Origin of the sequence: Runella salmonicolor, assembly GCF_024158025.1 — a bacterium.
Lineage (GTDB): Bacteria > Bacteroidota > Bacteroidia > Cytophagales > Spirosomataceae > Runella > Runella salmonicolor.
The window spans coordinates 761,558-819,228 of the sequence record NZ_JAMZEL010000001.1; the positions used below are offsets into that span (position 1 = coordinate 761,558).

Here is a 57,671-nt window from a genome sequence, read left to right on the forward strand (position 1 = left end):
GATGTCTACCGACACACTCGCCCCTGGGGCCAATGGCCCCGCCAATGCGGTGTTCAACGTCGCTATCTGACCCACGGCCGTCCAGTCTGAATCCAACAATGTCATACCAACTGGCAAGGAATCACTCAACGCAATCGCACTCGCCGTCATTGAACCTTCGTTCTTAACCGTCAAAGTATAAGTAACGTTATCCCCTGGTGCTACGTTGGCGCTCTGACCTGAGGCTAAGCTCTTCGTCAATGACAAGTCAAACGTCGTCAATCCTGCGTCTATCGTTAAATCATTCCGATTCACCGTCGTCAACACTACCGCTGGGCTGATACCCGTCGTAGGATTCGCATCGCTGTCGCTCACATCTGAACCTACATTCTGATTCAAACTCAACTTACACGTATCTGGTAAACTCTGCGTATCAAACTGTACATAGTAGGTCCCCAATGGTAGGTTCGTAAACAAATACTTACCGTTCAAATCCGTCAGCATTGAATCGCGCTTGGTAGTTGGACCACTCTGCGTACCCGTCCAAAGAATCACTTTCACGTTCTTCACACCTGGCTCCCCACTATCTTGCTGACCATTGTCATTCAAGTCTTTCCATACAAAATCTCCGATGCTACCCAATGGCGTTACATTGATTAGCTCATCGTCGTCGTCATCTTCCCCTTTATTGAATCCATTGCCTGGCGTCGAATCCTTGTCTTTCACCGTGTTGCCATTCTTATCGCGGGCATCCTTGATCTGAGCATAGTTCCGCAGACTCGTCCCCGCAAAAGAGGCATCCACTTTCACCGTGATGTCTACCGACACACTCGCCCCTGGGGCCAATGGCCCCGCCAATGCGGTGTTCAACGTCGCTATCTGACCCACGGCCGTCCAGTCTGAATCCAACAATGTCATACCAACTGGCAAGGAATCGCTCAACGCAATCGCACTCGCCGTCATTGAACCTTCGTTCTTAACCGTCAAAGTATACGTCACCGTGTCACCAGCGGCTACATTGGCGCTCTGACCTGAGGCCAAGCTCTTCGTCAATGACAAGTCAAACGTCGTCAATCCTGCGTCTATCGTTAAATTATCTTTATTTATACCACTTTTTGTTGGGTCAATGACAATTGCAGCGGTAAGGCCAGTGATAGGATTGGCATCGCTGTCAGTGACATCTGAACCTACATTCTGATTCAAACTCAACTGACATGTATCTGGCAAACTCTGCGTATCAAATTGTACCTGATAGGTTCCACCCACCAAATTTGTGAAGGAATAATAACCATTCACATCCGTAAATGTGGTATCAATGGCCGTAATTGGAGTAGTTCCGCTACTGGTCCATAAAATAACACGTACGTTTTTCACACCAGGTTCGGCGGCATCTTGTTGACCATTATCATTCAGATCTTTCCAAACAAAATCACCAATGCTACCCAGCGGACTGTAAAGAGCTCCGTCAATGGTCAAGTTATCTTGAAGGAGTCCACCTTTAGTAGGATCAAGATTAACTATTTGACTAAAACCGTTTGACGAATTAAAGTCATTGTCTAAGGTATCATTTCCACCTTTATTAGTTGAATCGCTTAATACACAACCAGAAGGAAGAGAGGCGGTTACAATTTGTACCTGATAATCTCCTGCCGAGAGTCCTTCAAAAGTATACCAACCAGGGGCACTTCCAACAGGGTTTGCGGTGGTATACATTGAGTCAACTTGTACGAATACATTGCTGACATTTTTGTATAAACGTACCAATACGTTATTTACACCCGCTTCTCCAGCATCCTGAACACCATCATTATCAGTATCTTTCCATACAAAATTTCCGATGCTACCCAATGGACTGTACAGACCTGCGTCTATAGTTGGATTGTCTTTGAGCAAACCTCCCATTTCAGGATTTATCGTTACAACTTGGCTAAAGCCAGTCGTTGGGTGGGCATCACTATCTAAAGAATCTGAACCTACATCCTGTTTTGATGAAAGCAAACAGCCAGCAGGTAATGTGGTACTAACGAATTGTACCTTATACTCTCCTGGATACAAATTTGAAAACAGATATTTTCCCGCATTTGATCCTGCTCCCGCAGTGAGGATCGAATCTGTTTGTACAAAAACTCCTAAATCATCTTTTTGGAACAAACGTACCAGAACCTGATTTACACCAGGTTCTCCAGAATCTTGTATCCCGTTATCGTTTACATCTTTCCACACAAAATCACCAATACTTCCCAGTGGACCAGGAATTACGATAATTTCGCAACAGCCTGTGGCTGGGCATGTATTTACCTGAGCGCTAAATGCAAATCGGCCAGTACCTTTTATAGTTAAAGTATCCCCGCTTACACTTGAACTGTCGGAAGGAACTCCTGTAATTGGGGCCCCGTTTTTTGTCCATACAACATTCGTATAACCAGACACAGCAAGAGAAACTACATATTCATCTCCTGGGTACCATAAAATAGGAACCGAAAAACAGGAAGTAGCATAATCGTCTTCCCCTAAAACACCATTATTCGGGTCAGAGTCTGAATCCTCTTGACCCGCTGCCATTGATACTACTTCAGCAATATTGAAATAAACACCGCGACCAATCACAGTGCCTGTCATTTCCAATTTTACCGAATCTCCAGGGCTTATGACTGGGATCGTCCACAATCCAGCACTAAAAGATCCAACACTGGGCGTGCTCGAAATCAGATTTGCACCCGCCGTAGGAAAGATATCTTTTACAACAACCGTTTTGGCGGTATCAGGCCCTTCATTCTTTGCATATACAGTGTAAGTGATAGATTGATTGAGGGTAGGTTGTGCGTTGCTTATTGTTTTAGACAATTTAATATCTACAACCTTAGGCGCTTGCTGGCCCAACGCACTAAATACAGTCAACATTAAAACCACGAATATCCCCATCGTAGACGTTAATGAATTCATTAGCGTCTTTGGAGAAACCGTGATATTTTTATAGATGCCTATATTAGATACTGCCCGCTCCTCAAAAGGAGGGGAAGTAGATACCCATCGCTCCGATTTTTCATCGAAACGCGTCCTCAGAACACGATGCCTATCCAGAGGAAGAAAAATGGATAACTTACTCATAATCTGTGAAGTAAATGTTTTAATAGATGTGATATTCGGGGTAAGTTTATAAAGAGATAGAGAGTTGCATTCATAAAATGGAGGGGATGCTCCCGGTAAATGATAATGACTATCAATAGCCACAGAATTTACCAAATATGAAATTTGCCCCTCCTGAGCTAATTTTGATTTGAAGAGCTTATTACAAATAGCACTGTTATTCACAGGCCTACTTCCAGAATTAACCCAAGGTAGACAGTAAAATGCTTTTGTCAAAAAACTCCACAGAGTCTTTTTAAATAAACCCAGTGGCAATGTACGCTTGGGTTTAAAAGCATTCGTAATCTCCAGATTTCGGGCTGTGGTAAAAAGTGCTTTCATCTGCAATTTATCGTTTATTAATTAGATATACTTTATTGGTAAATTCATATGCCAACCATCCCAAAACTTCCGCTATAACATGTCTGCCTATATATTTACCATTAAATGAGGGCTTTACCCCATTTATAAAGTATCTAAAATTATGCCAAACTCTTATTTATCCTGATTTACTTTTATCAAAAACGCACAACGCCCTATCTACCAAACACTTAACAAAAAATATAAGTATATTGGGATAGCATCTAATCTCGGCTTTTTCTTCCATTTAACTCTATAAGACGGGTATTATTCGTTGGAGGGCAGGGTCAGCTAAAACCGTGCCAAGAAGCCCCATTTTCAGCCATTCTAGGAGCCAAAAAACCCTTCGTAATGCGTTAAAAAGACCACTATAACGAATAGGCCGCCTTCTTATTTACGAAAAAGGGCATTAGAAGTCACTTATATTTTAGAGAATATTTGCTGGATAAAAATGTGAGCTATCCCATTTTTGCAAACCAAGAACGCAACCAAAAAACACCTTATTGGTATATAAATTAACCAATCCTTTCAATCACAAAAAAAGCTGAACAAATTGTCCAGCTTTTTTTGTGATTGAAAGGATATTTTTATTCTCAGAAATCATACCCTAAAGTCAGGTAGGGAATGGCTTTATTTATTTCTCCATTATCTAATCCCCAAGCGTAATCAAACTTTACATAAAACCCAAATAACATTGTACGAGCCCCAAGACCGTAACCCAGCAAAAAAGGATTTCGGAAATTATTGACAGTGGCGCTAAAGAAGTCTAAACGTATAATCTCCGTGTTTAGGCTATTCTGACGATTAAAAGGCCATTGCCCCGTCCAAGCAGTACCAACATCTGTAAATCCAACCAACTGAAAGTTTCTCAGGAAGTTTGACGTAATTGGTCCACGATAAAAATACTTAATCAGGGGCATTCTTAATTCACCATTAAATAATAAATGATTTGTTCCCGAAACCTTATTTATGTTAAATCCTCGGAGATTGGTGGCCAATTCTACGAAAAAGATGTCCCTATTATCAATCGGAATCAATGAACTACTTAAGCCAACCGCCAAAGGATTCACGCTGCGTTCGTCCTGATTGTTACCAGTCCAGTTTTCCATTCCTCCCAAAACACTCTGCTTGGGAGATTTTCCTGCTGAGCGGGCAAAAGAAACACGGGTGGCAAAAATCAAATCACGGTGGATTTTTTGGTAATGACGAAAATCTACGACCAGTCGGTTAAAGCCCCTTGTTCCTCGTATACCCCCAAATTGGTCGTAACGAACTTTAAAACGTGTTCCTTCCATCATGTTCATGCCATTGATTCGAGAGTTATCATACACAAACTCAGCACGAGCACCTAGATAAGATGAGGTAACATCGGCCGCTGAAATATTGCTTACATCCAACAATTTGGATTCGGCATAGAAAGGTGTTAATGAAACACGGGCATTGTTGCTGAAAGGATATGACGCCGTAAAGGCTACCCGATTATAGCGGTATTTTTGGCTAGCAGGTGGCTGGACATAGAGGCTTTGTCGGTCGACCCGAACGCCGAAATCAACGCGATGGGCAAGGTTGTTGTATTCTGCCCACAAGTTATTGGTCCTGAAATTGAGAAGACCTAAGAAAAACCCTGCTTTGACAATGTGGTTTTCAAGCAAATCATTCATCGTCAGTGACTGCGCAAATCCAAATCCCCGAACTGGGTCGATTCGCCAATCAGAAGTGGCATCATTGCTGATAAACAGGCTCTTATAATCAATCGGCCCCTTTATTGTGATATTTTCTCTTTTGCGATTTCGACTGGGCAGATTAGCCGCACTAGCAACCGTTGTCCCTCTTCGTTGCCGATATTCAAACGACTTGAGTACATCTGGGTCAAATTCATAATTATCCGTGTCAACCTCTCCCGAATCTAACTGAATCTTTCGAGGATTGGCCATCTGTGCAATTAAACTGGCATCCGCCGCTGGATTATTACGATTTTCGGTCTTATAAACCGACATCCCAGACATACTTTGCACCCTCGGTGTAGCAACCAACTCATTGGCAACTGGAGAAAGTCGGCTCTGATAAAATAAATTTTCTTTGTCTTTGTACCAATTAATACTTACAAACGCTCCTGATGCTGGCAAATAATCGTAGTCCCGGATACTCTGGTTAAAACCAGTTAGAGGAGTTAGTTTTTTAATATCTAACTCGTACCGATACAAATTTACGACACCTTTATAATCTGAAAGAAAGTAGAAGGTATTTTCATCAGTGGTGCGGGCATTTGAGATAATACCCAACGAGTCCGCAACTCTTGTAACTGTTTGAGCACGAGGATTTCCGTTATGTATAAACAACGCCATTTTTTCTTTGACGGTTTTGTAGGAACCCTTATCAGCAATGCCTAGCGAATCTTTGACGCGATTGGATGAAAACACAACACGCGTAGAGGATGTGCCTACAAAATGGGGGTAGCGGTCGTCGTATAGATCGCCCGTGAGCCCGAGTAACGAAGAACGGCCTATATTGAAAAGATACAAATCGTTTTGCCCACGGCTATCGGCACTTAACACCAACGTTGAACCGTCATTTGAGATGTCAAAATCAACTACTTGATTAATTCCCCTTATTTCTCGACTCAATCGAAGTTTCGATTTTCCTTTGTCTCCAATATCAAACAACTCTAAAAATACCCGCCCGTTTTCTTCTGAAATAATGGCCAAACCATTGCCACGACTCCAAGCAATCAACGGCATTCGACTCAAATAGGTACGTTTTTCAAGGGCATACTTTCCTTTGATAATGGTCGTCACTGCTTTGGTTTCAGTATTGATTACATCAACTGTATAATGCCCTGATTTACGGTTGGTAACCGCAACATATTGATTATCAAGACTCAAACGTGCATTATTTGCAGGATGCCCCAGCGGCAAATCCAAGTCACGTACCCAATCCCCCGCAGGATCTTTGTAACCATTACTCGTGGCAGTAGTTGCCATATTGGTATAAAAATCCCGCCACTCTTTCAGAAAACGAGAAAACGATACCCCCAAGGTGCTTGATACGCTGGTTTGTTCGGTACGTATGATACGCGTTAAGTTGAGAATATTTGAGATATTATCTTTTCCGTAGCGCTCTGCAATATAATTCCAAATAGATTGGCCTACCAACGTTGCTTCTGGGCCCGTCAATAAAGAAGGTTTCTTCATCTGCCGATGCACAATCGCGTCGCGCATGTAATCATCCAATTCAGGGCTCCATCCTTCTGCGATATATGCCGCAATTCCTGACATAAACCAGTCGGGCAGCGATAACAAAAGCGAACTTTGCAAAGCATCTTTCAGGCTCCCACCGTACAGCATGTCGTAGACAAATAAGCGCGAAATTTCCTTAATAAGCTGCTTTCGGAAGCTAATTTGGTCTCCTGTAAAGGCTATTTCCAAACGCGCTTTTGCTAGATTAAGCTCGGTCTCGCTTAAGTCTGAACTATTGGCCATGCCCATATTGCTTTGCAAAAGCTCTTGGGGAGAATTGTAGAGGAAGATTTTGATTCGATTGTAAGGCGTATATCCTAAAGCTTCCGTAATTCGGTCAAATTCGGATTCGGCATATTGAGCCGCCAGCGTAGCCAGCGGTGTTCCAGCACCGTGATGATAAATCTCAAAGTTATTGGTTTTGAGGATTTTCCATTCAAAGCGCTGATACTGTACTCGATTTTTGCCGAATTGCTCTTGCGAAGGGTAATTTTGAGCTTCAGCCGACAGAGCCGGCAAAACCACCGCCCCTATCCACAGCAATCTAGTGATAAAACAACGTTTCATATTCAGGCTAACCTATTAATCGTTAAAAGTTAAGGGTTAATTGGTTAGGCAAATAGTTGCCATTCACAAAGGGCTTCTCGCATTTCGCCCTTCAGCCGCGATTGCCATTAACACTTAACACTATTTAGAACGAAAATATAACGAAAAAATTCGCTCAATATTCGCCTCTTTGTCTATTTCTTCTCCAGTCTCTAAAAAATTCACCAACTGATTCGCAAAAAAAGGCGCAAGGCTAACGCCTTTGGTTCCCAGCCCATTGAAAATCCCCAACGACGCGTATTCTGGGTGGATTCCAACAAACGGCCGTCGATCTTTAGTAGAAGGCCGAATCCCTGCATGTTGTTCGAGAATTTGATACTTTTTTTTTAGGTAAGGTTTTATTTTGTCTTCCAAATACGCTCTTCCGTCTTCTGTAGCCTCCCAGTCTAAATCATGCCAACTATAAGTAGCTCCCAACCTACATTTTCCTTTTCCATCAAGTGGCAGAATAAAAGTCCCTTGATTAATGATTTCTTGGAGTGTATAGTCCTCAACAACCGCTATGAGACTTTGGCCTTTCACAGGATTGAACGGAAGCCAATTAAAAAATGGATTCTGGCGGGCTTCATAACCTTCACAAAATAGTATTTTTTTTATTTTTAAATCATTGTACACTACACTATCTTCCTGAATTTCAATTTTTTGATAATCTACTCTGTCGTGTATATATTGTTTATTTTCAATAAAATAGTGCTCAATTTTTTGAAGCATCTGCACGCAATCTACCCATCCAGCCTGCGTAATTTGAAGTCCTCCATAAGGATTTTCGACAAAAGGCGAAAATTTGGCATCATCGGCGCGTTCAACCACGTACTTTGCCAGGTTTGGATCAGCGGTTTGGGCCAAGTAAGAATTTTGTTCTTCGATAGAGCGATACGGACGATACACATCACAGTCGTGGAGAAAATCTCCGCCGAGCTGCGCTTGCATGTCGGAGTAAAATTTGTGGGCAAACGGAAAAAGCTCATCGGCTTTCCAAGTCCGATATAATTTTTTCCCAGTCAAGGGATTAAATATCCCTCCCGAAACTTTGGAAGCCGCTGGCAGCGTGGGGTCATTCATGATGAGCACCCGGTACCCGCGCTGAGATAAGGTCCAAGCCAGAACCGACCCTGCGATGCCTTGACCTACAATCAAATAATCGGCGCTCATAGACTGGAGTGACGTTGTCTTATCGAACTGCTGATTTTTTCATCGGCCAAGTTGGTAAGCAATTCTATTTGTTCATCCAAGGTCATAAAAGAGGTATCGACCAAAGTTGCATCATCTGCCTGCCTCAAAGGGCTGTCAGCTCTGGTAGTGTCAATTAAGTCTCGTTTGTGAATATTTTTCAGAATATCTTCCAAGTCGAGCATTTCGCCTTTTTCCAACAATTCTATTTGGCGGCGTTGCGCCCTGATTTGCGGATCGGCCGTCATAAATACTTTAAGCTCCGCCTCAGGAAACACCACAGTTCCGATGTCACGGCCATCCATGACCACGCCTTTGGCTTTACCCATTCGCTGTTGTTGGGCCACCATCGCCCGCCGAACTTCCGACACCGCACTTACTTCACTGACCCAATTGGCAATGTACAGTTTCCGAATTTCGTCTTCCACGTTCAATCCGTTGAGATAGGTTTCGTTGCGTCCTGTTTCAGGATTTCTCCTGAAGTCTATTTTAATCCCTTCGAGAGCCTTCGAAATTTCTCTGGGGTTGGTGAGTGTAATATGATGCGTATGGAAATAAAGTGTAACGGCCCGATACATGGCACCAGTATCAATGTATGCATACCCCAAATGGGCCGCGACACCCTTGGCGGTGGTGCTTTTTCCGCAACTTGAATAACCATCTACCGCAATAATGATTTTGGACATACGTAGTGAAGTAGGTTAGGCGGCAAAGATAGAGATGAAGCGCCGACAATTATAAAAAAAAGGTATTTTCTCAGTTTAATTAGTGATTAAAATTATTTTAAACGTTTGTATTTTTGGGGCTTCATCTCTACATTTACCAAAGGAGAAATCGTTTTTTGCTCCTTAGCTTACCGAATAATAAATTAGCGTATTCCAACTTTTTTCTAAGTGCTTTTTGTAGTTTCTTTGAAACGTTTTTCCAACTATTAATCAAAAGTTCATTATGAAAAAATTCTTTTCAATCACATTGTTGGCCTTTGCGGCAATGATTTGTTTCCACTCAACTTCCATTGCTCAGTTCTCTAAAGGCGATAAAAGAGTTGCCATTGGGGTCGGCCTTTTCTCATTGGGAGCCAACGCAACTGTTGAGTATGGAATTATGGATGATTTAGGAGTAGGTTTATATGCCAGCTACGAAAGACCTAGCCTTGGTTACATTGGTGTCAACTATTCTTATTCCGACATTCAAATTGGACCACGTGCCACGTACCACCTTAATCGTATCTTAAATCTAGATAATGACGATTTCGATTTGTACGTATCTGGTGGTATTTTACTTCGTAGCTACGGTTATCCTGACTCCTATTGGAATGCCTATGGTCTGGGTTCAAGAACTCGTTATACCACAGCAACTTTACTCGCTAGAGTTGGAGGTACGTATAATTTCTCTGAAAAAATGGCCCTCTTTGCCGACCTTGGCTCGGGTGGTTCATGGGTTCAGGCAGGAGTTTCTTTTAAATTCTAAAAATTCTCCGTATTCTTATTTGTACGTTGCGCGCCAAAAGTCTATTTTTGGCTCGTATTTAAACAAAAACCCAAAGTAAGTTTATGAAAAAACTATTTGCACTTGTTTTCAGCTTTGCCGTACTTCTTGTAGGTAAGAGCTATGCTACCAACACTGCTGAATATTTTGTTGATGCACAAGCCATTGAGCAAACCCTTAATGCTGGTGAGCAACTTGATTTAGCAAATACCGCCGAAGCTACCTCTGCGCTTGAAAGCCTTATGGGCACAGGACAGGCTGGCGATGCTACTAAGGTAATGGCCGGCGACAAAAAGCCAGTTGTAGCTTTTATCCTTTCTTGGGTTGTGGGTTGGTTAGGTATTCACCGTGCTTACTTAGGTACTGCGGGCGGCGTTATCGTTGGTTACATCCTGACCTGCGGTGGTTTAGGAATTGTAAACTTGATTGACTGGATTGTTTTATTGATGGAAGTAATCGAAGAAAAGAAATTCGATTCGTACGTCAACAACAAGAAATTCTTCATGTGGACCAACTAATTCGTCCAATAGAAACAAAAAAGGGAAGTAGCAACTACTTCCCTTTTTTGTTTTCTAACTCAATCAATACCATTCGTATTTGTTGATTATTCTTCGCTTTTCGTTTTCGGTTGGTTTCTTCAGCCATTAATTCTGCTCGACGGGCTCCTCCAAAATAAAACGCCTGAAACATACCGGCTCCCGTAAAAAAACCAATCAGGTAATAACGATGCCAAACATGATATACCCCAAAACCTAAAGCCAGTGTTTGCAAACCAACCGAAACAAGTCCTTCTTTCGGAAAGCCCGCATACATCTGCCCAACGCCAGGCATTATAAACGAAAGCAATTGCGCTTTTTCGGGGCTTTTGGGCTTTTTTCGAAGAAAACGATACAACTCTTCTGCATCTATATTTAGTTGATTACGAGCGGCGTATTTCTTAAACAATTCCTTTGATTCAGCCCAACGGTCAAGCTCATTCAGGGCAAGAATCTCCAATACATCCAAACCTGAAAACAACGTAGAATCGCGTATATAGAACCGCGTTTGCAATATTTGTCCGTGTGCTTCACCATAATGTTGGCTCAAATAACCCGCCAATGCTACCTCATATCTGAGTTTATAGTGCAGGGTATCATTCGGCTCATTGAGATTAAAACGCTGAGCCGTTTGCCAAGCCTCCTCAAAACGTTTTAGGTATTTCTGGCACTGAATTTTTTTGTATAATAACTCATTTGCCGTCAATCTATAAGCATCAGCATTCATTGAGTCGATTCGTTGACTTTGATCAAACAATGCCTTTTCATAATACACCGAGGCCAAATCAAACTGACCTGCTATGCTAAGACTGTCGGCCGTCAATGAAACTTGCGCTACTACTCCTCTACTGATTAAAAACAGTACGCAAAGGAATCTGCATATTAAACAAAATCTGTCCATCCATTTTATCATTAAATTCCTGTTGGCGAATATTAACCGTAAGTACACTCCCCCAAATATTGCCCACGTAGAAAAACGTAAATAGTCCACTGTACAGCAAAAAACGCGGGCTTTTCCAACCGTCTTTTCGATAAGCCTCGCGCGCCTGAAAACCCAAGGCCACGTTTTGAATAAAGGTAATTACCCCTTGCCCCAACTTCCCTGCATACATTTTGCCCGTTCCCGGCACAATCGCCGACAGAAGTCCCGCTACTACTGGCGACTTGCGCTTATGTTTTTTGAGCATATCAAAGCTCTGTTTTAGCATTTCTTCTTCCTGACTGAAGGCAAAGTACTTACCGCTAAATTGAGATTGGTAGGTTGAAAACCGCAAGGTATCGCGTTTTAATAGGCTCACTCCCGCTAACTGTAGATTTCTTAACGCCATTTGTAGCGAATCGACCACTTGCAACGACGTAAAAATAGTGTCTGCTTTCTCGTATCTTTTTGAAAAAGTATGGCCAAAACCTTCTAAAAATCGTGATTTGATATAATAAGGATGTTGAACTGGCACACGTTCAAAATAATGAATGGCCGAATCTATCTGTTGTTGATTATAAAAAGCAAGGGCACGAAAATACGGCAGAGACTGGTGCTTCCCTGTCCATTGAAGTACGTCATTGTAGTACTTTTTCTCCAACAAATATTCTACAAAAAGTGAATCTGAAGATGATTTTTGCTGTGCATTTAGGGGAAGCCAAGCCAATAAACTTATCAAATTACAAAACCCAAACAATAGATTAAACCTACTCCTTTTACGCATCATTTACTGGTTTTGATGTTTTGACGATACATGGAAGGCATATCTATTACTCTCCCCGTTTGAGGCGAAATACGAATCAATTCAATGCTGGTTGCTGCCACTCGATTGCAACGCGAAATGCGGTCGGCACTTAAAGCAATGCCCTTAAAAATACCAAATTCTTGAATGGCGGCCCGGCTAAAGCGGGAGCAAGAAAGTTCATAAAGACACTCCGCCGAAATCTGCGGAGATATTACTTTTTGATACCCCGTCAGGGCTCCATTGAGCATCCAATACACGGGATTAAATCGCAAAAATGCCTTTTGTTTTGCCTTCTTAGCTTGCCCGAATTTGACCGTTGGGGCAGAACCAGATTCGGCCAATAAATCCAAATCAGACACTTGTGCCATGCCTTGTATTGACAGGGCTATTAAGAGCAAAATAACCCATTTCCCGGGTATGAGAGTTTTCATTTGATTACCTTAGCATTAGACGGAATGGTAAATTCCAACAAATTGGACTGCACCTGCTCGTTTATTTTCAATGCGCCGTAAGCGGTTTTGGTTACGATAGAGTCTTTGGCCGTTACATAGTCAATTTGCGTAATTGTCTGCGGAAAATCAACCGTTCCCAACTTCGTATAATCGTAGTAAAACACCTTCTTAATCGTTCGATCTGAAGGGTCAACGTATTTCATAAAAATGGGATTTTGACCTTTATGCACCAACTCCACCCGCTTAATATTTTTAGCTAAAGGAGTAGGCGATTTCCAAGTCGTTATCATCACTCCATTCTCAAACTTTGTACTTCCCAAGCTAAACCCCATGCTTGACAGACCCAAATCTGCTTTACGATTGTGAAGGAAAAAGAAGAATTGGGTTGTTTCGGTGCTGTAAGTCGCATTTTGTTGCTGCAATACGGTATTTTTTGTCGGGTCATACACCCTTAATTCACCGTTGGCATTATTAAATAAATACAACTCGGCTGGTTTTGGAAACAACGTCACCATTCTACCAGAAGTAGCATAACAGAGTTCTGCCCGCGTATTGGTGGTTTTCCCTTTGTGTGACGTGCGCATAATCATAGAAGCACTTACCTTACGGACATCCTGTGCATACCCAACACCAACAAATACAACCGCTAAAAACAATGACCTAAAAAAAGAAATTCCAGCAACATTCATTTTCATTCGAATCAAAAAATATCGGCAAATTACAGCCTTTCATGCACATACAAAAACCTAAACGTCAGACTTACTGATTAATGTACTTAGAATTGGATAAATCATCCCAATTTAACTAAGATGTCAAAATTGTTAGGGCATAAAACAGAAAATGGGGAGATTTACATCACCCCATTTTCTGTTTTAAAGGCCTTTTTATGCGGATAATTGCGCTTTCACAATTCGGTCTTTGCCGTACATATCCTGAATCACTTCTACCTTTTTAAAGCCTTTTTCAAGAAACAATTGCTTTACTACATCGCCAAAAAGCTCGTTTATTTCAAGATAACACGTGCCATCCGTTTTTAAATGCTTGGTGCAAAAATCAGCAATCGCCCGATAAAACAAGAGTGGGTCTTCATCTTCAACGAACAATGCCAAATGCGGCTCAAAGCGCAGCACATTTGGCTGCATACTTGTCTGTTCAGCATAGGTTATATATGGCGGATTGCTCACAACCACGTCAAACTGCCCATCAAACGAAGTATCTTTTAGAATATCGTATTTCTCAAACGTAACTTCTGATAAAAGTCGATGGGCATTTTCACGCGCCACGGTCAACGCTTCGTCAGACACATCCCAACCCCATACTTTAGCAAATGACATGAATCTATCCAACGCAATGGCAATACAACCACTGCCAGTGCCAATATCAACGATTTTAACGGGGTTTTCTTCCCAAAAACAGTCTTTTACAATCAATCGAACCAATTCTTCCGTCTCGGGGCGCGGAATCAACACCGAGGGAGAAACCTTAAATTCAAGACCACAGAAAAAAGTGGAGCCAATAATGTGCTGTATCGGTTCACTTTGGTTCAGTCGTTCAATGATTTTATCCCAATTTGGTTGTGACTCATCAGCCGAAATCGGCTTGTCTACCATCACATCGACGCTTCGCAGGCGCAAATAATGCTCCAAAAGCATAAAAGCCATTGCTTTGGTCTCTTTTGAAGAATAAGCAGTGACATTTTGGACGATATAATCAAAAAGTGATTTGGCTGAAGTAAACATTGAACAAAAATTAGATTTGGGCATTGGATTTGGGAAAGATGCCCTAAATCCGTAAAAAACTATGCATAAACAAGAAAGCTTTTTAGCCGTTTATTACACTGCGCAACCGCTGCTGAAGCGCCACACGCTCTGCCAAGGCTTTCTTGCTGCTACGATACCACAAATAGGCAATCACGCCCACTGTTAGGTACGGAAACACAAATAAATAAGCAATCCCTGCGTTGATACCGTTTCCGATTACATTTCGGCCCGTGCTCATATTGGTTTCAACGGCTCCTTTGCACATCGCACACTGTGCCATTGCACTTTCAGAGAAAACAAGCGCCAACAAAACAATCACTACCAAGCTTATTACCTTTTTCATACTAATCTTTAATTATAGTAAGGACTAATCATTAAATAGACAATCACTCCTGTAACACTTACATACAGCCAAATTGGGAACGCCCATTTCACCGCTTTTTTGTGAAGGTCAATCTGATTGCTCAACGCAAAATAAATGGCTCTCAGCACAAACCAAACAACACCAATTGACAACGTTATGTGCGTTATTAACAGAAAATAATAAATGGGTCTTATCAGCCCTTCTCCCCCAAATGGGGTAGACTCGTTAGACAAATGGTACAATACATAACTGACCAAAAACAAAGCGCCTAAGCTGAAAGAAATAGTCATCATTCGGCGGTGCGCTGCAATATTTTTTTTCTTAATAAAGTAATACCCCGCCAATAATGTGAGCGAAGTTAAGGTATTAATGAGACCATTAACGTGCGGTAAGACCTTACTCCATTCTCCAAGCTCCACTTTAGGAATTCGGGGATTGAGCAAAATAGCCACAACCAGCGGAATAGCGACCGCTACAATGTTTATTACTTTATTGAATTTTTTGTCTTTGGGTAATGCAAGTGTTGCCATTATCGGGTTAATCTTTGCCTTTATTGTAAATATCAATCAGGATTTTCAATTCTGCCAACAAACGGTCTACGTCTTCGGGGTCAGTACCGTCATAAATACCTCTGGTATATCCTTCTTTGTCTATCAGTATAAACTGTTCGTTGTAGAGAATGTTTTCTGCAGACTTGGCTTTTATTAACGGCTTAATTTTGTAAATCTCCGTAGCGGCTTTTTCAACATTTTCACCTTTTAAGGACTCTACTTTTACGTTATCTGAGGCTAATTTTTCAACCCTAGAAAACTGTTGAATTAGCTGATTGGAGGGGTTTTCACCGAAAAACGCCACAACTTTGATATTCTTTTCTACGGCTGTCGGAACTTGGTAAAAAACCGTATCCTGACCGTTCATTATGACCTTTCCAGTTGAGTCAACCAACGGTTGAAGGTAGGGCAATGTAAAGTGATTCTCGGCAAAACCGTGTAAAAATAAAACGATTAAAGCCGGCAACACCAACACTAGGGTTAGCAAGCCGGCTTTCAGGTATCTTTTCATAGTATAAAATACTCTTTTACTCAGAATTGAGTGGGTAAGATACCATTCAACTCACTTAAAAAATTAACGTAAGTCGAAAATGGAGCCTCCCTCACGCATCAGGGCAATCAACAACCAAACAACAAAAATACAAGGGATTAGGATTGCCCAAATGAGTGATTTTACTTCATGCTTTAAGTGCATAAATTCACCTACGATATAAAAAGCCTTCACAATGGTCATTCCAACGAATATTGCCGTTTTGAGTGGCCCTGCTTCAAGCGTAAAAGCGATTAAAAACTCTACTGCAGTAAGGATTAAAAGAATCCAAAAAGTACGCCAAATTGCTTTTCTTTGCTCTGCACCGGCGTTTTCATCAACTTCGTGTTCGTGTACGTGTGCCATATCTTTTTAATTTTAAGTTAAACGTTAGGAAGGTGGGCATTAAAACGAATGATACGTTTAATGCTTTGTATTTAACAATAATGAATTATACGAGGTAAAAGAATGTAAATACAAATACCCATACCAAATCCACAAAGTGCCAGTACAAACCTACTTTCTCAACCATTTCATAATGGCCTCTGCGCTCATACGTACCCGTCGCAGTGCGGTAGAAAACCAAGAAATTTAATACAACACCCGAAAATACGTGGGTTCCGTGGAAACCTGTGATGAAGAAAAAGAAGTCAGCAAACGCTGGGGGACCGTATTGATTTTCAGTGAGATTTGCCCCAAAAATAGTTTTGGAAACCCACGAACCGTCGACAAGTTCTTTAATAACAGTTCCACCTTCAGTTCCGTGGATAAAGTGTGTCCACTCCCATGCTTGGCAACCCAGAAAAGTAGCTCCTCCTAATAGCGTCCAAAGCATGTATTTTTCAACGGTTGCTCTGTCATTACGATGGCCTGCTTCTACCGCCAATACCATTGTTACCGAACTAAAAATCAAGATAAAGGTCATTATACCCACAAACACAAGTGGTGCATGTAAACCATGCAAAAAGGGTAGTGCATCAAAAACCTTTTCTGGAATCGGCCAATAGGTAGGCGAGGAAACAAAATCAACAACTTTACCTGCGTAAGCAGGGTAACTATAGCGAACCAAACCATAAGAAACCAGCAAAGCCGAGAAAGTGAATGTGTCCGAAACTAAAAAGAACCACATCATCAACTTCCCGTAGCTGGCTTTCATGGGTTCAACTCCCCCCAGCCATACATTTTTAACATTCGGTTGTGCAGTAGCAGCCATCGTTATTCTATTAAATATTGCAAGTTTTAATTAAGACTCTTTTTCTAACGAAAATACAAAAGGAAAACAAATAAATAAATCCACAGAATGTCAAGAAAATGCCAATAGGTGGTACAAATTTCAATTCTACGCAGGTTTTTGGCGTGCACTTTCAGTCTCATTGCTGAAATAAACGTAACACAAAGCACCATAAGACCAGTGATTAAGTGAATACCGTGTAACAAAGTAAACACGTAAAAGAACGAGCCTGATGGATTACCGACAAAGTATACATTTTGCGCGACCAAATCTTTCCAGCCCAGAAACTGCATCACCAAAAATGCCATTCCGAGCACAAAAGTAATAGAAATTGCTATTTTGAGTGTATTGAAATTATCTTTTTTTGCAGCTACATACGCCCAGTGCATTGCCACACTACTTACAACAAGCACTACTGTACTGTACCAAAAGATTTGCGGAATTTGAAACTCTACCCAGTTTCCTTCGGCTCGTCGAACCAAGTACGCACTGGTTTGGGAAGCAAACAACATGATAATGGTAACGATAAACCCCCAAAGTATAAACTTCTTGGGGTCCATTGCTAACGTTTCAGGAGCTTCCTCAATTCTTATTTTTTCTACCTCAGCCATGTTCTGAATTAAATTTTATCCAATAGATACGCTATTTGTACTATTGGCAAATAAATAAATGAGCCAAACATTAATTGTAACGCTGTCTTGTCGGAGCATTTACGCATTAAATGGAATGTTTGAGCCAGAAATAAGACCCCAAACAACATTGCCACCAAAGCGGAATTGATTCCTGTCATTCCCAATTCATAAGGCAACCATCCTACTGGCAATAAAAACAATGTATAAATCATTATTTGAATCGCCGTACTTAAATCTTTCCCCCCTTTAGACGGCAATAAACGAAAACCTGCTTTTTTGTAATCTTCATCCAAAACCCAAGCAATTGCCCAAAAATGAGGAAACTGCCAAATAAATTGGATGGCAAAGAGTATACCTGGTTCCAAGCCAAATTGATTGGTTGCTGCCACCCAGCCAATCATGGGCGGGAAAGCACCTGGTATTGCCCCTACAAATACAGCAATCGGGCCTACTTTCTTTAAGGGTGTATAAACAAAACCATAAAGAATCGTTGACAATACCGCCAACGCGCAGGCACGCAGATTAAACTCAACAAAGAAGACAATAGTCGATACCACAAATAAGGCAATTGCCAACCAAACAGCCTCCTGTACGCTCACACGCCCGCTCGGAAGCGGACGGTTCCGCGTACGTTTCATCAATTTATCTAAATCTATCTCAATAATCTGATTGATGATATTGGCCGCCCCCGTGATACAAAAGGCGGCAAACAAAAAAATGGTTAGCGGTAACCATTCCACTTTATCGATACCTAAGCTGTATCCAAAAGCCCCCGAAAAAGCAACCAGCCACGCCAACCGCAACTTCATAAGTTCCAGATAAGCACGTAACTTTAAAAAGAGTATGTCTAAGGTTATTGACATTTCAAACGTTTATGTTTTCGGCTTTTAAAGCCGTTTTTTGAGTAAACACACTTTCAGCATTAATTAATAGCCACACCACAAACTGCATTCCAACGGCAACCGTTGCCAAGGTTAGGTGGATTGGCTGTGCAACAGCGGGTACACTCAAATAAGCCAAAATAATCCCTGTTACAATCTCAACAATAATTGTTGCCAAAAGGGCATTAGACAACTTAGAAACAATCCCCTTGGTCTGTATATGCTTTGATAATAAGTAAACCAAACCAACGTGGAGGACCAAAATAATAATCGAATATGACCTATGAATGTAAAATGAAATCCCTAAGTTTTCTACCCACTTATTACGTCCTTCATTACCAAGATTCACAATTACGTCGTCCATTGCTTCCCTTACTTGCGTACCAATCAGCACTTGAAGCAACGACAGGCCTATCGTCCACTTCAACCATTTATCAATCAGTGGCTTATTTCCTAACTTTTCTACTTTCACCTTCCCTACATACGACCTTGCCATTACATACAACAGTACAAATACTATGACAATTGCCAAAAGCATGTGCAATGTGACGATGAACGGCGATAGTTCGGCTGATACTACTTTAGAACCTAACCAACCCTGAAAACCTGTCAGCAAGAACGCTGTCAAGCTCATGTAAAAAATAGGGCGGTCTTTTTTTAAGAAGGGAATAGATGCGAGCAGTGTTCCAAAAACTAGGACTCCCGTAAAAGCCCCAAACAAACGATTAAGGTACTCAATCCAAGTTTTCGTAGGGTTGAATTCTACTTCACCTTTAAGTTTAGCACCGTAAATTTCTTGGTAATTTGGAGGAAGTTGGGATACCTCTGTGGGAGGAACCCAACTTCCAAAACATTTTGGCCAATCGGGACACCCCATCCCAGAGCCTGTACTTCTAACAATTCCGCCGATAAGTATTAATAAATATACAACGACAACTGTTAGAAGTGCCAGCCTTCGAAATAGGCGATTGCTATTATTTTGATCAATGAGCCTGGAATTGGTCATTGTAATTTTGAGCCTCAATTTCTTTTTCCTGCGCTATGTAGGCATTCTCATGTGGAAAATTAGACTCTGGTGTTTGAGAATGAGGTACATTTTGCGGAATAAAATCAACGTCTGAACCTGGTTTGCTGTAATCATAAGGCCAACGATACACGGCAGGAATTTCACCGACCCAGTTGCCGTGGCCTACATTCACTGGTGTTGTCCATTCAAGGGTTGTTGACTTCCATGGATTCATCGGAGCCACTTTACCCTTAAACATGCTGTAAAAGAAATTCCAAAGGAATACAAACTGCGCAAAGAATGTAAAGATGGCAGCGATACTCACAAACATGTTGAGGTCGGTAAAAGACTTACCAAAGTCAAAACTGGTAAATTGGTAATAGCGACGTGGGAAGCCCGCAATACCTATGTAGTGCATTGGGAAGAATACTAAGTATACCCCTGCAAACGTCAACCAGAAGTGAAGTTGCCCCAATGTGCTGTTCATCATACGGCCAAACATCTTTGGATACCAATGATAAATACCCGCAAAAAATCCAAATGCTGAAGCAGCTCCCATTACAATGTGGAAGTGAGCCACCACAAAATAAGTATCGTGCAATTGAATATCCAACGCAGAGTTACCCAAGATAATCCCAGTTAATCCACCCGATACAAACAACGACACCAAGCCAATAGAGAATAACATTGCTGGCGTAAACACAATATTACCGCGCCATAGCGTCGTGATGTAGTTAAACGCTTTTACCGCCGAAGGAACGGCAATGATAAGCGTCAGGAACATAAAGATAGAACCTAAGAATGGGTTCATTCCAGTCACAAACATGTGGTGAGCCCACACGATGAAGGCAAGGAATGCAATGGCCATCAAAGAGGCAATCATGGCACGATAACCGAAAATTGGCTTGCGTGAATTGGTGGCTATAATTTCTGAAGTAATCCCCAAGGCAGGAAGCAATACGATATAAACTTCTGGGTGACCTAAGAACCAAAACAAGTGTTGGAACAAGATCGGGCTACCTCCAACGTTTGGTAAAGCTTCTCCGTTGATATAGATTTCTGAAAGATAGAAACTTGTACCAAAATGGCGGTCAAAAATTAAGAGCAAAGCTGCCGACAACAATACTGGGAATGAGATAATCCCCAAAATCGCGGTAATCATAAACGCCCAAATCGTCAACGGAAGACGCGTGAACGTCATACCACGGGTACGGAGGTTAATGATGGTTGTTACGTAGTTTAAGCTACCCAAAAGAGATGACATAATGAAGATTGCCATACTGAGCAGCCACAGCGTCATTCCCATTTCAGAACCCATGTGTGCTTGCGGTAACGCACTCAAAGGGGGGTATACAACCCATCCACCCGCAGCAGGCCCTGTCTCTAAAAAGATAGAAACAAACATTAATACGCTGGATGCAAAAAAGAACCAAAACGATAACATGTTTAAGAAACCAGACGCCATGTCGCGCGCACCTACCTGCAATGGAATCAAGAAGTTACTGAATGTACCGCTCAAGCCCGCTGTTAGTACAAAAAATACCATGATAGTACCGTGCATTGTCACCAAAGCAAGGTAAAAGTTGGGATCTAATGCACCAGTCTCGGTTATCCATTTCCCAAGGAAAGGTTTCATCCAGCTAATATCTGCTCCGGGGAAACCCAATTGAATACGAAAAACAACCGACATTGCCGCTCCGATAATCGCCCAAAAAATACCGGTAATCATGTACTGTTTGGCAATTACCTTATGGTCTTCTGAGAAGATATACTTGCGCCAGAAGTTTAATTCTTCATGATGCTCATGCTCATCGTGGGCGTGAACATCGTGTCCCAAATTGGCCTCTACTACTGACATTTTTATGAGAGTTTAAAGTTGTAAATTTTCAATTAACGCAAAGAAGACGTTGCCGCAGCGGCCGAACCTGTAGAAGCAGTAGTGCTGTCAGTCTCTTCCACATAAGGAGCGTAATCCATTGCTTTTGCACGCAATTTCTCAGGTATTTTAGAGATGAACTTTGGGTCGTTTTCTAAAATAGTCGATAAAACAGGCTTCTGTTGTTGTTTCCAAGCATCTACCGATGCTTTATCTTCAACAATCAGACGTAAACGCATAGCAAAGTGACCACGTCCGCACACTTCCGTACAAGCAATCTCATAGTCAAAATTAGGATTGCCTAGTTCTGCACGCATTTGCTCGGTAGACTTATCAGGAGTAAACCAGAATTTAGTCGGCATCCCTGGAACCGCATCCATTTTGACCCGCATGTGAGGGATAAACACGCTGTGCAAAACATCACGGGCGCGAATTTTCAAAGACACTGGTTTCCCTACTTCGACGTGCATCTCACTGACGTTGATAAAATCATCAAACGAAGCTTCGTCTGAATAATCTATCCCACTTGGATTATTGTTGTTGTCATCAATAAGTTTGAAATTATAATTTCCAAGTTTATTATCCTGAATACCTGGATAGCGTACAATCCAACCGAACTGTTTACCCATGATTTCAATTACTTGGGCATCCGCTGGAGCATCCGACATAATTTGAGTCCATGAACGGAATCCCAAGAATACCAATACTGCCATGATTACGGCTGGGATAGCAGTCCAAATCAGCTCAAGTTTGTGATTTTCCGGATAAAAAGTAGCCTTGTATCCTTTCTTGTATTGGTATTTCCACGCAAAGAAGAAAAGCAGGAAATTAACAATAAAGAACGCAATGGTCAATAATGACATATCCAACCAAAACTGGCTGTCAGTCTCACGACCATGTGGAGAGGACGCTTCTGGTAAAAAGTAGTTTCGGGCCGACAAGTAAGACCATACCGCACCTACTGTTCCTGCAATTAGGAAAATTATCCACAAAGCTCCGTTTATTTTGTTATTTGGGGCGGGAGCATCTTCCTCAGTGTTTGATTGAACACTGCCCATTACTTTTTGCAATTTGGCTGCGATGGCAATTGCTACCCCAAGCAGCACAAGCAATAATAAACCAACTAAATATACCATTGTATTAAGATAGGTTGTAATTTAAATTCGTTACGCAATATCGTGGTGCAAAGACTCTTCCAACATTGGGTGATTGCGAGGAATCAAATTTGCTTTTGTCAGTTGACTCGATACCGACCAGATAAAGGCACAGGCAAACAACAGAACAAAACCAAACTCAACCGCGCCAAAACCACCATTTGCTCCAACTGTACCTGGCATGATGTTGGTGTAGAAGTCAAAGTAGTGACCTACCAAAATCGACCAGCAAGCTAGTTTCAAAATGACCGATGTACGCTTCGAGTCTCTCGTCATTAAAACTAGGAAAGGGGCCACAAAGTTTAACAAAATATTGATAAAAAATGGAGCTTTATAGATACCACCATAACCGCTAAAGCGCTCACGATAATAAATGGCTTCTTCGGGTAAGTTTGCGTAGTAAATCAATAAGAATTGAGCAAACCAAACATACGTCCAAAAGATACTGAATGCAAAACAGAATTTACCCAAGTCATGCAGGTGGCTTTCGTTGACCGCTTTCAAATACCCTCTCTCCTTCAATGTAACGATAGTCAAGGTCATAGTAGCTAAACCTGCTACGTGCCAGCTTGCCAATGTATACCATCCAAACATAGTGGAAAACCAGTGAGTATCAATTGACATCACAAAGTCCCACGCTGAAGTTGAAGATGTTACAGCAAATACAACCAAGAATGCCGTACCATACTTGATTGATTTTTCATAACCGTCAAGCCCACCGATTTCGTCTTCACGAAGAGATAGATTACGTACAATGCGCCACAGTACGTACCATAGGCCAAAATAAAGCAGTAAGCGAATAATATAAAAAGGCTTATTCAAAAAACCTTGTTTACCGGCAATGATGGCATCATAATTTGCACTAGCGGGATCCATGATTCCTTCGTGCATCCAGTGATAAATTTTATCGCCAAAAAACACGGCCAAAACAATCATAATGATAGCCGGAATTGGCAAAAAAGCTGGCATTGACTCTGGAATTCTTTTGAAAACAGCCGACCAGCCCGCTTGAGCTAAGTAATTATAGGAAATGAAAAACATTCCAATAATTGAGATACCTGCAAAATAAACACTGTTAAGCCATAAATTGGCAATGATACGTTGCGTCCAATGGTAGCCGTGAGCTCCGTGGTCATGCTCTGCTCCATGTCCAGCTGCCGCGTGAGCATCATGCCCTCCTCCCTGCGACAACAGGTATGAACCTAGCAGAACAAGTGCAATACCTACACCCATTCCAATAAGGAGATTACGTTTCGACTCGGCGGTAAACTCAAATTGCTCTTCTACCGAAACAACTTCGTGATGATGTGCGCCCATTATAAAATTGTTATTCGTTATCGGTTTTATTTGTTATTATTAATTGTTAACTGCTAACGTTTATCTTAATTCAGAATAACAATTAACAACTAACGTATTGGAACTACCCCTTTTGTAATTTATGAACATAGTGAACTATTTTCCAACGCTCTTCAGGGGTAACTTGAGAGCCGTGTGGCCACATACGGCCTTTACCGTGTGTAATCACGTGGAAGATATGGCCATCATTCATATTGAGATAAGCGTCTGCTTTATAATTCGGAACGCCTTTATACATATCTGCTACTGGGCCCGCTCCGTCGCCTGCTTCACCATGGCAATGCTGGCAATAACGAACGTACAGCTCTTTACCCTGAGCGAGTGTTTTTTCATTGTTTGGGACGGGGTTTTTCAAAACAGCTTCGGCAGTAGCTAAATCGTCTTTCCCAATGTTATAAACCATTAAATCAACGCTTGCGCTGTCAAATTTTGTTTGGTAATTACGACGGGAAACGGTCCCAGCAACTGGCTCGCGCATGTTTTTACCATCCGCATTGATTGGATTTTTTTCGATTTGAGTATAAGGCTCATACCCAACCGAATTGTACATGTTAGGTGCAAATTCCCAGCCCGTATCATCATGACTACGCTGACAAGACGTCATGGTTGCTGCCGTAAAAAAAGCCCCTACTATTAGTGTATGAATTTTTTTCATTTGTGTATCAATACATTACAACTGTTTAACACTCACTTCTTCTGCTCCCGAAGCTTTGATCAGGCTTTCTATCTCGGTTTCCGAAAGTTTATTTTTGCTCAGGTCGATTGCCATTATAAACTTGTTGTCAGTACAACGTGGGTCAAACAAAAGCGGTTTTACGGTTGGTCCCAGGCCATTGGAAATGAAAAAAGTAAAAGTCATCCCGAAAGCAGTAAACAATACAGTCAACTCAAACATTGCTGGTACATAGTTGGGGTAAGAAAGTGGATCTTTTCCCCCGATGACCATCGGCCAATCGATACCCATTGTCCAAGTTGTAAGTGTTAGGGCGCAAAGGAAACCTACTACCCCGAAACAAAACGCGGCAATACCAATTCGAGAGCGTGGATGGCCGATTGCCGTATCCATTCCATGTATTGCAAACGGAGAGTAAACTTCATAGATTTTTACGCCTGCGCTTTTAATTTTATTCACTGCGGCAAGGGCAATATCCTCATCGTCGTATACCCCTACTAAAAATTTTTTATTTATTTCAGCCATTATTTTATCAGTTAGATTCAGGATACTGGTTTTGGCTATTTCTTATGAAAGCAGAATAGCCTGTATCATTACTATTCTGCGTCTTTTTTATAAGCAGGTGAAGCCAAACGTTCCGCTTTCGATACACCCGAAACTTTCAATGGCAATTTTTCAGAAGTCGACTTAATAACTCCTTTTACTTCCGCCATGTTAATAACTGGTAAGTATTTAGAGAATAAGAAGAAACAAGTGAAGAAAAAGCCAAAAGAGAAGATGTAATCACCAATGTCAAACATCGTTGGTGAAAACATTGCCCAGCTTGAGGGAACATAATCACGGTGTAGTGAGGTTACGATAATCACGAAACGCTCAAACCACATACCAATGTTTACGATAACTGATATGAAAAACGTCCATTTAACACTGCGACGAATTTTGCGGCTCCAAAAGAGCTGAGGAGAAATTACGTTACAGGTCATCATTGCCCAGTAAGCCCACCAGTAAGGCCCCGCCATACGGTTGTAGAAGGCGTAGCTTTCATATTCAACTCCTGAATACCAAGCAATAAAAAACTCAGTCAAGTATGCTACACCTACGATAGAACCCGTCAACGTGATGATTTTATTCATTGACTCGATGTGCTCAAACGTGATGTAATCTTCCAATTTATACACCACACGTGTCACAAGCATCAGGTTTTGTACCATTGCGAAACCTGAGAAGATGGCACCCGCCACAAAGTAAGGAGGGAAGATGGTTGTGTGCCAGCCTGGAATAACCGAGGTTGCAAAGTCCATGGATACAATGGTGTGAACCGAAAGTACCAAAGGTGTTGACAAACCAGCCAAAATCAAGCTGATGTATTCATAACGTGACCACGTGCGCGCCGAACCGTTCCAACCCAAAGAAAGAACTCCGTAGATATATTTTGAAACCTTGTTTTGAGCCCGGTCACGGATGGTAGCCAAGTCAGGAACCAAACCTACATACCAGAACAAACAGGAAACAGAGAAATATGTCGAGATGGCAAATACGTCCCAAACGAGTGGTGAGTTAAAGTTAACCCACAACGAACCAAAGGTATTAGGAAGTGGCAACGCCCAATAAGCCAACCAAGGACGCCCCATGTGCATAAGGATAAATGAGGCGGCACAAAGAACGGCGAAGATAGTCATCGCTTCTGCAGCACGGTTGATTGAGGTTCTCCATTTTTGACGGAATAATAACAAAATGGCGGAAATCAATGTACCCGCGTGACCAATTCCAACCCACCATACGAAGTTGGTAATGTCCCACGCCCAGCCGACCGTTTTGTTTAGGCCCCAAACGCCCAAACCTTCCCACCAGGTCCAGAATAAGCAAACTGTACCGTATGCTAAAACCGCCAATGAAATTACAAAAGCGACTTTCCACTCTTTGGTTGGCTTGCCTTCCACCTGCTTGCAGATATCCTCTGTCACATCGGCGTAGGTCTTACCGCCGGTTACGAGAGGGGTTCTTACGGGTGAAGTAACGTGCATATTTTTGAAAGTTAATTGTTAATTGTTATCTAATAATCTTTATGTAGAGGTTAATTGTTTTGGATTTCTACCCTAACAATTAACCCTCTTATCCTAGTGGCCTCCATGTTCGGCGTGTGCTTCCTTAGCCGCTGCTTTCGTAGCATCGACGTCCTTATTACGGATTTTAGTTAAGTAAGAAATCTGCGGTTTCACGTTGATTTCTTCTAACATTTGGAAAGCACGTCCTTCTTTTTCCTCAGCCAACAATTTCGAAAGTTTGCTCGCAGGATCATTCATGTCCCCAAAAACAATGGCTTCTGTTGGGCAAGACTGCGCACAGGCAGTAACAATCTCACCATCAACGGGGCGACGACGCTCTTTCTTGGCATTTAACTTACCTTCTTGAATCCGCTGTACGCACATTGAGCATTTTTCAATAACTCCACGTGAACGAACGGTTACGTCAGGGTTAATGACCATTTTGCCAAGGTCGTTGTTGTAATGGAAATCGAAGTTATCGTTATCAAAGTACTTAAACCAGTTGAAACGACGAACTTTATATGGACAGTTGTTTGCGCAATAACGAGTTCCTACGCAACGGTTATAAGCCATTTGGTTGAGTCCTTCTGTGCTGTGGGTTGTGGCCAATACTGGACAAACCGTTTCACAAGGTGCATTACCGCAATGCTGACACATCAAAGGTTGGAACACAACTTCAGGATTATCGGAAGCGATTTCCAAAGCTTTCGAGCCGCTCAAGCTCTTGTCCATTACATCCGCATCTGATGAATAATAACGGTCAATACGAATCCAGTGCATTTCGCGACGGTTAATTACCTCTTGACGTCCTACAACAGAAACGTTGTTTTCAGCCTGGCAACTAATTACGCAAGCACCGCAACCCGTACAAGAGTTGAGGTCAATAGCCATTCCCCATGAGTGGTTAGGCTTTTGATATCCGTCCCAAAGTGTGATTTCGGTTGGCGACTTTATACCTTCTGAAGTAGATACGTGTGGGAAATAACGGCCCGCTTTCGAATCTTTTTGGTATTCTGCCAAACGTGCTTCCTGCATTACCGCCCTACGGCCCATTACAGTTTCGTGCGTCTGGGTTTGAGCAATCTTGTGTGAATCGCCAGTTTTGGTCAGCGTTGCTTCACCTACGCTAAAATTAGCAAAACCTGCTTTGTTTTGGATGAAAGGATACATATTTACCCCTACTCCATTACCTGCCTTACCTGCTTTTTCACGACCGTAACCAATGGCAATGGAAATAGTCCCATTGGCCTGGCCTGGTTGAATTAATACCGGCAATTCAACAGATTTACCTTTTACTTCTATTTTGACAACATCGTCTTGTGAAAGACCGAGTTCTTTTGCCGTCTTTTGAGAAACACTAGCGTAGTTATCCCAACATGCTTTTGTTACTGGCTCAGGGAATTCTTGCAACCATGGGTTGTTGGCCAAGGCCCCTGTTCCCATCCCTACTTTTTCGTACAGAACTACTTCAAGTCCCGTTGCAGAAGCTTTGTATGAAGCAGTAACGGCAGCGATAGCAGCATCCAATCCAGCTACTGCTCCTGCACTAGCGGCGGCAGCGGCGGCACCTTTTTCTACCACACCGTCATGCAAGGCCTTGGTCCAAGTACCTTCAAAATTCTCTCCACCAAGGATATTGGCTTTCCAGTAATTACGAAGATAGGTGTAAAAATCAGGATTTGCACCTGACCATTTCAACAGACTTGACTGCGCTTGGCGTGTCTTATAAATGAGTGAAATAGCAGGTTGTTGTAAACTGTAAAAGCCTGCTTTAGGCTCGGCATCACCCCACGACTCTAAATAGTGAGGAGCTGGCGTAATGTATTTGCAAAGAGATGAAGTTTCGTCGGCACGGTCAGCAAAAGAAACGGATAGTTCTACTTTTGGAAGTGCCTCTTTCAATTCAGCTCCGCGAGGATGGTCATATACTGGGTTGCAACCATAAAGAATAACAGCGCCGATTGACCCCGCCTTTACGTTATCAATCAAGCCATTCATGGCTACATCATTTCCCTGACGGTAATAAACGGGCGTTCCTAAATCGATGCATGTGCCGTAAGCACCTAAAGCACTATTGATAGCATTTACAACTACCTGTACGTTAGGATCATTTGAGCCCGAAACAACCAAAGCAGCTCCCTGAGCGGCTTTCAAATCGGCAACGGCTTTATCAAGAACTTTATCTACATCAGCTCCTAGAGAGGTTCCACCTTTACCGCTTAATTTATTGTAAAGCGCCAATGCCACCAAGCCTTCCTGTGAGGGTTTCACGGCAGCACGATAATCAGCATTAGCACCCGTCAACGACATAGTAGTCTCGAACTGATAATGACGTGACATATCTTTTTTGCCACCTTTTCCACTATTCAATTTACGTCCTGCTACGTATTGAACTGAATATTCGTGAGGAGCGATCCAACTTCCTAAGAAGTCGCAGCTAAGCCCTACGATTACTTTTGCTTTGCTGAAATCGTACGAAGGAACGATTGCTTTACCAAACGAATCGCCATTGGCTTTTACCAAACCAGCTACTGAATTAGCATCATAAGTAATGTGCTGGGTAGTAGGGTATTTTGCGGTAAAATCAGCAATGACAGCTTTGGTAGAAGGGCTTAAAATAGTAGAAGAAACGATACGAATTTGACCGCCTTTTGCGGCTATTGAAGCCAACTGAGCCGAGATTTCTTTATCTACCGTGTCCCACTCTGCGTCAGCCTCTCCTTTTTTAGGGCCTTTTAATTTCTCGGCATCGTATAAAGCCAACAAAGAAGCGTGTGCACGAGCACTTACGCCTCCCTTACTTACGCTTGATTGCTTGTTACCTTCAATTTTGATGGGACGGCCTTCACGCGTTTTTACTAACACACTCGCATAATCTCCACCTTCAGCATACGTGGAAGCGTACCAATCAGCGATTGATGGGAACGTATCGGTTGGCTTGTTAAGGTAAGGGATTGATTTTTTGACGGGAGCGTCACAAGCCGCTAATGATACTGCAGCAAGGCCAAACCCTAATACTTTCAGAAAATCACGACGATCTGAACCGATTCCGTCAACGATGCTTTTGTACTGGGTAGAATCATTAGCCTCAAAGCTACCAAATTCGTTATGGGCATTTTTTACAAAAGTCTCGTCATTCCGAAGTTCTTCCAGACCTTTCCAATACCTCTTCGTTTGGTTTTCCATATATATTAATGAATAAGAAACGTGATTAATAGTGACACTTTGAACATTCCAGACCACCGATATCGGCTACTTTCAACGGCTCCTTACTATTGGTTTTGTGTAATTCCACCAATTTGTCGTAGTAAGCGTTGTCTTTGGTATTTACTTCCGTTTTACGGTGGCAGTCAATACACCATCCCATTGTAAGTGAAGAACGTTGCTCTACTACTTCCATGGTTTGAATTTCGCCGTGACACTGTTGGCACTGCACGCCACCTACATTTACGTGTTGTGCGTGGTTGAAGTAAGCCAAATCAGGAAGGTTGTGAATACGAACCCACTCAATTGGCTGATTTTTTTCAATTGCCGTGTAAATTTTCTGAATTTCGGGTGATTCTTTTTTAATCACACCGTGGCAGTTCATACAAATGTTGGCCGAAGGAATTGTAGCCGACTTACCACGGTTAACACCCGTATGGCAATAGTTACAATCGATTTTGTACTGACCTGCGTGTAGTTTGTGCGAGAAAGCAATTGGTTGTTTAGGCGCATATCCCTGTTGAATACCTACACCATACATTCCATCGACGGTTGCTTTGGTGACCATCAGGATAAAGAACCATACGGTAGCGCTGCGAATCGCGGAGTTTTTGCTCAAACCTACTAACCCATCACGAAGTCTATCAGAGAAAGACGTTCCTGCTGAGGCAGTAGCTTCGCCACTCACGGCTTTAGATAGGATTGATACGATTGCCATCAATACACCAAGTACCAACAACATCACAATCAATAAAGCAACCAAGATGTAAGTAAACAAATCGGAAGGAGCAGACTCGCCTGCGGGTGCGCCCGCAGCGGCAGTACCAGCAGCAGCAGCTGGAGCTGCGGCTGTATTTGCTTTTTCAACGTACGCCAAAATGTCTTTCACTTCTTTCTCACCGAAAGCTGGGAAAGCAGTCATTTGAGCTTTGTTAAATTTATTGTACAAAGCTACTGCGTATTCATCACCACTCTGGATTACTCCGTTTGGATTCTTTATCCACTTAACGAGCCAAGCCAAATCGCGGCGTTGTTGAATACCTTTTAAACCTGGGCCTACCACTACTTCATCTTGTGCGGAGTGACAAGCCTTACAGTTATTATTGAAAAGCGTTTCACCGCTTGCTGCATCGCCATCCTGTGCCGTTGCTTGTTGGCTGAGCGTAGCCATTAAAGCAATCAGTAACGCTTGGGTGACACTGCGCATTCTTTTTAAGAATAAACTAATTTCCATTTGTGTATGAATTAACAAAAACATGATACTTCTTAACCGTACAAAAGTAATGCACGAATTTATACGTGCCAAAGCATTTCTATTCTTAATTTGCAATAATTCTATTATTTAGATTCTTTCTAATTAAATTTAGAAATTACCCATAAGTATAGCCACAAGGGTTATTTTTATCCAAAATCATGCAAATTAAAAACAAAAAGTACCATTCAGCCTAGTTTAGTTGTTCATGGCTAAATGGTACTTTTTTGAGAAAAGGCACTTCACTTTTGAGGTCCCGAGCGGATTCGAACCGCTGTACGAGCTTTTGCAGAGCTCTGCCTAGCCACTCGGCCACAGGACCTTTTATTGTTTTTTAAATTGTTAGTCTGCTATGACTTTTTACAGCCGTAAATATCATAACAAACTAACAATTTAGCAAGTCAGGGATTGAAAAATTACTCAGCCGACGCTTCTTTTGCTACTTTTTTGGTAGCAGCCGCCTTTTTCTTTTTCTCACCTTCTTCCATTTGTTCTTTCAAAGCAGAAAGTGCTTCCAAATCACCTAGAGTCGCTTTTTCAGCATCTTTTGGTTTTTCGGCTTTAGGAGCTTTTGGTTTTTCTTCTACCTTAGGCTCTTCTTTTTCCTGCCAAGTTTTTGTATGTGAAAGCACAATACGTTTTTCGTCTTTCAAGAATTCAGCTACTTTGAAATCAAGAGATTCTCCGATTTCTCCGACGGTTCCGTCTTCCTTCGCCAAGTTTTTAAGGATACATACTCCTTCGATACCGTAAGGCAATTCGAGAGTTGCAACTTTGTCTCCTTTGGCAACAATTGTACACTTATGTACTGAACCTACCGCAAATACCGATTCAAAAGTATCCCAAGGATTTTCTTCAAGGTGCTTGTGGCTCAAAGATAAACGGCGGTTGTCGGCATCCAATTCAAGAACCATTACTTCAAGTTCTTCACCTACTTTGATGAAGTCACTTGGGTGTTTGATTTTCTTGGTCCAAGAAAGGTCAGATACGTGAACTAGGCCATCGATACCTTCTTCGAGTTCGAGGAAGAGACCGAAGTTAGTCAAGTTACGAACGACGCCTTTGTGAACAGTACCTACTGCATATTTCTCAATGATTTCTTGACGAGTCCATGGATCAGCGGTGAGTTGCTTCAAGCCAAGCGACATTTTGCGTTCGTTGCGGTCAAGGGTCAATACCACAGCTTCTACTTCGTCACCAATCTTCAAGAAGTCTTGCGGGTTACGCAAGTGCTGAGACCATGACATTTCTGAAACGTGAATCAAACCTTCAACGCCTGGCATGATTTCAAGGAATGCACCGTAATCTGCTACGTTTACAACTTTACCTTTCACGCGTGAACCGATTTCAATTTCTTGAGAAAGAGCTTCCCAAGGATGAGCCTGCAATTGCTTCATGCCCAATGAAATACGCTTCTTATCTTCGTCGAAGTCAAGAACTACAACGTTGATTTTTTGGTCAAGGTGCAACAAATCTGAAGGATCGTTGATACGTCCCCATGAAATGTCGGTAATGTGCAACAAACCATCTACGCCACCAAGGTCGATAAATACCCCAAACTTGGTCATGTTCTTGATTACTCCTTCGAGTACTTGACCACGCTCCAAGTTGGTAAGAATCTGCTGACGTTGTGCTTCGAGGTCTTTCTCGATTAATACTTTGTGTGAAACAACCACGTTGTTGTTGGCGTGATTGATTTTCACCACTTTCACTTCCATTTTCTTGCCGACGAAGATGTCGAAGTCACGAATTGGCTTAACGTCAATCTGTGAACCTGGCAAGAACGCTTCGATGCTGTAAATATCAACAATAAGACCACCTTTGGTACGACGTTTTACGAAACCGTCAATCACCAAGTCATGATCAAATGATTTTTGAATATTATCCCAAGCAGTGATAACTCTCGCTTTTTTGCGAGAAAGCACTAACTGTCCGTTAGGGTCTTCCTGATTTTCAATGTATACTTCAATTTCGTCGCCGATTTTCAGGTCCGTCAAATCACGGAATTCTGAACGCGGTACGATACCGTCTGATTTTGAACCAATGTTCAAAATCACTTCGCGGTCATTCATACCGACCACGATTCCTTTTACTACCTCTTTTTCGGCAACGGGAGAGATTGTACCGTTGATAAGTTGCTCCAACTGGGCTTTTTCAGAAGCGGAATATCCACTACCAAAGCCTCTGTTGTCGGCTCTGTCCCAGTCAAAATCAGTTAATTGAGCTTTACTCATAATGTAGTTTTGAAATTGCCCTCTCGTACATCAGCCAATGGGCAAAATGGCTGAAATTTGGTGAAACAAACGATTGCCTTTGCAAACGGAGTGCAAAAGTAGAAAATCCCACCGGAAAAAGCAATTTTTTTTACGAGACCTTTTCTCTTTTTGAAAGAAAAGGCATCCACGAATCATCGGTAGCGCCAGAATAATCCCGTAAAAACATGATGAATGAAGGTTTGAAGGGACGATGACGCATAGGCATTGACGCTTCTTCTGGGGTGTAATCGCCTTTGCGTGCATTGCAACGCTTGCAGGCCGTCACCAGATTGTCCCAACTGGTACGCCCACCGCGCGATTTTGGTAAAACATGGTCCAAGGTCAATTCGCCATGCAAACCGCAATAAACACACTGGTGACCATCCCGTTTGAAGATATTTTGCCGCGTCATCATTACGCCTTTGTAAGGCAAGTGGATATAACGATGAAGGCGAATGACCGTCGGCATTGGAAACTCCGTACTGACGGTGCGCAAAAAATAGTTTGAAGATTCCGCTACTAATTCAGCCTTGTTGAGATAGACAAGCAAGAAGGCTTTTGGAACGGAGCAAATGCTCAACGCGGAGTAATCTTGATTAAGGATTAAGACTTTCCTACCCATACCGTTACAAAGGGTTTTTTAGGTTTTCGAAAGTTACAACATTTATCGTAATAAACTGTCGGGTTTGAGTTTTGTTGTGTTAAAAAATCTTTATTTACCCTTTCTATTATATATAATCCACTCTTTTTCAAAATATTATCTCTTCTTTGACTTCTACCGTCCCGATTCATTTTATCCTTTTTTTAAACCGTTTAACATTTTTTTTTATGAATTTCTTGCTCACTAAACAGTGTTCATTATATTTGCATCGTTTATATTAAATGAAGTATTTTGTATTGAACTATGGGCATTCAGGAAAGAAAAGAACGGGAAAAAGAAGACATGCGGCGTCTGATTTTGGAGGCAGCCCGAAAATTATTTTTGGAACAAGGCTACGAAAAGACCAGCATTCGTAACATTGCCGATGCCATTGAGTACAGCCCAGGCACGATTTATCTCTACTACAAAGACAAAAATGAATTGCTGTTTGCATTGCACGAAGAAGCATTCTTAAAAATGATGCAGCAATTAATCACCGTGACGCATATAAGCGACCCTTTTGAACGGTTGATTGAGATGGGGCACCAATACATCAAATATGCTATCGAAAATCCCGAACTCTACGATTTGATGTTCATCATGCAAGCACCCATGGAAACACTCGCGTGCCGGGACGAAATTTGGGAAGATGGCTTAAAATCGTTTGGCCTCCTAAAATTGGTCATCGAAGATTGCGTAAAGGCGGGTTATTTTAAAGAAACCAATATTGAAATAATGGCCATGACTATCTGGGCTTATATGCACGGGCTGGTCACGATTTATCTCAAAAATCGAATGAGTATGTTTAAAGATGACCAGCAATTAGAACGTATTCAAGAGTCTTTTCAATTGTTTATCAAAATGATTAAAACGTCTTTGTAACCGATTGCTAAATGTTTAATTCAATGAAACCCATTCTTGCACTCATTGATATTTTGATTTTTGCATTCATCGCCTCCATTCACTTTTATTGGGCGTTTGGCGGGCGTCGCTGGAGTAAATTAGCCATTCCGACCTCAAGCGGTAGCCAACAAAAACCTTTGTTCACGCCAGGACCTTTGTCAACAATGGCCGTCGGAATAGGTCTTCTCTGCTTTGCGTGGATTCTTGCAGTGAAAGCGGGGTTTATAAATAGCTCGTTGCTGTCTGATAGCGCCATTACATATATTTCAATCGGCATTGCAATTATTTTTTTCCTCCGCGCCATTGGAGAATTCAACTACGTAGGCTTTTTCAAAAAAATAAAACAGACCGAATTTGGGCAAATGGATACTCGTTACTATTCTCCTTTATGCCTACTTATCAGCTTTATCATTCTCGTTATCAATTATTATTAAAATCACTCTGTAAACAGCCATGAAAACACTCCTCACTTTTGAAGACATCGGCGAATTTGTGCTCGCGGTCTTTTTGTTCAGCCGCCTAGAATATGCCTGGTGGTGGTTTCCCGCCCTTTTGTTACTCCCTGACCTAAGCATGATAGGCTACTTAGTCAACACCCGAATCGGGGCATATCTCTATAACTTCGTGCACCACAAAGCCTTGGGAATCAGCGTTGCTTTGGTTGGATTCTCTTTGACTTCTTCGACATTGATGTTGGCAGGAGTTATCTTGTTCGCCCATTCTGCGATGGACCGTATTTTTGGTTATGGTCTAAAATACACCGATTCCTTCAAGCACACTCATTTAGGATGGATTGGAAAATAACTTTTTTTTACCCTTTCACTAAACACTGTTCATTTTATAAGATATGATAAGGATATACTACACTATGTTTCTGCTCCTGATGAGCATTGGCATACAAGCCCAGCATTCGGCTATTTTGGAGGAATATGTTCAGGAAGGATTAAAAAATAACCTCGCCCTGAAACAAGAGAATCTGGAAATTCAAAAAGTGCTCGAAAATATTCAACAGGCAAAAGCTTTGTTCTATCCTCGCGTCACTTTTGCGCCTACCTATTCGTTGGCTGCTGGCGGACGCCGGTTGCAGTTTCCCGTCGGCGATTTACTCAATCCAGTATACAGCACGCTCAATAAGCTAACCCAAACAAGCGTATTTCCACAAATTGATAACGTTGACGAGTTGTTAGCTCCCAACAACTTTCACGACACCAAAATCAGCGTTCAGTACTCCATTTACAACCCTGAAATTCAGTACAATTACCTGATACAGAAAACGCTACTGACCGCGCAGGAAGCCAAGAAGAAAGTGTACGAAAATGAACTTCGGCACACCATTGAGGGTGCGTATTATCAATACTTACAGGCATCTGAAGCCATTAAAATTTTTGGAAATGCGCAAAAAACGCTCAATGAGCTGGTACGCCTGAATCAGAAATTGGTCAACAATAACGTACTGACCAAAGACGCCGTCATTGGCGCTGAATACGAAATCAGCAAACTAAACCAACAGCTCGCGGTAGCAACCAAAAACCGTGAAACGGCGAAGGCTTACTTTAACTTTCTGTTAAACAGAGAATTGAGCGCAGGGGTTTTGGTTGACTCAACGAATCTGATTCCCGCCGCGGCCTATGAATCTTTAGATAAACTGAGTGAATCTGCCCTGCAAAACCGTCAGGAATTAAATCAACTCGACCAATCCATTTTAGCGTCTAAAACGGCCATTATCCTTCAGGAAAAAGCCGCCAAACGCCCATCGGTGTTTATTGGTGGCAATACGGGTTTTCAGGGATTTGGCTATACGTTCAATCAACAGGCATACGGAGTGGCCCAACTCGGCTTGACTTGGGATTTATTTAAAGGATACGAACGCAAATCCAAAATTCAAGGCGCCAAAATTCAGACCGAATTGCTCAAAACCAAAAAGCTAGAAGTAGAAAAACAGATAGAACTGCAAGTTACTCAGGCATTTCTTGAACTTCAGGCCACCCGAGAAAATCTAAAACTGGTTCAGGACGGCGTCAACAAAGCAACGCAATATTTCAGCGTCATTGACAGTCGATACCGAAACAACAATGTGCTTTACATTGAATGGATTAAAGCCCAAAACGAAGTCGTAACGGCTCATTTGCAACAGTCGCTCGCGCGTTTTGATGTGTTAATCAAAGAATCATTGCTAAATAAAGTGACCGCCCACTAATCGCCCCCATCTTCTCAACTAAAAAAATGATTTTATAACGCATACAATCATGAAACAATACTCATTCATCATTACCCTTTTTCTGCTTGTAGCCTGCGGAAAACAGGAAGAAAAAAAAGCCGACAACGCCATGGGCGACGAAACGGTCGTTCCTGTAAAACTTGAAAAAGTAACGCAAACCGTTCGCTCCGAATCCATTAGTGCCTCTGGCTTGGTAGCTTCGTCGGAAGAAGCCAAGCTGTCGTTTAAAATCGGGGGCATCATTCAAAAAATCTTTGTAGAGGAAGGACAAAAAGTCCGCAAAGGACAAGTACTGGCGTCGTTAAACATGACCGAAATCGACGCACAGGTGAGTCAGGCTAAATTCGGGGTTGAAAAAGCCGAGCGCGATTTTAAACGCGTTGAAAATATGCTCAAAGACACCGCCGCCACGCTCGAACAAATGCAAAACGCTACCACGGGCTTTGATGTAGCGAAACAAAGCCTGCAAATTGCGCAGTTCAACCGCTCGTATGCCCAAATAACGTCCCCAATTGACGGAGCCGTTATCAAAAAAATGGCCAATGAAGGCGAATTAACTGGACCAGGAACCCCGATTTTTTACATTACCTCCAATCGTCAAAGCGACTGGGTGGTGCGCGTGGGAGTTTCAGACAAAGACTGGGCACGCTTGAAAATAGGCGACAAAGCAAATGTCTCGTTGGATGCCTACCCCACCGAAACGTTTACGGGAACCGTTACAAAATTGGCGCCTGCCGCCGACCCCATGAACAAACTTTACGAAATTGAGGTCCGCATTAACCCCAACGGCCAACGATTTGCGTCTGGGCTTTTTGCCAAAGTAGAGCTTAAACCCGTACAGAATCGCAATTATATCATGGTACCCATCGAGGCCATCGTTGAAGGCAACGGACAGGACGCTTTTGTGTACGTTTTGGATGACTCACGCAAGAAAGTGAAACGGCTACCCATCCGCATTGGGTTTGTAGATGGCGATAAAGTACTGGTGACCAATGGTTTGGAAGGCATTACGGAGGTAGTTACCTCGGGAAGTGCTTTTCTGACCGAATCTTCCAATGTAATCATCAAATAGACCACACCTACACCGATGAATCTTTCAGAATTTTCCGTCAAGAACTGGCAGTTTATGCTGGTGATGTTTGTGGGAGTGGTAGCGCTTGGGCTCAACTCCCTCTTTAATATGCCCCGCGCCGAAGACCCTACGTTTGAGGCTCCTACGTTTGTGATTACGGTGATTTATCCCGGCACCGACCCCAAAGACATGGAGGAATTGGTCGTTGACCCCGTCGAAAAACGCCTCAATGAACTCAAAGACGTTAAAAATATCCGTACCACCATCGACGACGGGCTCGCCGTATTTATGCTGGAATACGAATACGCGGTCGATAATGATGAAAAAAAACAGGAGATAGCCCGCGAAGTAAATTCTATGCGCAGCATTTTACCCACTGATATTTTTGATATTCGTTACTTCCAATTCGACCCCGGCTTGGTCAATATAGTTCAGGTAGCCTTGGTTTCGGAGGTAGCTTCGTACAAAGAAATGGCCGATTATTCCGAAAAACTACGGAAGACATTGGAGAAAATCAAAGACCTACGGAGCGTAAAAGATTACGGTTTTCCGAAAGAAAACGTACGTGTTTCGCTCAACATCGAGAAAATGGCGCAAGAAGGCATTGCCATCAACCGGGTATTGGGGGCATTGCAGGCCGAAAACCTCAACATTCCTGCGGGTAGCGTGCAAGAAGGGGCACGGCGATTCAACGTCAAGACCAGCGGTGATTATGAGTCGTTGGAACAAATGCGCAACACGATTGTGTCCACCAACGGTCAGAAAATCATTTACTTAAGAGACATCGCCGACGTTGATTTCAATTACGAAGAAGAAACCAACCTTACCCGCCTCAACGGCCGACGTGCGGTCTTGGTAGCGGCGGCCCAAAAAACGGGAAAAAACATCACAGAAACGGGAAAAGTGCTTAATGCAAGTTTGACCGAATTTGAGAAAACGATGCCCAAGCACATCAAAATGGTCAAATATTTCGACCAATCGGTGAGTGTTGACCGTCGTTTAGGCCGCTTTGCCAAAGACTTCGGCATTGCCATTCTGCTCGTGGCGCTTACGCTCCTCCCCCTCGGCTTACGGGCGGCGGTGGTCGTCATGATTTCGATTCCGCTTTCCTTGGCCATCGGTCTCACCGCCGTCGACTATCTAGGCTATAGCATCAATCAATTGAGCGTAGTAGGGTTGATTGTGGCGTTGGGGATATTGGTGGACGACTCCATTGTGGTCGTCGAAAACATTGAGCGCTGGATGCGCGATGGTTTTTCCAAACGCGAAGCCGCCGTCAAAGCCACCAAACAAATCACATTGGCCGTAATTGGCTGTACTGTTACGCTGATTTTAGCCTTTTTACCGCTGTTGTTTTTACCCGAAGCCTCGGGGGATTTTATCCGAAGTTTGCCCATGGCCGTTGCCATGACGATTTTGGCTTCGATGGTAGTTTCGCTCACGATTGTTCCCTTTTTGAGCAGCCGTTTGTTGGAAAACAGCCATAATCCCGAAGGAAATATTTTTCTGAGAGCGTTGAAAAAAGTCATTTCAGGTTCGTACAGCAAGTTGCTCAACTGGGCGCTGCGGCATCCGCTTCCTACGCTTTTATTCGCGGGATTACTGTTCGGGATGTCGTTATACATTCCCAAAATCATCGGATTCGGATTGTTTCCAAAATCGGAGAAACCCATGTTCAGAATTACGTTGGAAACGCCCGAAGGCAGTAGTCTAACCGAAACCAACCGCGTGGCGCGTACCGTAGAAAATGAATTAAAGCGTATTAGCGAAGTGAAATTTTTCTCTACGAGCGTCGGGCGTGGCAATCCACGAATGTACTACAACGTCATTGAACGCTCAGAGTCAAGCAACTACGCGGAGGTATTTGTACAGTTACAGGACGAAATTCACCCGCCAGAAAAAGAAAAAATCATTGACCAACTGCGCGACCGCCTGCGCTACGTGCCCAATGCCAACGTGGAAGTTGTGGATTTTGAGCAAGGCCCCAACACCGAAGCGCCCGTGGCAATTCGGGTCATGGGTGAGGATTTGGAAAAACTTCGCAGTGTGGCCGCCGACGTAGAAAAAGTCTTAAAAGAAACGCCGGGCACGATTTACGTTAAAAATCCCCTGACCACGCGCCGTACCGACTTACGGGTAAAAATCAATAAAGAAAAAGCGGGATTGTTGGGAATATCAGTTGCCGACATCAACCGCACCGTTCGTTTGGCGATTGCAGGGTTAAACATCGGAACCTTCAAAGATGAAAATGGCGACGATTACGGCATCAACGTTACCCTTCCCAAAGGAAAAACAACTACCCCCGATGTATTGAACAATCTGTACGTGAACACCTTAACTGGTGCAGCAATTCCATTGCGTCAGGTGGCGGATATTCAGTTTGAAACCTCAACCAATCAAATCCGACACTACGACCGCGACCGTTTTGTCACAATTTCGGCCTTTGTAAAAAGCGGTTATTTGGTAGATAATGTGTACAAAGACATCATTAGCAAGCTTGATAAATATAAATTCCCCAACGATTTTAGCTACGTAGCCGCCGGCGAACTGGAAGCTCGTCAAAAATCGTTCGGCGGCTTAGGAACCATCATTCTCATCACCGCTTTCGGGTTTCTGGGGGTTTTAATCTTAGAATTTGGGAATTTCAAGAGTTCATTGATTGTGCTTTCGGTCATTCCATTGGGTATCATTGGGGCTTTTACGATGCTGTGGATTGTGGGCTACCCACTCTCATTTGTGGCCGTAATTGGGCTTATTGCCTTGATTGGAATTGAGGTCAAGAACTCTATTTTGCTCGTTGATTTCACCAATCAACTCCGCGAAGAAGGTGTTCCGTTGATTGAGGCCATTCAAGAAGCGGGCGAGATTCGATTTGTGCCTATCGTACTTACTTCACTAACGGCCATTGGTGGATTAATCCCCTTGGCCATTGAAGGGAACCCGCTTTATTCGCCGTTGGCTTGGGTTTTGATTGGCGGACTCATCAGTTCAACCTTACTTTCGCGCATCGTTACGCCCGTATTGTACCGCCTGATTCCGCCTAGGGTGGAAGTAAAAAAGCAGGAAGTTGAGAGCTAAAATTATCTCTAACAAAAAGCCCCGCTTGGTTTCATCAGGCGGGGCTTTTTTTATTCTACATTGATTTCTATCGCTTCATCGCCACCCGATACAGCACCGCTCCCATCGCCGCAAACATAACCGCGCCCAAGAGTTGATAACCGCCTTCGCCGATAAAAGATGCCAAAACGGGTTCAAGATTAATTTTAGCCAAAGCATTGAAAATAGAATCATTGACCGAAAGTAAAGCCACAACAACGCCCGCCAAAGCACCACCTGCCACCAAGCCCGTTGAAAAGAGATTTCCTTTTCCCAAATCAGCGTCTTCTTCTTCGATGCCTTTGCGTTTGGCATTCCAATTCACAAAGGCTTTCACGCAACCACCCGCAAAAATGGGTAAGGTCGTCGAAAGAGGAAGATAAAGCCCTACGGCAAACGATAGGGCATTAACACCCATTATTTCGATGGTAATGGCCGTAAAAACGCCCACCAATACAAACTGCCAATCCAAATTAAACGACAATAATCCTTTGATAAGCGTTGCCATGAGCGTACCCTGCGGAGCGGGAAATTTGTCAGTTCCGATGGCGTGCTGAATGCCCTGCGCCACCAAATCGGGCGTGGGCGTATCGAGCAACTTGACCGTTGCCCCAATCACCAAAGACGAAACAATGACCCCGATAAAGAGCGCTATTTGCTGGTACTTGGGCGTAGCTCCGACCAAATACCCCGTTTTTAAGTCTTGTGATGTATTTCCTGCGTTGGCGGCAGCGATGCAAATCATCCCGCCAATCACCAACACCGCTGGCTCATACAATTTACCCGTTAATCCAAACCCGATGAATACCAACGACGTCGCCATAATCGTCGCAATGGTCATGCCCGAAACTGGCGATGAACTTGAACCGATAATACCCACAATCCGGCTCGCGACCGTCACGAAGAAAAAGCCAAACACCACCACCAAAACGGCAATCAGCAATTTGGTCAACCAACCATCGCCGGGGATTTGGGGCAAAATGACCATCAATACCACCAACGCCAAGCATCCGAAAATCACCACTTTAAACGACAAATCCTGCTCTGTACGGACGCGAGCACCTTCATTGCCCGCTTTCATTGAAGCCAAGCTTTGCTGAAACGAAGAAATAATCGTGGGAATACTTTTCAGCAACGCCATAAAACCGCCCGCTGCCACAGCTCCCGCGCCAATTTGGCGAATATATGCGCGATAAATAGCCGCCGCCGTATCGTTAAAGCTATGTGTGGCGGGATTCCACCCACCAGGACCACCCGACGTAGCGAGGTCTTTGAGGTAACCGAGTTTGATTAATTGCTCAGCAATGGTATCACCCGGAACAAGTGTTGCCAAAAGCGGAATCAATCCCAACCAAGCCAATAAACCCCCGCCGACCAACACCGCCGAAATCCGAAAACCAATAATATACCCAACGCCCAAATATTCGGGCGTGATTTCACCGCTGACCACCGCCGATGGAAAGATTTTACTGGCTTGCTCAGAAGCTATTCGAGGCACTTCGGCAATCACGTGCAGGATTTTCTGAAAAAATGCATACAGCATGGCAAGGCCCAAGCCCTGATAGGCCGTTTTGGCCAAATCACCGCCTTTTTCGCCCGCAATCAGCACCGAGCCGCAGGCGGTTCCTTCGGGGTATGGAAGGGTACCGTGTTCTTGCACAATCAACGAGCGCCGCAACGGAATCATCATCAATGTCCCCAAAATTCCGCCCAAAATGGCCAACGTTAAAATTGTCCAATAGTTGAAAAAATCGGCTCCGATACTTTTTCCTTCTTCGGTCGTGGATAAAAAAAGAAAACCGGGCAAGGTAAATACCACACCTGACGCGATGGATTCGCCCGCCGAACCCGTGGTTTGAATAATGTTATTTTCCAGAATGGTGGTACCCAAATACTTGCGTCCGAGCGAAATCGCCAAGACCGCTATCGGGATAGAAGCCGACACTGACAGCCCAGCTTTGAGCGACAAATAAACCGTGGCAGCCCCAAATAAAACACCGAAAAGAATGCCCACCACGACCGACTTTACGGTAAATTCGGCCATGTTTTGCTCGTTGGGCACGTAGGGTTTGAAGTCTTTGATTTCCATGAAGTGAAGGTTTAGGGAGGTATGTTTGGCACTAAATATAACCTATAAAGCCATTATTACTTCCATCTAACATAGAAAAGGCGAGCAATTAGCCCGCCTCTTCCAATGAATCACAATATTTACCGCCGAATCAGCACCTTTTGGGTTTGGATTCTTTCAGGTCCTTTCAGTTGAATCAAATACATCCCCACTGGCTGTTGAGATACATCCATGCTGAAAAAGTTGGTTCCTGATTCCGCACGTTCTTCATTGTTTTGCAACATCCTGCCCTGCATATCCCATAATTGCAGCTGAACCTTTTCGGGCTTGGGTGCAAAGTACTTGAGCGTAATCGGTCCCTCAGAAGGATTAGGATACACCAACAATTCGTTTGATTCTTCCGTCAATTCCTCATCGGCTAAACGAGCATTGTTAACGGTTGTTAGACGAATATTATCCAAATAGGCTGTCACGGTACTGGCCGAATTGTTCTGAATCGTAATCCTTTTAATGACCGACGGATTACCCAATTGGCTCATATTCAGCACAATTTCCGACCATGTATTGGCTTTTGTCGTAAACGTGTAATTTCCGATCGCCGCGCCTGTGTCGTCAGTTTGTACATAAACCAGCAGACTGCTCGCTGCCGTACCCCGTACCCAAAAACGCAAGACGGTCGACGCGTTAGTACTGATGCCATCAACGTGGCGCAAAGATACCCCTCCAGTAGAGGCAATATCCGCACGGAGCGATTTACTGCCCACCCGCACAGGGTTGGTGTTGGCAAAGTTTCTCGTGCTGTTCCATGACCAATCGCTCCAATTTGCATTGAGGGTTTCGTCATAAACCACTGGACTCAAACAGGCATTCGTTTTTACACTTAACGCGCTGCTTGCCGCCGAGACATTGCCCACTGCATCCTTTGCCTTCACGGTAAAGCTGTAAGTGGTATTACAGGTTAAACCCGTTATTACTAATGAGTTTGTTGTAACGTTACCATTCACCAATACGCCACCTCTGTACACTTCGTAAGCCACCACGCCTACATTATCGGTCGAGGCGACCCAACCGAGCGTAAAACCCGTTTGGGTTTTATTGGTAGCCGTAAGCCCAGAAGGGACGCTCGGCGCCTGGGTATCAGCGCAAGAAGAGGTGTTAACATTCAGCGCATTGCTGCTCGACGATACATTTCCAGCGGCATCTTTGGCTTTTACGGTAAACGAGTAGACAGTATTACAGGTTAAACCGGTGATGTTTAAAGAAGTGGCGGTGACGTTGCCGTTCACCAACGTGGCTCCCCGATACACTTCATAGGCCGCTACGCCCACGTTGTCGGTCGAAGCCGTCCACGAAAGCGTCAAACTATTTTGCGTAATGGCTGAGGCCGAAAGGTTAGCGGGCGTTGTGGGGGCCTGTGTATCGGTAGTCGCCCCAGTTTCTACCCTGATTTGGTCGAAATAAGGCGTGATGTTATTGGCAGAATTGTTCTGAAAATTGATACGTTTAATCGTGGCAGGATTGCCCATTTGCGCCATATTGACCGTTATTTCTTTCCATTGATTCGCATCGGTCGTAAAAGCATAAGAAGCGGGCTGCGGCGACGAATCATCCGTTTGAACGAAGAAAAGCATGTTATTTACGGCGGTACTGTACACCCAAAACTTCATAACCGTGTTGGAATTGGTCGTCAGAGCAGTGGCCTGTCGCAGCGATAAACCACCCCAACCCGCAAAATCGACCCGAATGGAATTGACACCAGTTTGTACGGGAGAGGTATTGGCATAATTTCGGGTCGAACTCCACGACCAGTCTTCCCAGCCTGCGGCAAGGGCGTCGTCGTAAATGATAGTCCCCGTAGGACAGGCCGCCGTTGTGACGTTCAGGGCGCTACTGCTTGATGACACATTTCCCGCCGCATCCTTGGCTTTTACCGTAAATGAATAGGCGGTATTGCAGGTCAAACCCGTAATATTCAAAGATGTTGTGGTAATATTGCCATTCACCAACGTTGCTCCTCGGTACACTTCATACGCGGTTACGGCCACGTTGTCGGTCGAAGCCATCCACGAAAGCGTCAAACTTGATGCCGAAACATTGGACGCGGCAACGCTTGTCGGCACACTTGGCGCTTGAGTGTCGCAGGCCGCAGTGGTTGCATTCGCAGCATTGCTCGCGGTCGACACATTTCCCGCCGCATCTTTGGCTTTTACCGTAAACGAATAGGACGTGTTGCAGGTTAAACCCGTAACGTTGAAGCTCGTGCCTATCACATTTCCGTTGAGCAAATTGCCTCCCTGATACACTTCGTAGGCGCTTACTCCTACATTGTCGGTTGAGGCAGTCCACGATAAAGTCAGACTTGTGGAGGCTACGTTGGACACCGTGAGGTTGGTCGGGGTCGTCGGCGCTTGGGTGTCAGCAGACGCCGTTGTACTCATCACCCGCCCCAACAACATGATATATGCGGCCTGACTGTAAATAGCCGGCTCCGTGATTTCCCAAGAGTTTTCGGGAGAACCATTATTCCACTCTTTATACGCTTTTTGGGGCGGTTGGTTGGTAATGTTGGCCACGCTTCCGCTGTAACTTTTGTTAGGCCCGCCTGTTACATAGCCCGGGGCAGGGCCATAGGCAGATGTTTGTACATTATCCCACACAGTTCCGTTGGTAAACCACGTGTGGTAAATCTCGTTCACGCTGTTTTCAGCACCCGCCACCGACATGTTGGAAAGCATCACCAAGTTCATCGGATTAACGCCGTTCATCCAGTGCAGGTACTGCTCCGCCACCTCGCGGTATTGGGCATGGCTCGACGGGTTGAGGTTAAACGTAACAAAATCAAGATTTAAAATCCCCGAGTTAGCGCGCACCTGATTGCTCCCCCAATGATGCTGCGCATCGGCCATGTATGCCCGATAAAGGTCTGTACCATTGTTATAATCATTGAGAGAAAACAAGTAATTCATCCCTGCTTTTTGGTTACGAATATTGGTTACCACCGCACTAGAAGCGCCCGAAAGGGTCGTATAACGCAAAAACGCCAATTGCTGAGGCATCCAGTAAGGTCCCCACCAGTTTCCGTTGTAAGGTTTTACGAATGTATATTGTGACTCAACAAACGTTTTGTACTCGGCTTTTCCAGTGGCCTCGTAAAGGTATACTGCCGTCACAAACGCGCTTCCCAATTGGTCCTCGCCCGTGCGGTCCGAATCACCCGATTTTATATCTCCGTCGTCGCAACTTGTTTCAAACGTTGTAAAGTTGTTGGTCGTTATTTTAGCGCGGTTCCAAGCGGCCTCGGCGCGCGCAATGAGGTCATTTCCGTAGGTAAGCAAAGACGGGTGCGTTTTGAAGGTTTGCCCAGTCACGGCAAACATCGCGGCCCCTGCCAAGGTGGCAGAAGTACATTCTGGCAAATAATAGCGCGGGCGGGTGTCGGTACTGGGAGGAGATACTTCATTGTAATTATCAACGCCCACTTTTAAGAAAAAACCGTTGGTACCTGTAGCATCCTGCATTCTTTTCAGAAAGTCCAGCTCGTACTTGAGTTCATCCAATACGTCTGGAATTCCATTGCCCGACTCTGGAATGGCGTAATTATCTTTAAAAGCATTGGGGTTTATTCGGTAAGCTTCTGCCAGTTGAATCACCGCACTTTCGGCAAAGGTGGTGTATTTATTTACATCGCCCGCGTCCATCCAGCCTCCGTGGAGGTCTTTGGCGGTGGCGGCATTCCCTTTGTTGAATCGGCTCGTGGCAAAACGATCCTGATTGGCCCCTTCGTAACTGGCACCGTCGGCCCATTTGGCGTCGGTGTAAGGCGTTTGTTTGGCAAAATTGAGCCGTTGATAATAAAACATCCGTACGGCATGTTTCATGGCCTCGTCGTACACATTGTCGCCAATGTCAAAACGGTAAGAGCCTACATTGTTGGCAATGTCAAAAATATAATACGAGCCCGGCGTGGTAATACTCGAAAAATCAAATGACCACCCTCGGTCACCCGACTGAGCGTGGGTGGCACCACCGCCCCATACCTGAAGCGTTCCGCTCATCATCACGGCGTCGTCACTCCAGCGGCGTACCTGATATTGATTGGCCCCCGTACCGGGCGTAAACGATTCAGCTGCATTGTACCCCGTCTGAGGGTCAGCAACCACCACTACTTTTCGGGAAGCGGGCAAGTAGCCAAATTGGTCAATTTTAATGTACGGAGTTATTTGGGTCGGCGCGGCCCACAAAGTACCGCAGGCGGTCAGCCACAGCAATGTCCAATAAAGCAAATGCCTTCGAGATAGATGATTTTTCATTTTCATTGAGTTAAATAACGTTCAAACAAAAAACTGTGATTTTCGACTGAAAGATAGGAACTTTCAAAGTTGAAAGATAACAAATGGCATCTGCTTTATTAAACGGGAAGGAGTCGTTCTGCTCCTGTAAGGTTTATCTCTCTTTCCAATCAACCCATACTTTCATGCGGCCAGCTTGGCGGTTATCCCATGCATAATACGGGATGAGCGTAAAATTATCATTGCCGTTTTGGGCTTTAATCGTGGTTACACCACCCAGTAAGGTGGGCTCAAAGGTGGTACTGAATTGCGTTTTTTTCGACAACAGAATTTGATCATAATCCAAATGACGGTTGTCTTGCTCTTCTACACAATAGACCAGCGGTCCACGCTGAATGGCGCGTTTGCCTTGGTTTGCTTTCACGCGGGGGTCGGCAGCAATGACCTTCACTGGCATCTCCATCCGTAGTTTGAGAACATCATTTTTAGCCCAAGTACGCGCCACCGTCAAGTAACCTTTATCGGCCGTTAAACCCGCTACGGCTTTTCCGTTGATTTCAACGACGTACTTATCGCACCAAGCTGGAATACGCAGTTTTAGGGCAAAATCAGCTTTGCTACTATCAGGAATGGCTTTGATTTCCACTTCTCCCGACCAAGGATAATTGGTTTTTTGGGCGAACTTCACCTTGTGTTGTCCCAAAACCACTTCCGTTTCGCTGCCTACATACAGGTTTACCCACAAAGTATTTTCGGAAGTATTGTAAATATAACCACCCACCGAAGGCATCAAACGCGACACATTGCTGGGGCAGCAAGCCGTACCATACCAAGGGCGACGGTGATGCAACCCAAACGAAGCCAACGGATTGACGTAAAAAAACAGATTTCCAGTCAGTTGTACCCCTGCCAATGCACCGTTGTACAGCGAGCGTTCTAGCACATCCACGTATTTGGATTCTCCCGAATAGAGATTCATGCGTTGATTCCAAAAAACCATTCCGACCGAGGCGCAGGTTTCGCAGTAAGCAGATTCGTTGGGCAAATCATAATCGACCGTAAAGCCTTCATTTTTGGTTGAAGAACCAATGCCCCCAGTGATGTACATATTTCGCTCTACCACGTCGGCCCACACGCGTTCGAGGGCTTGGGTGTAGCCACGGTCGCCTGTTTCGGCGGCTACGTCGGCCATGCCCGTATACAGATACATGGCGCGAACGGCGTGCCCTTTGATGTCGGTCATTTCGCGCACTGGCACGTCGTCCTGGCAATAGCGGGCGCCATCAAAATGCTTATCTGTCCAGATTTGACCGCGTCCGTGTCCTTTGCCGCGTTGCTCGATAAGCCAGTCGGCGAGTTTGAGGTAGCGGTCGTTGTTGGTCGTATGATAAAGTTTTACCAAGGCCAGCTCCAATTCCTGATGCCCCGTTACCCACGGCTTATTTTGGAGACGAAACGTAGAATCAAAATGATTGGCAAAACGAATAGACACATCCAACAATTTACGTTTTCCAGTGGCGTCAAAGTAGGCTACCGCCCCCTCAATCAAGTGACCCAAGCAATAATCCTCGTGCTTTTCCATGTCGGTCCAGCGTTTTTCAAGACCTACCAATGTATAATATGTATTCAGGTAACCATCGGGAAGTTGGGCCGCCGCAATTTTGTCAATCCACTCATCAGTTTTGGCCTCTAAGGCTTTATCGGGGGTAGTTTTGAGCGTGTATGCAATCCCTTCAATGACTTTATACACATCAGAATCATCAAAATAGATGCCTTTGTGCTTTCCGCTCCGGAGGGCAGCATTCTCAAAATTTCGGATTCGAGCCGTTGAATCTTCGGTGTAGGTCATACAAACTGGCAAGGTGGCCGAATGGACTTTTTCAATGCGGGGTTTCCAAAAGAAGTCTTTGACCGTGACTTTGGAAAAATTTACGGGCGAAATCTGGCGTTGGGCTGAGACGCCATAAACCCCAAAAATGATAATCAGTGCTGAAGAAAAGAAGGATTTCATAGGTAAATGGTTAGCTATTCCTACCAAAGCAAATATTCAGTTTTTTTTAACTGAAAAGACCTTCTACGCCAATGACATAGAAGGTCTTTTTTAGCTTGAAAACAAAGAAGTATGATTAGGCAAACGTCAACGAATCCACTTCAATCTCTTGGCTCAATGCATTTACCATTTCCAATAGTTCATCGGCATTGGCTTTTTCTACTTCAGTCAGTACTTCCACTTTACGACGGGTGTACAATGAAATCGGAAAACCGCGTTTTTGGAGGTAATATTTAGCAACGGTTGGGTACGCATAATGAATTACGGGCATGGTATCAATCAACAGCTGTTGTACGCGTTGAACTTTGTCTTGCTGCGTTGGCTCATTGAAATTATTGCACAACCACACAATCAATTCTGGAAAGAAATTTCCCTGAATACACGACAATCCCGCCGAGCCTGCTTTCAACGAAGCCACTGCGTGCTCCATGTAGGCATCATAAACGCCGAATACCTGACCTTGAGTAGCGGCTATTTTGGCTTTTACGTTTTCAATATCTAGTGATGTATCTTTGTGGTAAATCACGCGACCAGTGGCGGCCAATTCTCCCAAACTTTCGGCGCTAACGAGCCTTTTGTAAGGCACAGGACATTCATACAAACCATACGAAACACCGGGGGTTAATTGAAGCAACTCGTGCATCCGCTCCATAAAAATCGCATCTGACTCGTCGGCGGTGGCAATTAAACTTGTAATCACAATCACCGCCTGAATACCCGTACCATAAATCTTTTTGGCAAATTCGGCCTGCTCCGCAATTGGGCCACCAAATGTACCCGTTGCCACGACCGGAACGCGCCCGTTTGCCACATCCACCACGTGCTTGGTGATGGCAATACGCTCGTCTTCGCTCAGCTCATACATCTCGGACGAAAGGCAATTGGCAAATAAGCCAGCCGCGCCCGCTTCTAAATAAAATTCAGTAAGTTTGGTTAATCCCTCAAAATCAATCTCGCCGTTTTCTTTAAACGGAGTCAACATAACGGGAATAAAACCTTGTGGAAGGGAATTTTGCATGGATGAATAATCAAATATTATATATGTAAATAATAAAGTTCAGTACCATTTTGAACTACTTAGGCTTTTGCCAGCCCGACAACATTGGTCAATTGTCCGATTTTATCAATTGAGATAGCAACCGTATCGCCCACCTCAACCGTAAAATCACTTGAAGGAACTAATCCCGTGCCTGTCATCAGGAATGCACCAGCTCTAAACGTACTCGACCGATACAACCAACCAATAAGCTCGTCAGGTGTTCGTTTGAGTTGGTCGAGCGTTGTTATCCCCTGAAAAACAATCCTTTCGCTACGCCTTACTTCAATGCTGATGACCGCATTTTGTGCCATTGGTTCGGCGGGTACATACAGGCAAGGGCCCAAAGCGGCAGAGCCATCGTATATTTTGGCCTGCGACATGTAGAGCGGATTTTCGCATTCAATGCATTTAGAACTCATGTCGTTGCCAACAGTATAACCCACGATTTTGCCAGAAGTAGTGGCGTACAATGTCCATTCTGGTTCGGGAACATTCCGGATAGAATCGGGCCGAATATTAACGGTACCTCCCGACCCCACTACTTTGTAACCCAATGCTTTAAAAAAAAGCTCGGGGCGCTCGGCTTCGTATACCTTGTCGTAAAACATACCTCCACACGCACCTTTTGACTCCTCCATCCGAGCTACTTTGCTACGGTAATAAGTCACCCCAGAGGCCCATACTTCCTGACTTACGGCGGGCGGTAAAAGGTCTTTTGATTCAAAGTCCAACACTGGGGTTAAACCTGCTATTTGGGTCAGAACATACGAGTGCAGATCATCCCTGTTAATCAGCGTATCCCAATCGGGGCAGGGAAGTTGGAAATACTCCTCCTGAAATTCAGCATAAAAGCCTTGCTTGGTTCGATAAAGTTTCATCAACTGGCTAATCCATTTTCATGACATGTACGTTTTCAATTTAAGTTTAGGTGTAGCTTTAGTAATACTCTGTTTTTGGTCGAAAAGACTATTTTAAAATTACAATGTTTACTTACAAGTAGTTAGAAAACAACCTGTACAATATCCACAAAAGCGAGCTACAAATAAAATTGTCAATTTGACAATTATTCTTTTTCTTTGCACAAGTAAGAATTTATATTTCCCTCTTTTAGTAATAATCGTTCTTTAAGACTAACCTCAAAACAATCTATTTTATGTCCCTAACACTCGGAAATACCGAATATTTCAAAGGCATCTCCAAAATTCAGTTTGAAGGCCGTGAATCCGACAACCCGCTGGCATTCAAGTGGTACGACGAAAATCGTCTGGTGGGTGGAAAAACAATGAAAGAGCATTTACGTTTTGCCGTTGCCTACTGGCATACATTCTGCGGCACTGGTGCCGATCCATTCGGACCTGGGACGAAGGATTTTGCATGGGATGCAAACAATGACGCGGTTCAACGCGCCAAAGATAAAATGGATGCTGCTTTTGAATTTATTACTAAACTGGGCGTTCCTTACTATTGCTTTCACGATGTAGATTTGATCGATGAAGGCCCAAGCATCACCGAATACGAGCGTCGTATGCAGGCCATTGTTGATTATGCAAAAGCCAAACAAGCCGAAAGCGGCGTAAAATTATTGTGGGGTACGGCCAATGTATTCTCCAATCCACGCTACATGAACGGTGCTTCGACCAACCCTGATTTCAATGTAGTAGCTCACGCTGGGGTGCAGGTCAAGAATGCTTTGGATGCAACGATTGCGCTCAATGGCGAAAATTACGTATTCTGGGGTGGCCGCGAAGGCTACATGACTTTGTTGAATACCAACATGAAGCGTGAGCTAGATCACCTTGGTCAATTCTTGACCATAGCGCGTGATTATGCCCGCAAAAACGGCTTCAAAGGTACTTTCTTTATTGAGCCTAAGCCTTGCGAGCCGACCAAGCACCAGTACGATTACGATTCGGCAACCGTCATCGGGTTTCTGCGTCAGTATGGTTTGGACAAGGATTTTCAATTAAATATTGAAGTAAACCACGCCACCTTGGCGGGACATACGTTCCAGCACGAGTTGCAAGTAGCGGCCGATGCCGGCATGTTGGGCAGCATCGATGCCAACCGGGGCGACTACCAAAACGGCTGGGATACCGACCAATTCCCGATTAATTTGAGTGAATTGACCGAGGCAATGTTGGTAATTCTCGAAGCGGGTGGTATCACAGCGGGAGGTATTAACTTTGACGCAAAAACCCGTCGCAACTCAACCGACCTCGACGATATTTTCATTGCGCACATTGGCGGGATGGATGCTTTTGCACGTGCACTCGTAATTTCAAATGATATTCTGGAGAAATCCGCTTACAAAAAACTGCGTACCGAGCGTTACGCTTCGTTTGACAGCGGTGCAGGTAAGGATTTTGAAAATGGCAAATTGACATTGGAAGACTTACATAGCTTTGCGGTAGCAGCTGGTGCACCAAAACAAATCAGCGGCAAGCAAGAGCTGTTTGAAAACATTCTGAATCAGTACATTTAATTGGGATCCTTCACAAGAAAAAAGCGTTTGAGGGTTTAAAGGCCGTCAGACGCTTTTTTCTTGGCGCAGCCTATCAATCTCGCTTAACTTTACTTGGAAGATTCGCGCTTGTAGAAGACTATTTCAATGCCCCCATACCAAAGACATCACGGCAAAAACATCAATCATCCAGAGGGTGAATGATATTTCTTTCCCTTTTCCAACGGCGGTTTTGAGGATGGTCCAACTCAAAAAACCAAAAATAATTCCTTGAGTAATGGAATAGCTGAAAGGAATCAACACCAATGCCAACAAACAAGGAATGGCTTCATCCATACGGGTCCAATCAATCTTGGTGATGGGTTTCATCATAAACGCACCCACCAGAATCAACGCGGGAGCAGTGGCAATGCTCGGAATGACCGAGAGCAAAGGAGATAAGAACATAAACGGCAAAAACAAAAATGCCGCCACTACCGCCGTGAGCCCCGTGCGACCGCCTTGCTCGATTCCCACCGCCGACTCAATGTAGGCCGTTCCGGGGCTAGTGCCCAACAAGCCCGCCATTGTGGTGGCCACGGCGTCGGTTAGCAGCGATTGCCGAATATGGCGCGGGTCGCCGTTTTCGTCGTAAAGATTGGCCGCTTCGGCAACGCCAACGAAGGTTGAAAGACTGTCAAATAAATCGGTAAACGCAAAGGCAAAAATGACTGGCCAAAGCGCCAAGGTCAAAGAGCCCGTCAAATCCAATTGAAACAAAAGGCTAAAATCGGGAGCCGCCCAAAGTCCGCTCCAATTGACCAGTGTAGACTGCCCAAAGTTAACCGCCGAAGCATCGCCCCACCAACGGCCCACAGGAATCGCCGCCAACGTGGTCAACACAATGCCAATGACGATGCCTCCTTGCACTTTTTTCACCACCAATACCGCCGTAATGACCAACCCCAACAAAAACGTCAGTAGAATCGGGTCTTTTAAATTGCCGATACCGACCAAGGTGGCGGGATTGCTTACGATAAACTTGGCGTTGGTCAAACCAATCAACGTGATAAAAAGCCCAATTCCCGACGAAATCGCGTAGCGCAAGGGCTTCGGAATGGCCTGTACAATGTAGGTCCTAACGTTGAAAATTGACAGGATAAGAAAAACGATTCCCGCCCAAAATACTGCACCCAAAGCCGTTTGCCATGCCACACCCATTCCTTTCACAACGGCGAATGTAAAAAAGGCATTCAGCCCCATACCCGGTGCTACGAGCAATGGGTTACGCGCATACAGCCCCATCATCAAACTGCAAAAGAAAGAAAGCAACACCGTAGCCGTTAGCACACCGCCGAAAGGCATTCCCGATTGACTCAAAATGGCAGGGTTCACTACAATAATGTACATCGTAGCCAGAAAAGAAGAAAGCCCCGCAATGACTTCGGTACGCACTGTTGTACCGTTTTGGTCGAGGGAAAAGAAGCGTTGGAGCATAGGTATTGGCAGTTTTGGTAAAAATAAAAATGTCAACGCTGAATGCAAAGACCCTTGCGGGAATTTACGTTCAGCGTTGACAAACAAGAGATAAAATAAGCGCGTTCCTAGAATTTCAACGCCAGACGCTCCACAGGAACATCGTTTATCAAATGACTTTCGATGATTTCTTCAACGTCAGCGAGTTCTACTTTGCCGTAGAAAACACCTTCTGGATACACCACCAACGCGGGGCCGAAGGCACATACGTCTAAACAGCCCGATTTTTGGGCACGGATATCAATATGTAGATTTTTCTCTTTCAGAGATGTTTTGAATGCATCAACCAATGCTGCGCCGTGCTCGGCTCCGCAGCATTTTTTGCCACCGTCTTTTTGATTGGTGCAAATAAAAACGTGTTTTTTGTATTTCATAAATCAATTAGAATGGATTAAAAATAGACGTTGGACGTCGGATTAGGGACTAAAGATAGCGCCCACGACCCAACGTCCAACGTCTAAAGGGAACAAATTTTATCGCTTAGCTACCGAAGGTGCTTTAGAAAGCGTAATGTAATCTGCCAAAATCCGACTGGTTTCATTCATGTAAATGTCCTTTTTCTTCTTGTCGGCCGCTTTGGCGGTTGCAGGAGTTTCATCGTCATCCACTTCGTCATCCGTTTCTAGCTTTTTCAGGGCAGCACGTTTTTTCTCGGCTTCTTCACGCTCTTTCTTCCGTTTGGTTTCTTGCAACGAAACTACGGTATTTTCGCGCGCTTTGCGGAACAGCTCCAACTCGTCTACAAACGTTTTCATTTCCAATTCCGACTTAAGACGTTGCTGATACTTCTCGCGCAGTTTTGCTACTTGTTTTTCGTTCAAAGATTTGGTCACGTCAAAACGCGCCGTGGCAATTTGATCCCAAGGCAAAGCCGTGGGTTGTGAGCTTTCGCCGTATTCTTCCGCGCTGAATGCCGATGGGAATTCAATATCTGGCGACACCCCTTTGCGCTGGGTACTGCTACCATTGATGCGGTAGAATTTCGCAACGGTGATGTTGATTTGCCCCAATTTATCAGAATCTTTAATCCACTGGTTCAAATCAACCATGGTTTGAACAGTACCTTTACCGTAGGTTTGCTCACCCAACACAATACCACGTTTGTAGTCCTGAATAGCGGCCGCAAAAATTTCAGAAGCCGAGGCACTAAAACGGTTGATTAAAACCGCAATCGGGCCATCGTATGTCACATTTGGATCAGGGTCAGTTTGTACTTCCGTATCACCCGTTGATTCACGTACCTGTACCACTGGGCCTTTTGAAATAAACAAACCCGTCAATGAAATCGCTTCTGTTAATGACCCGCCACCGTTGTTGCGTAAGTCGATTACAATTCCTTCGACATTTTCAGCCTTGAGTGAATCGATGATTTTCTGCACGTCGCGGGTGGTACTAGCAAAGTCTTTATCACGCTTACCAGCCCCTTCAAAGTCCCGATAGAACGACGGAATGTTGATAATACCGATTTTGTAATCGTGCTTATTTTGATTGATGGTCACGATTTCTTTCTTGGCACGAGAAGTTTGCAAATTTACTTTCTCACGTACTAGGCGGATTTCTTTCGGAGGGTCGTTGGGCAGTGCGTCAGAAGCCAATACTTGCAAACGCACGATTGTTCCTTTCGTTCCTTTGATTTTCTTCACGGCATCGTCTACGTACCAACCCACAATATCCTCCACTTTTCCTTCGTCTCCCTGCGCTACGCCAATAATGCGGTCGTCTTTTTTGAGACGCTTGTCCTTAAAAGCAGGTCCGCCCGGAACCACTTCCACTACTTTGATGTAGTTTCCATCTTCACGCAATACCGCACCGATTCCTTCGAGGGCTTGGTACATATCCTGCTTGAAACGGTCAGAATCGGCGGGTGAGAAATAACGGGTGTGTGGGTCAAGTACTTCGCAGAACGCATTCATGTACATCTGAAATACCTGCTCGCTACGGAAACGGCCTAAGTTACGTTCACGGTTTTTGTAACGATCTCTCAGAAGCGTTACCACTGAGGTATCGGCTTTACCCGAGAGTTTCAACTCAAGTGCTTCGTTTTTAAGCAATTTGCGCCAGATTTCGTCCAACTCTTCCGTATTTTTAGCCCAAGAAGCTTTTTCACGGTCGGTGTTGAATGACTCATCTACCGAAAAATCAAATTTAGGATTGGCCAACGCTTTGGTGATGTAATTGCTCCGCTCGCGGTAGCGTTTGCGGAAGGTATTATAAATATCATACGCCGCCGTCAAATCGCCGTTGTTGAGGGCTTCATCGAGTTGGGTACGGTATTTATCAAAATACTGAATGTCCGAAGCAAGAAAATACAGTTTGCCGCGGTCAATGTCGCTGAGGTAGTTATCATACATTTTTGTCGACAACGAGTCGTTGACATTGAATTTACGGTAATGATACCCCGAAAAGATTTTAGTCACGTACGCCTCCACTTTCTCCTGCGTAAGGGTAGGTTTGAGGTCATCATCCGCAACAGCGAAGGGACGAGAAGATACTACCCGCGAACGCGAGTCGTCGGGTTGCAGACTCAGCAGCAACACCGGAGCTAAGGCGATTAAAAAGCTTTTCATTTTCATACACTGATTTAATTGATTTCGGCCCCGGGATATTGGAGATTGAAATGGTTGGAAAAACCTCCAACATCCGCCAAAATCATTTTACGATTTCCAATAACTCTACTTCAAATACTAATGCCGAATATGGCTTAATTTGTGGACCTGCGGCGCGCTCACCGTAAGCGAGATTGTAGGGTACGTATAGTTTCCATTTAGAACCTACGGGCATCAGCTGCAACGCTTCTACCCAACCCTGAATCACTCCGCCTACCGGAAACTCCGCTGGCTGACCTCTATCTACTGAACTGTCAAAAACCGTTCC

At 43.9% G+C, this 57,671-nt stretch carries 45 protein-coding genes and 1 tRNA gene (1 of these 46 cut by a window edge); 9 read left to right on the forward strand and 37 right to left on the reverse strand.

All coding sequences use genetic code 11. The features are described 5' to 3' along the window. The 4 genes from NCI00_RS03180 to cmk all read right to left on the reverse strand — a co-directional run. The coding region (locus NCI00_RS03180; protein ID WP_253524949.1) for an SdrD B-like domain-containing protein at positions 1-2,922 on the reverse strand (2,922 nt) is incomplete at its 3' end. Positions 2,923-4,058: 1,136 nt separating this feature from the next. Then, entirely contained in the window at positions 4,059-7,268 is a 3,210-nt protein-coding gene (locus NCI00_RS03185) for a hypothetical protein (RefSeq protein ID WP_253524951.1), read from the reverse strand. 120 nt (positions 7,269-7,388) lie between these two features. Continuing rightward, positions 7,389-8,459, reverse strand: a complete 1,071-nt coding sequence (locus NCI00_RS03190; RefSeq protein ID WP_253524953.1) for an NAD(P)/FAD-dependent oxidoreductase — start codon at positions 8,457-8,459, stop codon at positions 7,389-7,391. After that, positions 8,456-9,163 (reverse strand): (d)CMP kinase, encoded by a 708-nt coding sequence (cmk, locus tag NCI00_RS03195; protein ID WP_253524955.1) that lies wholly within the window; start codon positions 9,161-9,163, stop codon positions 8,456-8,458. The genes NCI00_RS03190 and cmk overlap by 4 nt, the downstream gene beginning before the upstream one ends. Positions 9,164-9,425: 262 nt before the next feature. Between cmk and NCI00_RS03200 the strand changes: the two genes are divergently transcribed. Both NCI00_RS03200 and NCI00_RS03205 read left to right on the forward strand, forming a co-directional pair. Then, entirely contained in the window at positions 9,426-9,947 is a 522-nt protein-coding gene (locus NCI00_RS03200; protein WP_166557242.1) for a hypothetical protein, read from the forward strand. Between the two features lie 83 nt (positions 9,948-10,030). Beyond that, positions 10,031-10,483, forward strand: a complete 453-nt coding sequence (locus NCI00_RS03205; protein ID WP_114066971.1) for a TM2 domain-containing protein — start codon at positions 10,031-10,033, stop codon at positions 10,481-10,483. Positions 10,484-10,517: 34 nt separating this feature from the next. On the opposite strand, the gene NCI00_RS03210 is transcribed toward NCI00_RS03205, so the two are convergent. From NCI00_RS03210 to NCI00_RS03325, 24 genes are all read right to left on the reverse strand, one after another. Then, entirely contained in the window at positions 10,518-11,402 is an 885-nt protein-coding gene (locus NCI00_RS03210; RefSeq protein ID WP_253524957.1) for a hypothetical protein, read from the reverse strand. Then, positions 11,347-12,207: a hypothetical protein gene (locus NCI00_RS03215; protein WP_253524959.1), complete on the reverse strand. Its 861-nt coding sequence runs from the start codon at positions 12,205-12,207 to the stop codon at positions 11,347-11,349. Before NCI00_RS03215 ends, NCI00_RS03210 begins: the two co-directional genes overlap by 56 nt. Further along, positions 12,204-12,656: a membrane protein insertion efficiency factor YidD gene (yidD, locus tag NCI00_RS03220; protein ID WP_253524961.1), complete on the reverse strand. Its 453-nt coding sequence runs from the start codon at positions 12,654-12,656 to the stop codon at positions 12,204-12,206. The genes NCI00_RS03215 and yidD overlap by 4 nt, the downstream gene beginning before the upstream one ends. Next, the gene (locus NCI00_RS03225) at positions 12,653-13,372 is read right to left on the reverse strand and encodes a hypothetical protein (protein WP_253524963.1); all 720 of its coding nucleotides are present in this window, start codon (positions 13,370-13,372) and stop codon (positions 12,653-12,655) included. Before NCI00_RS03225 ends, yidD begins: the two co-directional genes overlap by 4 nt. Before the next feature lie 189 nt (positions 13,373-13,561). Beyond that, the gene (prmC, locus tag NCI00_RS03230; protein ID WP_253524965.1) at positions 13,562-14,416 is read right to left on the reverse strand and encodes a peptide chain release factor N(5)-glutamine methyltransferase; all 855 of its coding nucleotides are present in this window, start codon (positions 14,414-14,416) and stop codon (positions 13,562-13,564) included. Positions 14,417-14,498: 82 nt separating this feature from the next. Continuing rightward, positions 14,499-14,780, reverse strand: coding sequence for a CAMCR motif-containing small membrane protein (locus tag NCI00_RS03235; protein WP_114463003.1), 282 nt, complete (start codon positions 14,778-14,780; stop codon positions 14,499-14,501). Positions 14,781-14,788: 8 nt separating this feature from the next. Continuing rightward, on the reverse strand, positions 14,789-15,331 hold the full coding sequence (locus tag NCI00_RS03240; RefSeq protein WP_253524967.1) for a DUF420 domain-containing protein: 543 nt from the start codon (positions 15,329-15,331) through the stop codon (positions 14,789-14,791). A 7-nt stretch (positions 15,332-15,338) separates the two neighbouring features. After that, positions 15,339-15,863 carry a hypothetical protein gene (locus NCI00_RS03245; RefSeq protein WP_253524969.1) on the reverse strand — a complete coding sequence of 175 codons (525 nt, stop codon included), beginning with the start codon at positions 15,861-15,863 and terminating at the stop codon, positions 15,339-15,341. A gap of 63 nt (positions 15,864-15,926) precedes the next feature. Next, entirely contained in the window at positions 15,927-16,247 is a 321-nt protein-coding gene (locus tag NCI00_RS03250) for a cytochrome C oxidase subunit IV family protein (RefSeq protein ID WP_253524971.1), read from the reverse strand. 85 nt (positions 16,248-16,332) lie between these two features. Then, a complete protein-coding gene (locus NCI00_RS03255; protein WP_253524973.1) occupies positions 16,333-17,094 on the reverse strand; it encodes a cytochrome c oxidase subunit 3 in 762 nt (253 codons plus the stop codon). A 44-nt stretch (positions 17,095-17,138) separates the two neighbouring features. Beyond that, a complete protein-coding gene (locus tag NCI00_RS03260) occupies positions 17,139-17,723 on the reverse strand; it encodes a cytochrome c oxidase subunit 3 (RefSeq protein ID WP_166557232.1) in 585 nt (194 codons plus the stop codon). A gap of 8 nt (positions 17,724-17,731) precedes the next feature. After that, entirely contained in the window at positions 17,732-18,607 is an 876-nt protein-coding gene (gene cyoE / locus NCI00_RS03265) for a heme o synthase (RefSeq protein WP_253524975.1), read from the reverse strand. Position 18,608: 1 nt separating this feature from the next. After that, the gene (locus NCI00_RS03270; protein ID WP_253524977.1) at positions 18,609-19,631 is read right to left on the reverse strand and encodes a COX15/CtaA family protein; all 1,023 of its coding nucleotides are present in this window, start codon (positions 19,629-19,631) and stop codon (positions 18,609-18,611) included. Next, entirely contained in the window at positions 19,609-21,489 is a 1,881-nt protein-coding gene (locus tag NCI00_RS03275; protein ID WP_253524980.1) for a cytochrome c oxidase subunit I, read from the reverse strand. The genes NCI00_RS03270 and NCI00_RS03275 overlap by 23 nt, the downstream gene beginning before the upstream one ends. A gap of 32 nt (positions 21,490-21,521) precedes the next feature. Further along, on the reverse strand, positions 21,522-22,643 hold the full coding sequence (locus tag NCI00_RS03280; RefSeq protein ID WP_253524982.1) for a cytochrome c oxidase subunit II: 1,122 nt from the start codon (positions 22,641-22,643) through the stop codon (positions 21,522-21,524). Positions 22,644-22,673: 30 nt separating this feature from the next. After that, the gene (locus tag NCI00_RS03285) at positions 22,674-23,978 is read right to left on the reverse strand and encodes a quinol:cytochrome C oxidoreductase (RefSeq protein ID WP_253524983.1); all 1,305 of its coding nucleotides are present in this window, start codon (positions 23,976-23,978) and stop codon (positions 22,674-22,676) included. A gap of 103 nt (positions 23,979-24,081) precedes the next feature. After that, positions 24,082-24,672, reverse strand: a complete 591-nt coding sequence (locus NCI00_RS03290; RefSeq protein ID WP_253524984.1) for a c-type cytochrome — start codon at positions 24,670-24,672, stop codon at positions 24,082-24,084. Positions 24,673-24,687: 15 nt separating this feature from the next. Further along, on the reverse strand, positions 24,688-25,215 hold the full coding sequence (locus NCI00_RS03295) for a DUF3341 domain-containing protein (RefSeq protein WP_114066989.1): 528 nt from the start codon (positions 25,213-25,215) through the stop codon (positions 24,688-24,690). A 71-nt stretch (positions 25,216-25,286) separates the two neighbouring features. Next, the gene (nrfD, locus tag NCI00_RS03300) at positions 25,287-26,714 is read right to left on the reverse strand and encodes an NrfD/PsrC family molybdoenzyme membrane anchor subunit (RefSeq protein WP_114066990.1); all 1,428 of its coding nucleotides are present in this window, start codon (positions 26,712-26,714) and stop codon (positions 25,287-25,289) included. 93 nt (positions 26,715-26,807) lie between these two features. Beyond that, a complete protein-coding gene (locus tag NCI00_RS03305; RefSeq protein ID WP_253524986.1) occupies positions 26,808-29,921 on the reverse strand; it encodes a TAT-variant-translocated molybdopterin oxidoreductase in 3,114 nt (1,037 codons plus the stop codon). 25 nt (positions 29,922-29,946) lie between these two features. After that, a complete protein-coding gene (locus NCI00_RS03310; protein ID WP_253524988.1) occupies positions 29,947-31,173 on the reverse strand; it encodes a c-type cytochrome in 1,227 nt (408 codons plus the stop codon). Between the two features lie 269 nt (positions 31,174-31,442). Then, a tRNA-Cys gene (locus NCI00_RS03315) sits at positions 31,443-31,513 on the reverse strand. 94 nt (positions 31,514-31,607) lie between these two features. Beyond that, a complete protein-coding gene (gene rpsA / locus NCI00_RS03320; RefSeq protein WP_114462994.1) occupies positions 31,608-33,425 on the reverse strand; it encodes a 30S ribosomal protein S1 in 1,818 nt (605 codons plus the stop codon). Between the two features lie 130 nt (positions 33,426-33,555). Beyond that, the gene (locus NCI00_RS03325; protein WP_114462995.1) at positions 33,556-34,068 is read right to left on the reverse strand and encodes an HNH endonuclease; all 513 of its coding nucleotides are present in this window, start codon (positions 34,066-34,068) and stop codon (positions 33,556-33,558) included. A gap of 282 nt (positions 34,069-34,350) precedes the next feature. On the opposite strand from NCI00_RS03325, the gene NCI00_RS03330 reads away from it, so the two are divergent. The 6 genes from NCI00_RS03330 (at position 34,351) to NCI00_RS03355 (ending at position 41,357) form a co-directional block, all read left to right on the forward strand. Beyond that, positions 34,351-34,968 (forward strand): TetR/AcrR family transcriptional regulator, encoded by a 618-nt coding sequence (locus NCI00_RS03330; RefSeq protein WP_114066994.1) that lies wholly within the window; start codon positions 34,351-34,353, stop codon positions 34,966-34,968. Positions 34,969-34,991: 23 nt separating this feature from the next. Then, entirely contained in the window at positions 34,992-35,423 is a 432-nt protein-coding gene (locus NCI00_RS03335; protein ID WP_162793718.1) for a DUF3995 domain-containing protein, read from the forward strand. A gap of 19 nt (positions 35,424-35,442) precedes the next feature. Beyond that, on the forward strand, positions 35,443-35,793 hold the full coding sequence (locus NCI00_RS03340) for a DUF4260 domain-containing protein (protein ID WP_253524990.1): 351 nt from the start codon (positions 35,443-35,445) through the stop codon (positions 35,791-35,793). 64 nt (positions 35,794-35,857) lie between these two features. Continuing rightward, positions 35,858-37,186 carry a TolC family protein gene (locus tag NCI00_RS03345; RefSeq protein WP_253524992.1) on the forward strand — a complete coding sequence of 443 codons (1,329 nt, stop codon included), beginning with the start codon at positions 35,858-35,860 and terminating at the stop codon, positions 37,184-37,186. A gap of 49 nt (positions 37,187-37,235) precedes the next feature. Continuing rightward, the gene (locus NCI00_RS03350; protein WP_253524994.1) at positions 37,236-38,279 is read left to right on the forward strand and encodes an efflux RND transporter periplasmic adaptor subunit; all 1,044 of its coding nucleotides are present in this window, start codon (positions 37,236-37,238) and stop codon (positions 38,277-38,279) included. Positions 38,280-38,294: 15 nt separating this feature from the next. After that, complete coding sequence (locus NCI00_RS03355) at positions 38,295-41,357, forward strand: efflux RND transporter permease subunit (RefSeq protein WP_253524996.1); 3,063 nt, start codon at positions 38,295-38,297, stop codon at positions 41,355-41,357. Positions 41,358-41,424: 67 nt separating this feature from the next. On the opposite strand, the gene NCI00_RS03360 is transcribed toward NCI00_RS03355, so the two are convergent. The 5 genes from NCI00_RS03360 to NCI00_RS03380 all read right to left on the reverse strand — a co-directional run bounded on the left by NCI00_RS03360 (position 41,425) and on the right by NCI00_RS03380 (position 51,699). Next, the gene (locus NCI00_RS03360) at positions 41,425-43,464 is read right to left on the reverse strand and encodes an OPT family oligopeptide transporter (protein ID WP_253524998.1); all 2,040 of its coding nucleotides are present in this window, start codon (positions 43,462-43,464) and stop codon (positions 41,425-41,427) included. Positions 43,465-43,583: 119 nt separating this feature from the next. Continuing rightward, entirely contained in the window at positions 43,584-47,753 is a 4,170-nt protein-coding gene (locus tag NCI00_RS03365; protein WP_253525000.1) for a glycoside hydrolase family 9 protein, read from the reverse strand. Between the two features lie 133 nt (positions 47,754-47,886). Further along, complete coding sequence (locus NCI00_RS03370; protein WP_253525002.1) at positions 47,887-49,743, reverse strand: glycoside hydrolase family 127 protein; 1,857 nt, start codon at positions 49,741-49,743, stop codon at positions 47,887-47,889. A 115-nt stretch (positions 49,744-49,858) separates the two neighbouring features. After that, positions 49,859-50,800, reverse strand: a complete 942-nt coding sequence (locus NCI00_RS03375) for a dihydrodipicolinate synthase family protein (protein ID WP_253525004.1) — start codon at positions 50,798-50,800, stop codon at positions 49,859-49,861. Between the two features lie 59 nt (positions 50,801-50,859). Beyond that, entirely contained in the window at positions 50,860-51,699 is an 840-nt protein-coding gene (locus NCI00_RS03380) for a fumarylacetoacetate hydrolase family protein (protein ID WP_253525006.1), read from the reverse strand. Between the two features lie 275 nt (positions 51,700-51,974). On the opposite strand from NCI00_RS03380, the gene xylA reads away from it, so the two are divergent. Next, a complete protein-coding gene (gene xylA / locus NCI00_RS03385) occupies positions 51,975-53,303 on the forward strand; it encodes a xylose isomerase (RefSeq protein WP_253525008.1) in 1,329 nt (442 codons plus the stop codon). A gap of 123 nt (positions 53,304-53,426) precedes the next feature. Here the strand turns inward: xylA and NCI00_RS03390 are convergent, their stop codons facing one another. From NCI00_RS03390 to bamJ, 4 genes are all read right to left on the reverse strand, one after another. After that, positions 53,427-54,758, reverse strand: coding sequence for an NCS2 family permease (locus NCI00_RS03390; protein ID WP_253525010.1), 1,332 nt, complete (start codon positions 54,756-54,758; stop codon positions 53,427-53,429). Positions 54,759-54,865: 107 nt separating this feature from the next. Then, positions 54,866-55,171 (reverse strand): (2Fe-2S) ferredoxin domain-containing protein, encoded by a 306-nt coding sequence (locus NCI00_RS03395; RefSeq protein ID WP_013928646.1) that lies wholly within the window; start codon positions 55,169-55,171, stop codon positions 54,866-54,868. Between the two features lie 99 nt (positions 55,172-55,270). Next, positions 55,271-57,364, reverse strand: coding sequence for a carboxy terminal-processing peptidase (locus NCI00_RS03400; RefSeq protein ID WP_253525011.1), 2,094 nt, complete (start codon positions 57,362-57,364; stop codon positions 55,271-55,273). A gap of 82 nt (positions 57,365-57,446) precedes the next feature. After that, on the reverse strand, positions 57,447-57,671 hold the end of the coding sequence (gene bamJ, locus NCI00_RS03405) for a BamJ family beta-barrel-assembly machinery protein (protein ID WP_253525014.1). The gene runs 546 nt beyond the window's last position; only the last 225 of its 771 coding nucleotides appear in the window; its start codon lies beyond the right edge, outside the window — the gene reads right to left on this strand; the stop codon is at positions 57,447-57,449.

What these genes read in the sequence shown, in the direction of transcription:
- cmk (WP_253524955.1), bottom strand. Translation starts at nt 9,163, where the DNA reads ATGTCCAAAATCATTATTGCGGTAGATGGTTATTCAAGTTGCGGAAAA.
- NCI00_RS03280 (WP_253524982.1), bottom strand. Translation starts at nt 22,643, where the DNA reads ATGGTATATTTAGTTGGTTTATTATTGCTTGTGCTGCTTGGGGTAGCA.
- NCI00_RS03225 (WP_253524963.1), bottom strand. Translation starts at nt 13,372, where the DNA reads ATGAAAATGAATGTTGCTGGAATTTCTTTTTTTAGGTCATTGTTTTTA.
- NCI00_RS03190 (WP_253524953.1), bottom strand. Translation starts at nt 8,459, where the DNA reads ATGAGCGCCGATTATTTGATTGTAGGTCAAGGCATCGCAGGGTCGGTT.
- NCI00_RS03235 (WP_114463003.1), bottom strand. Translation starts at nt 14,780, where the DNA reads ATGAAAAAGGTAATAAGCTTGGTAGTGATTGTTTTGTTGGCGCTTGTT.
- NCI00_RS03345 (WP_253524992.1), top strand. Translation starts at nt 35,858, where the DNA reads ATGTTTCTGCTCCTGATGAGCATTGGCATACAAGCCCAGCATTCGGCT.
- NCI00_RS03250 (WP_253524971.1), bottom strand. Translation starts at nt 16,247, where the DNA reads ATGGCACACGTACACGAACACGAAGTTGATGAAAACGCCGGTGCAGAG.
- nrfD (WP_114066990.1), bottom strand. Translation starts at nt 26,714, where the DNA reads ATGCACGTTACTTCACCCGTAAGAACCCCTCTCGTAACCGGCGGTAAG.
- NCI00_RS03335 (WP_162793718.1), top strand. Translation starts at nt 34,992, where the DNA reads ATGAAACCCATTCTTGCACTCATTGATATTTTGATTTTTGCATTCATC.
- NCI00_RS03200 (WP_166557242.1), top strand. Translation starts at nt 9,426, where the DNA reads ATGAAAAAATTCTTTTCAATCACATTGTTGGCCTTTGCGGCAATGATT.
- NCI00_RS03205 (WP_114066971.1), top strand. Translation starts at nt 10,031, where the DNA reads ATGAAAAAACTATTTGCACTTGTTTTCAGCTTTGCCGTACTTCTTGTA.
- NCI00_RS03310 (WP_253524988.1), bottom strand. Translation starts at nt 31,173, where the DNA reads ATGGAAATTAGTTTATTCTTAAAAAGAATGCGCAGTGTCACCCAAGCG.
- NCI00_RS03395 (WP_013928646.1), bottom strand. Translation starts at nt 55,171, where the DNA reads ATGAAATACAAAAAACACGTTTTTATTTGCACCAATCAAAAAGACGGT.
- NCI00_RS03290 (WP_253524984.1), bottom strand. Translation starts at nt 24,672, where the DNA reads ATGAAAAAAATTCATACACTAATAGTAGGGGCTTTTTTTACGGCAGCA.
- NCI00_RS03270 (WP_253524977.1), bottom strand. Translation starts at nt 19,631, where the DNA reads ATGACCAATTCCAGGCTCATTGATCAAAATAATAGCAATCGCCTATTT.
- yidD (WP_253524961.1), bottom strand. Translation starts at nt 12,656, where the DNA reads ATGAAAACTCTCATACCCGGGAAATGGGTTATTTTGCTCTTAATAGCC.
- NCI00_RS03245 (WP_253524969.1), bottom strand. Translation starts at nt 15,863, where the DNA reads ATGAAAAGATACCTGAAAGCCGGCTTGCTAACCCTAGTGTTGGTGTTG.
- NCI00_RS03390 (WP_253525010.1), bottom strand. Translation starts at nt 54,758, where the DNA reads ATGCTCCAACGCTTCTTTTCCCTCGACCAAAACGGTACAACAGTGCGT.
- NCI00_RS03215 (WP_253524959.1), bottom strand. Translation starts at nt 12,207, where the DNA reads ATGATGCGTAAAAGGAGTAGGTTTAATCTATTGTTTGGGTTTTGTAAT.
- NCI00_RS03305 (WP_253524986.1), bottom strand. Translation starts at nt 29,921, where the DNA reads ATGGAAAACCAAACGAAGAGGTATTGGAAAGGTCTGGAAGAACTTCGG.
- NCI00_RS03260 (WP_166557232.1), bottom strand. Translation starts at nt 17,723, where the DNA reads ATGGCTGAGGTAGAAAAAATAAGAATTGAGGAAGCTCCTGAAACGTTA.
- NCI00_RS03325 (WP_114462995.1), bottom strand. Translation starts at nt 34,068, where the DNA reads ATGGGTAGGAAAGTCTTAATCCTTAATCAAGATTACTCCGCGTTGAGC.
- NCI00_RS03375 (WP_253525004.1), bottom strand. Translation starts at nt 50,800, where the DNA reads ATGCAAAATTCCCTTCCACAAGGTTTTATTCCCGTTATGTTGACTCCG.
- NCI00_RS03380 (WP_253525006.1), bottom strand. Translation starts at nt 51,699, where the DNA reads ATGAAACTTTATCGAACCAAGCAAGGCTTTTATGCTGAATTTCAGGAG.
- NCI00_RS03240 (WP_253524967.1), bottom strand. Translation starts at nt 15,331, where the DNA reads ATGGCAACACTTGCATTACCCAAAGACAAAAAATTCAATAAAGTAATA.
- NCI00_RS03340 (WP_253524990.1), top strand. Translation starts at nt 35,443, where the DNA reads ATGAAAACACTCCTCACTTTTGAAGACATCGGCGAATTTGTGCTCGCG.
- cyoE (WP_253524975.1), bottom strand. Translation starts at nt 18,607, where the DNA reads ATGTCAATAACCTTAGACATACTCTTTTTAAAGTTACGTGCTTATCTG.
- NCI00_RS03360 (WP_253524998.1), bottom strand. Translation starts at nt 43,464, where the DNA reads ATGGAAATCAAAGACTTCAAACCCTACGTGCCCAACGAGCAAAACATG.
- NCI00_RS03350 (WP_253524994.1), top strand. Translation starts at nt 37,236, where the DNA reads ATGAAACAATACTCATTCATCATTACCCTTTTTCTGCTTGTAGCCTGC.
- NCI00_RS03400 (WP_253525011.1), bottom strand. Translation starts at nt 57,364, where the DNA reads ATGAAAAGCTTTTTAATCGCCTTAGCTCCGGTGTTGCTGCTGAGTCTG.
- NCI00_RS03255 (WP_253524973.1), bottom strand. Translation starts at nt 17,094, where the DNA reads ATGGCTGCTACTGCACAACCGAATGTTAAAAATGTATGGCTGGGGGGA.
- rpsA (WP_114462994.1), bottom strand. Translation starts at nt 33,425, where the DNA reads ATGAGTAAAGCTCAATTAACTGATTTTGACTGGGACAGAGCCGACAAC.
- xylA (WP_253525008.1), top strand. Translation starts at nt 51,975, where the DNA reads ATGTCCCTAACACTCGGAAATACCGAATATTTCAAAGGCATCTCCAAA.
- NCI00_RS03330 (WP_114066994.1), top strand. Translation starts at nt 34,351, where the DNA reads ATGGGCATTCAGGAAAGAAAAGAACGGGAAAAAGAAGACATGCGGCGT.
- NCI00_RS03275 (WP_253524980.1), bottom strand. Translation starts at nt 21,489, where the DNA reads ATGTCAGTAGTAGAGGCCAATTTGGGACACGATGTTCACGCCCACGAT.
- NCI00_RS03185 (WP_253524951.1), bottom strand. Translation starts at nt 7,268, where the DNA reads ATGAAACGTTGTTTTATCACTAGATTGCTGTGGATAGGGGCGGTGGTT.
- NCI00_RS03285 (WP_253524983.1), bottom strand. Translation starts at nt 23,978, where the DNA reads ATGGGCGCACATCATCACGAAGTTGTTTCGGTAGAAGAGCAATTTGAG.
- NCI00_RS03210 (WP_253524957.1), bottom strand. Translation starts at nt 11,402, where the DNA reads ATGGACAGATTTTGTTTAATATGCAGATTCCTTTGCGTACTGTTTTTA.
- NCI00_RS03365 (WP_253525000.1), bottom strand. Translation starts at nt 47,753, where the DNA reads ATGAAAAATCATCTATCTCGAAGGCATTTGCTTTATTGGACATTGCTG.
- NCI00_RS03295 (WP_114066989.1), bottom strand. Translation starts at nt 25,215, where the DNA reads ATGGCTGAAATAAATAAAAAATTTTTAGTAGGGGTATACGACGATGAG.
- NCI00_RS03370 (WP_253525002.1), bottom strand. Translation starts at nt 49,743, where the DNA reads ATGAAATCCTTCTTTTCTTCAGCACTGATTATCATTTTTGGGGTTTAT.
- NCI00_RS03355 (WP_253524996.1), top strand. Translation starts at nt 38,295, where the DNA reads ATGAATCTTTCAGAATTTTCCGTCAAGAACTGGCAGTTTATGCTGGTG.
- prmC (WP_253524965.1), bottom strand. Translation starts at nt 14,416, where the DNA reads ATGTTTACTTCAGCCAAATCACTTTTTGATTATATCGTCCAAAATGTC.